The following is a 46,177-nucleotide window of genomic DNA, read 5'->3' on the forward strand; positions in this document are numbered from 1 at the left end:
CACATTTCATACAGGCCCCCATGTCATCCGAGAGATTTCAGGCCAATGTGGTGGCAGCAATGCAGAAAAAGCGGATTCTGGGTGTTACGAACAGGTACGTTGTAATAGCAAAACACAGGCTGTAGGCAGGAACTCAGGCTTTAGCTTTTTAGTCTGTAGGCTATTAGGAAAGCAGAAGCCCAAAACAGATCAGGGCAGAGAAAATAATGAAACTACTTTTAAAAAGAAGATGGCTCAACTTAAAAACAAGAGACAGTGTCACGTATTTCTCATCACTTTAATCAACAAAGTAGGGTTTACACGATGAGGGATATTCTAAAGCATCAGATGGAAATTATCACATTGGCACAATGGCAGTCTTGACCCCTGACCTTAATTCAACATATGGTTTTAACCTTTTTGCCAAACCTATCAATTCTTCATAGGTGATTTTGCCGATCTCTGCATCTGTAAAGTCCCATAATGCAGGGATAGTTGTAAGGTTAAGTGTAGCATTTATCAGATGCACAGCAATGTCTTCTGATGAAATATTTCCTGACACACTATTAATTAAGATACCATTCTTATCTTTTACAGTTTGAATCTTTTTCATGTTCTTACCCAACATATTTTACACACTACCTATTTATCGGCATTCTGACAAAATAAATAAACTTTTTATTTGTACTAATCCCATGAAAACTTGGAAGGCTATTAAAGCCAAAAGCCCTCAACCGCCTTGTTATTTTTGCTGCTCAAAGGGCATATAACTAATGTAAAATCTATTTCCTGCTATGCCGTGGTAACAAAAAAGTAACGCAGCCACGAAAGTCCGGATCTTTAGCAATTTGCGTTTGTTGTGCCTTTGGGAAAAGTGTTTTTAGGATTGTGCTTTCCCCTGTCTGGCGAAGACCCCATAGAAAGTAGAACTCACCAAAACTTAAGACCATATTTCGCATTCTTTCACACCTGCAAATTTAAACTTGTGATTTAAATTTGCATGTAATTTTAAAGGATAATTTTTGATATGCATATATTTTATGATACGAGACACAAGATATTACAATTCTAAAGCACCCTTTCAAGTTTTTTCATAAACAGGGATTTTATCTCTTCGAGTCGCTTTGCATCTGTGGCCTCAAACCTGAGCACAAGCACAGGCTGTGTATTGGATGACCTTACAAGGCCCCAGCCGCCATCAAAGAGAACCCTTGCCCCATCAACATCAATCACCTCATATTCCCTCTTAAACTCCTCAACCAGCTTTTTAACCACACCGAACTTTTTATCATCAGGGCAGTCCATTCGGATTTCAGGCGTATTTACCATGGTGGGGATACCGGAAAGCAGATCCCTCACGCTCTTTTCTTCTGTTGTGAGTATCTCAAGGAGCCTTGCCCCTGAATATATGGCATCATCAAAACCAAAATATCTGTCTGCAAAAAAGAGGTGGCCGCTCATCTCGCCCGCAAAAAGCGCCCCTGTCTCCTTCATCTTGCTCTTAATCAGGGAGTGGCCGGCCTTCCACATGATTGGTTGCCCGCCCTGTTTTTTAATGTCATCATAGAGCACCTGTGAGCATTTGACCTCGCCAATAATAGCTGCGCCAGGGTTCTTTTTAAGGATCGCCCTTGAAAAGATGATCATAAGCTGATCACCCCATATGATGTTGCCCTCTTTATCTATTACACCGATCCTGTCAGCGTCACCATCAAAGGAGATGCCCAGGTCAGCATCCTTTTCATCAACAAGCCTCTTAAGTTCAAGAAGGTTTTCCGGTATTGTTGGGTCAGGGTGATGGTTGGGGAATGTGCCATCCGGTTCGCAGTAGAGTGTCTCCACATCCACACCCATTGCCCTGTAAACCTGGGGCGCAACAAGACCACCCACACCGTTTCCCGCATCAATTATTACACGCCTCTTGATAGTGCCAGGATGAATGTTTGTCTTAAGATACTCCAGATAGGGTTTGATTACATCCTTCTCAGTAAGAGAGCCCTCCCCCTTTAAAAATTGGCCTTTTTCTGCAATTTCACGGAGCCTCTGTATCTCCTCTCCATAGATGGTTGCCTTGCCAAGGCATACCTTGAACCCGTTGTACTCAGGGGGATTATGGCTCCCCGTAATCATGACGGCCCCATCCAGTTTCAATTCATGGATGGAAAAGTATAAAAGGGGTGTAGGCACCATGCCAAGATATATGACATGCATGCCTGTCTCAAGAAGCCCCTTTATAAGGGCATCCTTTAACTCAGGATAACTTTCACGGCAGTCATGGCCAACCGATATTTTTGTTGCACCGTGCTGTTTATAGTATATGCCGAATGTCCTCCCTAGCTCATATACTGTTTGACTATTCAGCTCTTCCGGAAATCTTCCCCTGATATCATATTCCCTGAATATTGCCGGGTTCATAGCAGTTCCTCCCTTTTTCTGTTTTTCAGTTCATCAACTATTTTTTTAATATCCTGTGACCTTTTCATATCCGCCACAAGAAGGGCATCATCCCTATCCACAACAATAAGATTATTAACCCCCAGACAGGCAACAAGCCTTTTTCCAGATGAAGAGATAAAACTCCCCTCACAGTCAATAAGCAGGGTATCGCCAACTGTGAGATTTTTATTTTTATCATATTCATCAGACCTGAGCTCATACAGAGATTCCCATGACCCCACATCGCTCCACCCGCATTCGCACGGCACTACATAGAGATCGGCTCTTGTCTTTTCCATGACCCCATAGTCAAAGGATTCAGATTTTATTTCCGAATAAACCTCAAGAAACTTTTTATCAAACTCAGGTGACCCAAAATATGGCTCAAGCTTTAATAAGCTGTTATAGGTTTCAGGGAGACATGACTTCATCTCATTCAGTATTGTCTCAGGGGTAGCCACAAATATGCCCGCATTCCAGTAGTAGTCGCCACTGTTCAGATACTCCATTGCCTTTTTAAGATCAGGCTTTTCAACAAACCTCTTAACATTGTATATGCCAGCCTCACCTGTTTCACCATCTTTGCCTGACTTTTGGATATACCCGTAACCAGTCTCTGGACGTGACGGCACTATCCCAAGGGTTGCAATACCACCTGATTCACATGCCCTTGCTGCAAGCTTGATAGCATCTGTGAATGCCTTTGGATTGCCTATAAAATGGTCAGCAGGGAGAAAGGCCATTGGCCCCCTGCACCCGAGATAACGCGCATAAAGGGCACCAAGGCCAATACATGGCGCAGTATTCCTGCCCACAGGCTCAGCGAGGATATTGATATCTCTACCGGTGAAAAGCCTTTGTGTCTCTTCACGATGGCTCTCCCCAAGTATGATCATCATCTCGTTATCTTTGGAAATAGAAAGCAGCCTGTTGCAGGTCTCAACAACCATAGGCCCTTTACCGGTTATATCCAAAAGCTGCTTTGGCCTGTCTTTTCTACTGAAAGGCCAGAACCTTGTCCCCGAACCGCCTGCCATTATTACTGAAAACATAATTATCCTCTAATCGTTAAATCCAAACAACCTGAAACCCAGCATTACCCTTGATTCCTCATCATGCCGCTGCATACCAAGCCTTATACCCCAGCACTTTGAGCTATAATCAAGCCAATAGCTCTGTTCTACATTATAGTTTTCTTTAATGTCACGCCTGAGGTTACTTCCCACACTAAACCCCTTTGCAAGGTTTATGCTGACATAATAGCCTAACCCCTTGTTCCCTGTGTCACTGTAAACATAGTCAAGCCTGTAGATGTCCTTAAGCCTGTTCGCCCTTTCTATATCAAGCTTGATGGCTATATCCGCATATGTAAAATCATCCCTGTAATGATCCCACTCTGTCTCTGTATTCATGCTGATCATCGAGTCTGGCATGATCCTGAGCTCTGCCCTGAGTGGTTCAAATGGTTTCTCCTTTTCTCCTAAGTTTAAATCTCTCCTTGATTCATCAATGTCATAACCCTGGATAATACTGAATGTGGCCAGTTGTGAATATGTAATGTTACCCTTTTCATCCACATTTTTTGCGTCAAGGAAGTTATCTATTGAGAGGTATACCCTGTTTGCGCTCCCATCCGCATCCATTGACTCAAACCATGGGCTAAAACTCTCTTCATCCCTGTGGCTCCTGTATTCATAGGTAAGCCCCGGCACAATCTTATGCTTGATCCTCTTAATGCTATCTGAATCCACATCAAAGACCCTCTCAAGAAGTGTTGAGAGGGTTGCGCTGCCATAGTACATGTCACGGGAGAGATTGTCTGTACTGCTTACGCTGCCATTATCAAACCGGTGCATATCACGTGTGTATCCGGCAGCAGTATCAAACCGCATATATTTCCCGGCCCATACAGGATAGATTACATTAGGTGAGATAGAGAGGCTGTGACCCTTTACACCGAAATCGCGCCATATATAGTCATAATCGGTTTGAAAAGATAATGCAAAGGGCAGGTCATGGATAAACTGCGGAAGCAGATTGTAATAAAGCCCTGCCAGGGGCTCAGGTGTGGTGTCATTTATGAACCCTTCAGGCCTCTGGTAAAATGAGGATGCGGCCTGCAAGCTGTGATTCTCTCCATCCCTTTCAAGTCTCAATCTTGATGTCCTGAATGGGGAGGTCATCTCTTCAAGTGGGCGGCTGAATTCCGCCTCATAATCCGGGCGTGTATTGAATCCGGTCAGGTCTGACTTAAACTCCCTCAGATAATCCTGGTCACTCACAACATCCGCATCAAGGCGGGCAGAGATCCCCACTGGCAACTCCTGATCCACTCTTCCGCGAAACCAGTAACGGCCTTTGTTTGTCCGCTGATAAGGGCTCAATTCAAGCTGATCAGGGTCATTCATATCCTTTTCATCTATCCGGTCTGAGAGGATATCAAAATTAAAAGAGCCTTTAGAGTCCGGCCCCGTGACATAGCGTAATTCAAGCCCCTGCATCAAGCCCCTCTCTGTCATATATCTTTCATAAAAGGTCATATCAGCGCTGTCTGAAATGGCCCAGAATATTGGCGCCTCAAACTCCAGGCCGTTACGGCTGGAATAACCTGCCTGTGGCAGGAGAATGCCAGAGGCCCTCTTTGTCTTTGCCGGGAAAAGCAGGTAGGGCACATAGGCAACCGGTATATCCTTTACCCTGAATGCTGCATTGCGGAGCCGGCCATAACCTTCTACTGTCAAGTTTATTTCAGAGCCCGTGATACTCCAATCAGGTTTATCACCGTCACATGTGGTGAGTTTAAAATCCTTTATAAGATAGCTGTCGTCCCCGAATTTTTCTATCCTGTCACCGCTGAAGTAAAAATTAAATTCCTCTATAAAGAGGCTCGCATCATTGATAACACCGGTCTTATCCAGATAATTGAATGTACCGCTCTCGCCAGTAAGGGTATCTTCCCCTGTCTTAAGCAGGATACCGTCTGAAGCTAAAGCCATGCTGGTCTCCAGATTATACTCGGCATTCTCAGCCGATAATGTATAAGCTCCTGAGCTAAAGACCACCTCTCCAGTAAATATAAATAAATCTTCCTTTGGCATGTATTTGTAGCTGATTGACTCAACGGAGACATCTGCCTTCGGGTCTATAACAAACCGTTCCCTTAAGCTATCCTGGGCATTGAGTGCACCACTGATGAAAACAAGGATAAAGATGATGGATATTTTATTTAATATAGAAATGGCTCTGCTCCATGTTCAATATCAGGATTACTTTTTACACCGGGTCGGGTCTGTATCTTACAGGGTCAATCACTGTGAGCGCCTCGCCTACTGTAAAGAGTGACCCTGTTATAAGGATCATGTCATCAGGGTGCGCCATTCCTTTTGCCTTTGCTATAGCCACCGGTAACCCATCTATTATTTCTACCTTTTTGCTGTAGGCAGAAACAACACTGTACAATTCATCAGGTTTTGCGGAACGATAGTATTCAGGGGCAGAGCAAATGATATGGTCGGATAATGGCGCTATCTCCTTTACTATGGTGTCAATATCCTTGTCCTTCATGATACCCAGAACAAGGATAAGCCTTTTAAATGTAAAATCCTTTTTAATGGCCTCGGCAAGCACCTTTGCTGCGCCAGGGTTATGGGCGCCGTCTACAACCACTAGTGGTCTTTCAGAGAGCGCCTGCACCCTGCCCAGCCATGAAGTCTCCTCAATACCTTTTTTTATCGTATCCTCATCCAGCCTCACACCCTTTTTTTCAAGCAGTTCAAGTATACCAAGTGAAAGGGTCGCATTCCTGTGCTGAAAAGGCCCTTTAAGTGTAAGATTGATATCCCTTATATTCCTCTTAAGCCCGTAATAATTAAATTTTCTTCCAACGCTGCGGAACCTGACATCACGCCCTACCTCAAAGTATGGGGCGCCCCGCTCCTCACTAATTTTCCTGAAGACCTCTTTAACCACCGGCTGTGTGGCGGCAGTGATGATATTAATCCCCTTTTTTATGATACCGGCCTTTTCACCTGCTATCTCTTTAAGGGTGTTACCCAGGAATGACTGGTGTTCAAGCGAGATATTTGTAATGGCTGAGACAAGGGGTTTAATAATATTGGTTGCATCGAGCCTTCCGCCCATGCCCACCTCCATGATAGCAAAATCAACCTTTTCACGCGCAAAGCAGGCAAGCGCCATAGCGGTAGCAAACTCAAAATAGGTGGGTGGTTCAGTCGGGTCGATTACACCTTTTATCTCCTCAGTAAGTTCAGCAACCTGCTTCTTCGTTATCTCTTTGCGGTTGATCCTGAAACGCTCTGTAAAGCTAACCAGATGGGGCGATGAATAGAAACCGACCCTGTAACCGGCCCTTATAAGCACAGACTCCACCATTGCAGATACAGAGCCCTTGCCATTTGTCCCTGCGATATGAATATACTTCTGGCCCTTGTGGGGATAACCCATCTTCTTAAGTATGTTTGATGTCTTTGAAAGCCCGAATTTTACCCCGTACTTCTGAAGACCGTATAGATACTCCAATGCCTGTTTGTATGTCATTTTATAAACCTTTAATAAAAGGGTTCGAGGGGCCAAGGGTTCAAGGGGTCGAGTGTCTATAACCTTACATACTGATTCCGGCCTTAAACCGCACACCTAAAACCGTAAACCGGTTTTTTTCATATCCTCGTTAATATCGTATGCTCCAGGTGCAAGAGCTTTCGCCCTACATCACTAAAGAGCACCTCAACCTTGTTTGTGTCCACAAATTTTGCGATTACACCCTTTCCAAATGCAGGGTGTTTCACCCTGTCACCGGGTCTTAAGCCCCCCGTCCCCGGGCCTGCTACATTTGCCTTTACAGGATCAGACTTTGTATATCTCTTTTCACCACTTCCATTCCATATACCACTGAATGAGGGCCATGAATTACCCTTTGACCTGTGAGAAAAAATGCCATCAGGTATCTCCCTTATAAAGGTGGATAGCCCCATCCTTATGCCTGTTTCAGCAAGCTGCCAGGGGGGAAGCGACTCTGCCCCCGGATAACACATGATAAGCCTGTCCTTTGCCCTGGTTGTGGCAACATACATCAAACGACGCTCTTCTTCAATGGATTCTTCATTACAGTGCGCCCTGGCTGATGGGAAGTACCCATCCATTACCCATATGATAAACACGATCGGCCATTCAAGCCCTTTGGCAGAGTGTACAGTAGAGAGGGTAACAATATCATCCTCATTACCCGATGCATCAGGGGCTATATCCGCACTGCTTGAAGGCGGGTCAAGCACAAGTTCATCAAGAAAGGAGCTCAAGCTTTTAAACCGCTCTGCCATGACCATAAGCTGTTCAAGGTCTTTTTCGCGCTTGGGATAATTGTCATAATTTTCCCTTAAAATCGGGTCATAATATGCATAGGCAAGCTCTACTGCCTTTAAAGGTTTTATATCCTTTTCAGATAACCTTTTAAGCAGCCCCGCAAGGGCCTTTAACCCCTCATCCTTTTTACCCATGCCGGGCCACTTTTCAAGATCAATGGATTCAGCAGGCTGGCTCTTTAGCCACTCTATAATGGTCTGGCTCTTTTTCTGCCCTATGTTTTTTACAAGCCTCAGTATCCTGCCCCAACTGATAATGTCATTCTTATTGGTTATCACCCTGAGGTGGGTCAGTAGATCCTTTATATGGGATGATTCCAGGAATTTGAATCCGCCATATTTCACATAGGGTATACCCTCACGTGCCAGTTCAAGCTCAAGCTCAAAGGAGTGATGTGCTGCCCTGAAAAGCACTGCCATATCCTTATAGCCGTAACCCTGTGATCGGAACGACTTAATAGCAGAGGCAATATACATAGCCTGTTCAGGGTCAGACTTTACATCTATCACCTCCGGTTTTTCTCCCCCTTCTCTCTGTGTGAACAGGCATTTGGTGAACTTTTCTGTGGCCCTGTCCATAATGGCATTTGTGAGCTTCAGGATAGGCTGGGTTGATCTGTAGTTCTGCTCCAGCTTTATGGTTTTTGCCTGAGGGAAGATCTTCTGGAACTCGAACATGTTCTTATAATTAGCGCCCCTGAAAGAATAAATGGCCTGCGAGTCATCACCCACCACCATGACATTCTGGTGCGTTTCTCCCAGCCACTTTACAATATCGGCCTGTATACCGTTTGTATCCTGGTACTCATCAACCATTATATGACTGTATCTCCTGGCCAGGAGCCCCCTTACTGTTTCATTTTCTGCGAGCAGCCGCCTGAACAGAAGCAGGAGGTCATCATAGTCCATCATCTGATTTGCTTTTTTATATTTGCCGTAATGCTCCCCTATGGTGGTGATAACATGGGCATGTTCCAGGAACTGGCTGTATTCATCAGTCATGAGCCATTCAACAGGCCTTTCAAGGTTAGCGGCCTTGCTTATGATAGAGGCAATGGTGCCCTTTTTGGGGAACCTTGCGACATTTTCGTCTGTGTGTATCTCATTGACAAGCTCCCTCACAATCTCTTCCATGTCCTGCCTGTCAAGGATGGTAAAGGATGAATCAAACCCAAGCAGATGTGCATTGCTCCGAAGCACCCTGTGGGCAAGGGAATGAAATGTGCCGCCAGCAACATTCCTGCACCTTTCATCAGCAAGGTGTGCTGCCCTTTCAAGCATCTCGCCTGATGCCTTGCGGGTAAAGGTTAATAAAAGGATATTCTCCGGTGGTATGCCTGACTCAACAAGCCTTGCAACACGGTATACCAGTGTGCGCGTCTTCCCGCTCCCTGCCCCTGCTATAACCTGCACAGGGCCGTCAAGGGTCATGACTGCCTCAAGCTGAGCCGGATTAAGTACATCTTTATATCTGATACTGTTTTCCAATGACTTTTGTTCCCCTTAACAAATAAAGATGTCAAGCTTCAGATCATTTTACTTGCGAGATAAAGAATTGTGTATATAGCAATCATTATTAAAAAAACAGGCAACAACAGAGAGAATACTGCTTTTCCATTACTTGTTTCATGAACCTCTCTAATTCCGGTCACAATAATTGTCAGACTCCAGACAAAGGCTATAATGTCTCCAATATATGGTAGAACACAGAGAATCGATACCGCTTTTGAATAGAGAATTACCTTTAAAGTGCCTTCAAACCCCCTTGAGACGCCACCAATCATGAAAAGGATCACATGAACAACAGCACTTACGAACAAGGCTTGAATAAACACAAAAAATGGAGACCATATGATCAGCCTAAGAAAAGTATCGTTGATAGCGGTTAAATCAGGAAATAAATTTATTATATTAGAATCGCCATTAGATAGAAAAAAAAATATCCAAAAGACCTGGAACATAAGTCCAATAGAACCTGTGAGTATACCAAAAATCAGGGCTTCTTTAAGAGATGTCTCCTTTACACCCCTGAAAAACTCTGTGGGACTAAGCAGCACCCCTGAAAATACCCGCAAAAGATCTCCAAAGTAGCCACGTTCTTCCCCGATTGGAGAGGCATGTTCATCAACCGGTTCAGCCGTTACATCCGTTACCTTATCCACATCTGGTAATGGCGGGGGCGTTTCCTGCTGTACAGGCGCCTCTGGCAGCTTCTCCATTGAAACAGGTTCCTCTTCAGGTATTACAGGTATCTCAAAGGTCTTGCTGCACCTCGGGCATTTGGCATGTTTAATACCGGCAGGAATATTTTCACTTGGTATCTGTTTTGAAAAATTGCAGTTAGGGCATGTAATATTAATTATCATTTCTCCTCTTTTCATTTGAAAGACGGCCTAGTTCCTTTTTCTGGGACCACCTTTTTATCCTGTCAATAATACCGGTTACCGGTATTCTTCTCAGATTCTCGCTTCTCATCTCAAGGCCATCCTTTGTGCCTATTGCTGTTTTCAGGCACTGGAGCCGCTCAGGGCAATCAAAGCAGCCCGGAGGTGTTGCCCTGAGCCCCTCCCTGCCAAAAGGGAATACCTTATCTAAAATACCGTAACAGGCCTTTCTTTCCATAGTTTTAATAACCTCTGTGCCTTATACAATATTGGAGATAATAGTTAAAGGGTAAACTCATTGACTTAATACCCATTAATCAATATATATGAACACATGGAAAGGCATACAAGATTATACCTAGCACGGCACGGCCAGATAATAGGTTTTGAGAGGATGACCGCAAACGGCCATACTGATGTGGACATCAATGAAACAGGGGTTGTCCAGATGAACTCCCTTGCAGAAAGATTGCGCCTTGTTGAAATAAACGCCATTTATGCCACAGGGTTAAAAAGGACTGAAAAGGGGGCAAGGATAATCGGGCAATATCATAGCGTGCCAATCAAAACAAAACCCGATCTAAAGGAGATATTTTTCGGTGACTGGGAAGGCATGCCCCTTGAGGAGATAGAGAGGATATACCCCGGTGAACTTGATAAAAGATATGCGGATATTGCCGGTTACGGGCCCCCCAATGGCGAAAACATGGGAGATGTATCAAAAAGAGTGCTCGGTTGCCTGAAGGAGATACTAAAAGAAGAGGAAGGTAAAAACATACTTATTATTGCACACGGCGGGGTGAACAGGCTTATCCTCTGCGATGCCCTGGGCTTGCCGGTAAAGAGCCTCTTTAATATACAGCAGGACTATGGCTGCCTTAATATAATAGATTATTATCCTGAAAACAGGCTCGTGAGGCTTATGAACGGGTGAGGGGGGAGGAGGAAGGCTGAGGTATGAAACCTGAAACCTGAAACCTGAAGGCTGAAAGGTGAAAGCTCAAAGCAGAAATATGATAGACAGAATCTCAACTATATCCCTTTTTAACGGGCTCCCGGATGATCATCTGGAATCTTTATCCATGATTACAAAGGAGAATATCTATAAAAAGGGAGAAAACATCTTTACTGAAAATGAACAGGCAACCGGGTTATATGCTGTAGGATCAGGCAGGGTTAAGATATACAAGCTTTCACCTGATGGCAGGGAGCAGATCCTCCACATATTCGGGCCGGGTGAGGTATTTGGTGAGGTGCCAGTGTTTTCCGGTAAGAGATTTCCTGCGAGCGCTGACGCAATGGATGAAAGCAGGGTCCTTTTTTTCCAAAGGGAGGCGCTCATAAGCCTTATACAAAAAAACCCTCTGATTGCAATGAACATGCTGGCGGTGCTTTCCATGCGACTCCGCCGCTTTACATCTATGATAGATGACCTATCTCTAAAGGAGGTGCCAGGCCGCCTTGCTAAACACCTGCTCTATATGAAGCAGGAGCATGGAAAAACTGAACTTGACCTTGGCATAACAAAGGGTCAGCTAGCGAGCCTGCTTGGCACCATACCGGAGACACTCTCCCGCATACTCACAAAGATGGTAGATCAGGGCCTTATAGAGATCGATGGCCGCAGGATCAGGATCATTGAGACAGAAGGGATAGAGGAGCTTGCAGAGGGAGTAAGAAAGCTATAATCCTCTATAAAGACCTTAAAGCATGTTGGTCTTTTATCAAAATGACAATATTTTGACATCTTTATTAAAGATTTATTAAGTTAAAACACTTTTATACCCCTATTCTCCCCGTATTCAGCCCTGATTGCTGCATTTACACCAGATATTCCAATCCATACTGATCTGGCATAAATATTGAATAATAGACTTTGTTAACTGTTTTGTTTTGATTCAGGGCTCTACCATTATTATGAAAATAGAGTTTTATTTCAGCCGGTTAGCTCATTTTTTAAGTATTTTGGGGGAGGAGTAATTGTTCTGGAAAAATATCAAGTTACGTAACAAGTTGTTTCTCGGGTTCAGCATAGTACTGGCACTTCTTTTAATCGTCGGCATCCTTGCCTATAACAGTATAGGCATTATCAAGCAGCAGTCACAGGATGTCATTCTTCACAACCAGACAGACTCCATCTTTGCACAGGGGGAGATTGAACTGCTTGACCTGATCAACAGCATAAATCTCTTATGGGTAGACCCGAACACAGCGAAGATAAAAATTGGCGGGGATAACCCCAATTCAACTCTTGCGAAATGGCTGAATGGTGATGAAAGAAAAAGGATAGAGGCCTCATACCCTGACCTGAAAGGAAGGATTACCGGGCTGGAAAAATCCTATTCAGAGTTATCTGCTTCCATTAAAGAGATAAACAGCATAATTGCAAAATCTCTCTCAAAGGAAGAGGGGCTTTCTGCTGCCAGGGATTATTATCTTAAAAATACAATGCCTGTATCTACGCGGGTTAAGGAGATAGTGCAAGCCATCCGGGGTTCATTAAGGCTCTCCTTGAGCGGTGAGGAGATGGTAAAAAGTGTCCAGAACACCCGCCGTATTGTGGCCTTTATATCTATACTTGCCATTGCAGTTGGCTTTTTACTATCTGTAATAACGGCTGCCACTATATCGAGGCCACTTTCAATGGCCACTAATTTTGCAGAACAGATTGCTAAAGGGGATTTTACAAAAAGGCTCCCCATAACACAGAAGGATGAAATCGGGCTTTTATCCAATGCGCTTAATGCCCTGGTTATAAGTATCGGGAAGATGTTCAGGGAGATCAATAATGGCTCAATTACCCTCAATGCATCATGTGAAAGGCTGAGCGCCATATCAGAACTTATGAAAACAGGGGCAGAACAGACATCCATAAGGGCAAATACCGTTGCTGCGGCAGGAGAGCTGATGAGCGGTAACATGAGCATGGTTACCACTGAGAGTGAACAGACTGCAAACAACGTCAATATGGTAGCCTCAGCCGCCGAAGAGATGAGCGCCACAATTAATGAGATTGCACATAATACTGAAAAGGCGCGCACCATAACCGATAACGCAGTTGCCCGGACAAGGGATACTTCAGAAAAGGTAGACAAGCTTGGCGAGGCAGCAGAGAGTATAAACAAGGTCACCGAAGCAATAAACGATATCTCGGATCAAACCAACCTTCTGGCCCTTAACGCCACCATTGAGGCGGCCAGGGCAGGTGAGGCAGGCAGGGGTTTTGCGGTTGTCGCAAATGAGATCAAGGAGCTTGCTAAACAGACAGCCCTTGCGACAAAAGAGATAAAGGAAAAGGTTGGAAGTATACAGGCATCCACAAAGGAGACAATAGGCAGGATAAAAGAGATATCTGATATTAATGCCGAGGTTAGTGAAATAGTAACAGCCATAGCAAATGCGGTTGAAGAGCAGTCTGTTACTACACAGGAGATCGCAAAAAATATTGCCCAGGCGTCAGATGGCATCAGAAATGTTAATGACAATGTGTCTCAGAGCTATATAGTGGCAAATGATATATCCGGAGAAATCGCAGGGGTTAACCAGTCAGCAGAGGAGATGAAGTCATCCAGTTCTCAGGTGAATATAAGCTCACTCGATCTCCAGAAGGTGGTGAAGAGACTTTCCGGTATTATGGCCAGGTTCAACCTGCAGCCTGCGCGGTTTGATATAGGCACAGTAAAGGTTGCACACCTTACCTGGAGGACAAAGTTTGAGGCCCTTCTTAAAGGCAAGGATACACTAACAGCAGAGGAGATCAGAAACCCCCACGCCTGTGAGTTTGGGAAATGGTACTTTGGAGCTGAAGGGCAGAAGTTAAAGGATATATCCCTGTTCAAAGAGCTGGGCGCCCATCATACCAGGATTCACAGCCTTGCAGATGAGCTTGTTGACCTGAATAAAAATGGTGATGACAAGCGGTTCAGGGAGGTCATGCTGGAATTTGAGGCAACACGGGGCAGGTTCTTTGAGACCATGAATGATCTTTATCTGGTATAAATAAAAAAACCAAGTAGAGACAAGGCATGCCTTGTCTCTACAATGGTAGTGAATTAACACCCAACTGATTTTTTTACAACCATATTGTAGCTTATCGTTCAACCTTCTCAACCCGCCATGATTCAGGAGGTAAAAAGAAACCGTTAGGCCAAATGGCTTACCTATCTTTTCAAGGGTATCAATGGTGGGGTTTCCCGCGCCATTTTCAAACTCCGATAATATTCTTGGGGATATTTTAGCCACCTTTTTTGCATAATCCGCCTGTGTCAAACCGATTATTTTACGCATTCTACTGGTGGCATCCCTGATGTCAATATTACCCATTGCAAGCCCTGAATAAAGCTCCTCTTTCATCATCCTTATTTCATGTTCACTGTATTGCTTCATTACTGTTTTCTCCGGTTGTTTCAGGACTGTCTGGTTTCCATAAGACCCATTGCAACATTCTCAATCCTGACAGAAAGCCTCTGGATAATATCATCATCTACAAGGCATGACCTCATGATTTCGGGCAGTCTCTTTACCTTATCTGCCTGACTATATAACCATGTCCTTGTTTCATCTGGATCCAAAACATAATCAAGTGTTTCACTTATATTTCCCCACCGGGGCTGATCTCCCTGCCTTTCATCCTCAAGCGAGCCTTCAGCATGAAACATCCCGTTGTGATCCTGAACCACAAGATATTTGGGCGCTTCGCCCTGTACGCTGGATGCACCGGCAACATGTGCGCCTCTTTCCTCAGCATACTCAAGAAAATTTTCACGCCGTTCAATAATATCACGGCGTGGAAACCCGATTTTAAAATGATCAGATGGAGGCGGCAACACAGCCTCGGCGATTCGCAGATTTCCTGGCGGGGCACCCGCACCATGAAGTAACAGATGCCAGTCAAATTGAGCGCTGTCTCTTTCTACCTGCAAACGTTTGAGCCAGGCGGCCCGCCCTGCTCCGCCTGGAAGCAGGTCAAGCAAGAATGGCGGCCATTGTTTAAACCGGAACAGCTCAAAACCCACAGGGAGCCCAGGCAGCAGTTCTGCATCCTGGTTGCCAAGGTTATCTATTGCGTATTCATGTTTGTACTCTAAAAGGCAGCCACCCTCGACACCCCTGTCAAGGGTAGTAGGGTTCGGTTCAAAAACCGCGGCGGTTTGCCATCGGTTATTTAAAAATATCTGGATATGACAATTCATATATCACTCAAATAGCATTTTAATAAAATTTTTATACTATTTTCACTTTAATGATTATAAATTTTAATTGAGAATAGTTATTGGCCTTATGCATAAGCGTAATTTTCCCTAAAAGAATTATAGCTATCTACCCTGTGCTGCTCTTATGTTTCATTTATTTATAGAAAAAATAATAATACGAGAAACCCTGTAGAAACAAGGTATGTCTCTACAATATTATTGAACAAATAAGGAAGATAGAAATTAAAAAACTGGCTGAAGAGGCATTCACCCCTTCAGCCAGTTTTGATTTAAGTTTATGGTCTTTCGATTAAAGCAAAAAGACTATATAACTTTGTTAGAAATATACCTTGGCGCCAACATAGAAACGACGCCCTAAAACATCATGGAGCTGGTTACTGAACATACCACCGGTAACGCCATCAGTAGCATTGGGATTCACATTATAAAGTTTTGGAGCCTTATTGAAGAGATTGTCAACTCCAAAACGAATCCGGAAATTGTCAGTTACCTGAAAATTACCCATGAGATCAAACATGTCGTATGAAGGTAACGGTGTATTAGCGCTGCCTAACGATCTTAGTCCATCAAGATGCTGCCATCTGAGGCTTGCTTCATACTTATCAAAAGCATAGGTGAATGTAGTCAAAAACTTCCATTCAAAACTGTTACCGTTAAGTCCGTTTCCGCTAGGACCAGTGGTGCCGACATAATCAATCATTGGGTTGGCGCCATAAAGCTCTGTTGAATCCATTTTAAGCATGTGGTTGATCAGAGAACTTACACTGACGTGGCCAGGACCTGCATCCATGCCCCAATTGATCTGCACGTCAATACCACTGGTTTCAAAGTAACCATTGTTCATGTAGGTTCGTGCAAGGTTAGCCAGAACACCACTATCAGGATTTCGGAGAACACCGGCACAGTTAGGATTCAAATAGTCCATCGTAGGGTTAAACTGCCTTGATGTACACTGCTGGAATACTACTTCACCTGTCTGCAGGCCTATAGCATCTTTAACCTTGATGCTATAGTAGTCAACAGAAATTCTCCAGTCCATGAGCGCTGGAATGGTTTCAATCCATGAGTCAAGCACAAAGCCAGCTGTCCAGGTATCCGCTGTTTCAGGGTCTAAACGTGGGTTACCCACATCCACTGGCCACAAGAAACCTAAACCACCATCAGGTTGTGCCTGAATATAAGTTTGACCAGTTGGATTAGCTGGAGTTATAGTCTCAGGGTCTATATCATTCATTGATGGAAGTACAGCACCGCCATTAGCATTAGCATAGTTAACTATATTTCTAAAATCAGTACTGTAATATTCCAAATCAGCGTCCGTGTTACCTGATGCCTCCATCAGGTTACCGCAGATATTAACTACATCCTGCCAGCCATCGTTTTCAGGGCTTGCTGTCCAGTTAACAGCACGGTTATCCATTGAACAGACATCACCATATTGATACATAGCAAAACTTGAAGTCCTGGCAAGATAGAGTTCGCCTACATTTGGAGCACGTTCAGCACGGTTATAACCACCGCGGAAACGGAGGAAACTGGTAGTGGCCCAATCTAGCTGTGCCTTGTATGTGTAGCTTTTACCGGTCGTATTATAATCTGAACTGCGTCCACCGAGGTTGAGATCAACCCTGTCCATGAAGGGGAGATCCTTAACAATCGGGACAAGAAGTTCTGCATAATACTCGTCAGCCTTAATTGTTCCTTCAGATTCACCGGCCGGATAGAGACCCAGGATCTGGTCGTTAAAAGACCTGCCCTGAGTATTAACATTATCACTTAAGAAATAATAATTATTCTCACGGAAGCTGGCGCCCACTGCTCCACGCATCTCACCACCAGGAAGATCCATGATACGTCCCTGAGAGTTTACCTCCCAGATGGTCTGCTCCACAAGCGATTTACTCTTAACTGCAGCTGCTATCGCCTCCCAGCAGTCCTGTGTAACGCTGGTCCAGTCAAAGGGGTTTAAACCGCTGGTGCAATATGCCTGTGCAGAACCAAAATTACCATACTCTTCATTACCGTTCCACTCTCCACCTCGTCCAAAATTAGGAGCAGATATAACTGACCTGAAACGTTCCAAAGAGAAAAAACCGGTCATATATGATGAGGTCTCTGCTTCACCATGAGATACAAAGGCTTCCCAGGTCCAGTCTATTGTGGGGATCTTACCTTCAAGGCCGGTAACCATATTAAAGGTTAACGTATCGGTATTACCGACACGTGGCACTGGAGGAACCCCCTGGATTTGAAATGTTGCATCCGCATTAGGCCTGCTGTCAAGAACAGCCAATACCTCAGTAGGAATGACTTCCCTGTTTATTGACGGATCAAGGTTGACAGACCAACCGCCGCTTATGGTTGAGCCTTCCTGAATGGTTTGCGCCCTGGTTCTAGCAAAATAGGCCTGGCCAAATACACCGACGTAGTCATTGATCTTATAGTTACCCTGTGTATAAAAATTATAACGCTCCATGGGATAGATCAAATATGCTTCAGTAAAATTTTGAGCAAGAGCTCCGGAGTTTGTTATTTTGATATTATACCCGTCAACTATACCAAGTGCCTGTGCTGCTGGAACACCCTGAACACCGTTTGGCCCGAAAAGACCGCTATAGCCACTGTATACCTCACCTGATTTTTGATCAACGAAGAGATTCAGGCTATAGGGTGAAGTGGTAAATCCTTGCCCTTCTGGAAGGCCCATTACATTATTCAATACATCAGGAGAAGCACCTTCAATGATAGCCGCTGTATCAAAAGCGAACAGAGCGCTGCCGCCTATTGCAGGATCGCGCCAGTTCTTTTTATACCAGGGGCGGTCGCCCTGCATAGCCTTTTTACGATCATTATAGGCAAAGGCCATCATGATATTGCCACGATCGTCAGCAATATTGGAGCCCATTATACCAGAAACAGTAAGTTCTTCATTATCCCCGTACTGTGATATACTGCCAAGGGCATCAACTTCAAATCCCTCGAAAGTGTCCTTCATAATGAAGTTGAGAACACCGGCCATGGCATCAGCGCCATATGTTGAAGATGCTCCACCAGTAATGGTCTCAACATATTCGATTGCAGCCGTTGGAATAGTGTTGATATCAAGTGCACCCGAAGCATTTGAAGGGGTACCGCGGCGTCCATTAATGAGTGTAAGAGTACGGTTGGTTCCTATACCACGCAATGCAATGGTTGCAGAACCCGGGGTATTTGTAGCAAAAGGTTGAATATCGCCTGTCACTGTTGGAACCTGAATTGTCGGTGTAAATTGAGGCAGCTTATTAAGTTGTGTCTCAATAGCTGCGGTTGTAGATTGATCAAAAAGTTTTTCGTCAACGGTTACGATCGGGCTTACAGAATCATTATTGTTACGTGCAATACGTGAACCTGTTACAATGATCGCTTCCAGAGAAAACTCCTCCTTTTCCTCCTGGCCTATTGCCGACCCGCATACCAATAGCGCAAAGGTACACAGAAAAAAGCAATACAAAAGCCAATTACTAAACAAATTTCTTTTTCCTCCCATAAAACCCTCCTGTAATAAAATTATTATAAAATTACTACTAACATTGGACTTCCGAAATAGAAATCCAAAATGAAAAACCAAATACTTATACAGCAGGGCGGGGCTTTACCCCGACCACAAAAAGTTTTATTCAAACTTTTACAAATTTATTCTTGAGATATTTATAGTTATGATTATTTATCAATATTTAAGCTATACCAGTTTAGTTAATGCAAAATTGCAAAACCTGCTTTCTATTAACTATTAAACCTGCGCTACAATAAATCAGATTCCCCGGCCTTTTTATGGAAAGGCACTTCTAATCCAGTAACTTCATACAAGCAATAAAACCAAGCAAAAATTACGATAAAAAACATTTAAAATGAGAATCATCCTGCTTTATTTCAGGATAAATTAGTCGCATCCTAAAATTATAGGAAATAAAAATCAAGAAAATTGTTTTAGTTTTGTGTTTGGAAGTAAAACTGCATTTTTTTAACAGCAGTTATAAAAGACTAATGGATTTAATAATATCTAGGAATATTAATGGGTTAACTTATATTTTTAGAAATTCAAAATCACTCCCGACTGTTTTTTTAAGGTGAAAAATATTTTAAAAAATACAGATTAACGACAATAAAAACAGCTATACAACCCGGTTGAAGAGGCTTTTGCCCCTTCAACCGGCATTTTTTCAGGTTATATTATTTAACTAAAAGACCTTACTCCCTGATTATAAGTACAGTTTAAAACCTAAATAGAAACGTCTGCCAAGCGCATCCTGAAGCGTGTTATTAAATGATCCACCGTACATGCCAGTTGTGGAATCATAGTTTATATTATATTTTTGCTGCGCTTTATCAAACAGATTCTCTATACCTCCGTTGATTGTGAAACCGCCAGAAAACCTATAGCTGCCAGTCAGGTCAAACATGTTATATGCCTTCAGAGGCGTATTTGTACCGGTTCTATTTTTGATTTTATCATAGTGGGACCATCTAAGAGAAACATACAAGTCCTTTATAGTATAATTAATTGTGGTAAACGCCTTATATTTAAAGGTGTTACCATTAAGCCCATTTCCGGACGGACCAAATGTACCCACATTTTCTACCAATGGGTTGGTGGGGAGCTCTGATGATTTCATATGTAAAACATAGTTAATAAGAGTAGAAACAGAGAGATGACCCGGTCCTGCATCCATACCCCAGTTGATCTGTGTGTCAATACCATCGGTTTTAATGTGGCCGTTATTAAAATATGTCCTGTTAACCACGCCGAGTGTACCGAACCTTGCGTCACGAACAACACCCTGACAGAATGGCGAATTAGGATCGAGCGTCGGGTTGAATTCAGTAGACATACACTGCTGCATCACAACGTCACCGGTCTGTAGACCGATCGCATCTTTAACCTCGATAGTGTAGTAGTCCATGGATATACGCCAGTCCATAAGGGCCGGAATATCATCAATAAATGAATCGAGCACAAACCCTGCTGTCCAGGTATCTGCTGTTTCTGATGTCAGATTTGGGTTACCTATGTCAATTGGCCATGCCCAGCTGAAGCCGCCGGCAGTCTGTTCATCATATTCTGCGTCTGGAACAATACCTCCATTGGAGACCAGCATTTGTGCGGTTGTAGCATTGGGATTAGCAGCAGTCCAGGCCTGTATCTGCGCTGCTGATACTCCATACATCTGCATGTTGGCATCGCCAGTGGGATTAGCCATATCATTTAATGTGGCGCACAGATTAAGAACATCCTGCCAGTTATTCGGGTTACTTGTCGAATTGGCTGTCCATGGAACTGTAGCGTTTCTCATAGAGCAGGTATCACCATTGTACATGGCGCCGAAGGATGAAGTACGCGCCAGATACAATTCACCAATGTTGGGTGCGCGCTCTGCACGGTTGTAACCGCCGCGGAAACGGAGGAAATCCGTTGTTCTGTAATCAGCCTGTGCCTTGTAGGTGTAACTCCCGCCTGTGGTGTTATAATCTGAATGACGGGCTCCAAGAGAAAGATCCAGATTTTTGATAAAAGGAATATCCTTAAGTATCGGAACAAGGAGTTCTGCGTATTCTTCCCTTACATTTATGTATCCATTGGACTCGCCAGCAGGATATAGACCCAGAACCTGATCATTTAAAGACTTCCCTTGAGTGTTTATATTATCGCTCTGGAATTCATATTCATTTTCCCGATAGCTAAAGCCCACAGCGCCCTTCATTTCACCAGCAGGCAGATCAACGATATGACCCTGAGTATTTAATTCAAATATGTCCTGAACCATTAGCTGTTTGCTTCTTACTGGGGCATCTACTGCCAGCCAGCAGTCATCTGTTGCACTTGCCCAGTCAAAGGGGTTTAAACCACCCGCACATGTGGCTGTTGCACCGCCGAATCCAAAATCCGGTGCGCCGCTATTGGCCTTCCATTCCCCACCCTTGCCGAATTCTGGCGACTGCATAACTGTTCTCATACGTTCCAGGGAGTAAAAACCTGTCATGTTTGCGTTAACTTCTGCTTCGCCATGTGAAAAAAAGGCCTCATAGGTCCAGGGTATTACAGGTAATTCGCCCCTGCCTCCGAAGGTCATATTATAGGTATTTGTGCTGGTAAATCCCTCTCTTCTTGCAGGCAGATTCGTAGTTAGGCTAAAAGGTGCGTCAGGATCAGGCCTGCTGTCTAACATTGCCAGAATATTTGCAGGGAGTGAATTTCTGTGGGTCGTTGGATCAATTTCAACGCTCCAGCCTGAAGTGATAGTCCCTGGCTGCTGGGTCGTATGTGACTTGGCCCTGCTGTAGTAAGCCTGCATAAAGGCGGTGAAATACTTATTTACCTCATAATCGCCCTGGGTATAAAAATTCCAGCGCTCCTGCGGGTACATAAGAAAAGCATCAATATCGTTCTGGGTGAAATAACCATTATTATTCATCTTGATTGCATAATTGTCTATAATACCTAAAGCCTGGGCAGAAGGTACACCTGCCATTCCGTTTCCGAAACCGGAAAAGACTCCTCCGCTTGACGGGTCATAATATACGGTCGTGCCGGCCGCACTAGTGAAATTAACGCCATTTCCCATTACATTATTAAGTACTGCTGTGGATGGCAAATTGGCATACCCGAGGCCAATACCCGGATAGGGATCCAGGAAAAATGCACCTCCGGATACTGATGGATCTTCCCACATCTTCTTGTACCAGTCACGGTCACGCTGGAGAGCGGGAAAACGTTCGACATAGTTAAAAGCCAGCATAATATTGCCTTTGTCATCTCCAATATTGGCCCCCATGATTCCTGAGACATCATATTGTTCGGCATCGGCCCTCTCAGTCATACTTACCTTGCCATTAAGTTCGAAGCCTTCAAATCGATCTTTCATGATGAAGTTGACAACACCGGCTACAGCATCAGCGCCATATGTAGATGAGGCACCGCCCGAAATCGTATCAACATACTCAATTGCCGCTGTAGGGATGGTAGTTGTGTCAATAACACCAAGGGCATTGGCTGGTGTGCCGCGGCGTCCATTGATAAGAGTCAGTGTACGGTTGGCTCCAATACCGCGCAACGCTATTGTTGACTGTCCTGGGGTGCTTGTTGCTGTTGGCTGGATATTTTGCCCTTCCACCTGCGGAACGTCCGCAGTCGGAGAAAACTGCGGCAGCTTATTGAGCTGTCCCTGAAGTGATGTTACTGCACTCTGGCTCAACAACCTATCATCAACTGTTACGATAGGGCTTACAGCCTCATTATTGGTACGTGCAATACGTGAACCTGTTACCACGATCTCTTCCAGAGAAAACTCTTCGGAATCCTCCTGACCTATTGCCGGCCCGCATACCAAAAGCATTGCGGCACTCAGGAAAAAGCAATACAAAAGCCAATTTCTAAATGAATACTTTCTTCCTCCCATAAAACCCTCCTGTAATAAAATAATTATAAAACAACTACCAACATTGCACTTCCAGAATAGAAGCCCAAAATGAAATATCGCTTCACCATAACAAAAGGGTATATAGCCCGATTGCTGTTGGCTCAGGATGCATAAGATATCATGCCCCGGTAATCCACATTCATTTTTAACACTCTACATTGAAACCCAGCTCTTTGATCACGGCCAACATAGCCCAGCTATAGTCAAAAGAGGGTTTGGCACCAGTTCTTTCAGTCATCAAGACAAATATTTTCCAAATACTGTCTCGCTGGATAGTATATCTCATACACAAGTGGCCTTGCCAAAGGGTGCACCTGCGTAAAAAACACTCTGATTTTTTAAAAACTAATTATTTTGTATATCGGTATACAAAACCACTTAACTCATGTCAATATTTTTTTAATTAAATAATCGCCTCAATAAAATTATTTTTCTTGTTTAGAATAGAATGAGTAAATCAATCTTTTATTTTGTATCTCTTTTGCTGAGGATTGACAGCTTGGACTCAAAAGGACAGTTTTAGGAAGGGCACTAAATATATTTATCCAGCCCCAGTTGACTATGCAGTAATTTAAATCTCTGCCCGAGTTTAAAAAGGGCACGAAGGTATGTAAACCCCTCACAGGTCAGGGCATACCTTTCAAGACCGGGTTCAGTACAATCTCGGCACTCAGGAAATTTACAGACCTTTTTCCTGAACTCTGTTGCATTACTGGAAAGAAGGAGGGATTTGATTTCCTCATCCTTTATATTACCCGAACTCATATTTACGAGTGGACATAAATATAGTTCCCCGCTGCTCCTTATAAAAAAATAATTAAAGCCGCAGGCGCATGGTTTTCTCATAAAACCTGTTTTAAGATATTTTACAAGGCTATCCGCATGAAAGCTCCACCTGAACTGGCCGCCTTTGAAAAACCTGATCATCTTCTCTTTATCTTCCTTGGAGAATTGCAGCTCTTTTTTGTTATCTTTGTTTAAGTATCTGCCACTGGTTATTATGCATGGCGACATGATGGTAAAAAGACCTCTCTCCCTGGCATATTTGGAGATATCTTCCAGTTCATCAATATTGAGCGGGAGTATTGTTGTTTTGATCCCAATAATCAGGTTTGGATACCTGCCCCTGAGTTCAGACAGTTTATCGATTGTACTGATGACCTTTTTGAATGCATCCTTTACGTTTCTTATCTTCTCATGAACCTCGCCAATGGCGTCAAGGGCGCATACCACAACAAGGTCTAAACCGGCTTTGCTGAAATCCATGAGGATCTTCTCTGTTTTATCAATCACCCTGTCAGTTAAAAAGCCGTTTGTGGTAACAGCAACAGATTTTAATTTTGTTAGATTTCTTTTTGATAACCGGCTTATCCCTGTAAATAACAAATCAATATCATCCAGCAGAAACGGCTCTCCCCCTGTTATGTCCAGCTCCCTTACATCGGATAGAAAATCGTCAGATAAAAAAGTAAGCCATTCGTCAATTGAGAGCTCAGGCTCTTCTTTGGGTATGCGCCATATATTGCACATGATGCACCGTGCAATGCAACGGTGCGTTATCTCAAGGCTTACTGCCTGCGGTTTCATGGGTTTACCGGTAATATTTTTATACCGGTATATGAGGCCATTATATAAAAGTTTAGCAGCGATCCCTGCAAGACTATGACCTGTCATGATCTCCACCTTGATATGACCGGGTTGACAGGGTTGAATGATCTATTTTTGAAACAGCCATACCATACCCCCAGTTGATAGGCGAGTTGGTCAAGAGTAAAATAAAAAATGAAAGAGAATAAACTGGAACTGGGTTTTTTGATAAAATATTCACAAACTGCAACCAGAAGATGATTTATAATTAGGATTAGAGTCGTCATGGGAAAAGAAGGAGCCAATATAAAGGTCAGAAACAGGTAATACCTTGAAAAGAAGGCGCACCAGTAATAGCCAGATACAAAGTAACCCCTGAAAACCGCACACAATATCTGCATGTATTTTATTGGCAGCGCCTTTTTTTCTCCCTTCATCCATTTAAGATGGGTATCAACAATAAGGATAACCCCGCATAATAGAAATAAAAGGTAATGACCACTTAAGGCAGCAGCAAGTACAGTCAACCAGAAAAGCACAGTCAAGGGAAGATAAAACATCTTCTTGAGCCGGTCAGGGTGTTTTTTCTGTAGAAGAGGCTCTGAGGTACCATACTGAAATCGGCGTTTAAAAAATGCCCAAATTTTATTGCGATGCTTATGAAACACAACCCCTGCAGGGCGATATTCTATATCATATCCGCCGTCTTTAAGCCTCCAGCAGAAATCTACATCCTCCCCAACAGTCATATCTATATGGAAGCCGCCCAGCTTAATAAACAGCTCTTTTTTTACAAGGAGATTGCAGGTGGGGAGATAAAAAAAGTTACCCTCCTCCTTTGAACTCCTTGAGCGGTTACCCTTGTTAAGTGAAGATGAGCCTTTCTCATATCGGTCAACGGCCTTTTTATCAAACCATGAATCAACCTTGCCGCCTACTGCCCCGTTTGATTCATCAATAAATGCCGGGACAAGCTCCTTTAACCAGAGGGGATGGGCGACACAATCAGAATCAATAAAGGCAATGATATCGCCCTTAGCCTCTTTTGCTGCCAGGTTACGGGAGTACGATGCCTGCATCCTGATGGTATTTTTTATAAGCCTGACTGGAAATGATGATACAACCTCCGGCGTATTATCATCTGATGCGTCATCAACAACGATTATCTCTATTTTTTCCGCAGGGTAATCAAGTTTTATCAGAGATGTGAGACATTCGGATATATCCTCCGGCCTGTTCCTGACAGGGATAATTACGGTCACAGAGGGGTAGTCAGAAAGAGACCTGTAACCTCTGCTTTCCATAAAACCTTTTCGGACAAGGCTGTTCAGGAAAATTCCTATTTTGGCCGGGTCTGCATTTACATGGGTGCACACCTCATTAAATGAAATGTATTCCCTCTGATTTAGTAGATTAAGAACAGGCGCCCATGCAGGGTTCAGGGTTATAGTTGAAAGGGGGTTTTTGCGGATAAGATATAGGGTCGAACCTTTTTCAAAAATGCTGACACCTTTGGATAGAATATAGGAGAAGGTTACGTTATTATCTGCCATTTTCATATAATAACCACTTTTTTGAACGTCGAACATCGAACGTCCAACATCGAATCATGAATTGTAAAAATAATATGCAACCTCATATACATAATCAAAAAAATATTGATTCTTTTTTATTGGACATTGGATGTTCAATGTTGAATGTTGGAAGTTCATCATTCAAAATAATATACTTCTCTCCTCAACTCACACCTGTCCTCAACAGAGATTTCATTACCATTTACAGCCTTTGCCCTTCCTATACACCCGCCCCTGCAATGTTCTCTTCCCGGACAGCTTTTGCATTTTTCAAAGGATTCAGCTCTCTCTTTATCGAGCAAAGGGAGATGTGCCCACTTTTCAATCCCTTTTAATATGACAGCATTTAAACCATCTTCATGCACATTGCCGACAGCAAGCTCATCATCAAGATTCATCACACAGGGGTACATTTTACCCGAAGCGTTTATAAAGGGCATGCTGATGCAATTGCACACATGGTCAGCAGGGATATCTCTACCCTTGAACCATTCTATTGCAGATATACAGCCAGTCCTGTCATAGAGTCTTCTAAATTCCGGTTTTGACTCATACAACTCTATCAATGACCTTACCTGAGATTTATCCGGAAGTCTGATCCACTCTGAATTTCTGGCTCTCCCGGCCTTAATAAGTGTCCCCGCAATAAAGCTACCCACCCCAAGAGTGTCAGCTAGTTTAAGCATTTCCGGGATTTCATAAAAATTATGCTGCATTTCAGTAAAGGCAATATCTATTCTTTTTCCCAAACCCTCTTCAATCAATTGCTTAATTGCACTGAGAGTGGCGTTGAAATTACCCCTTTCCCTGATCAGGTCGTTTGTTTCAGGCGTTGAACCATCCAGGCTTACCTGTATTTTAAAAATCGCGGAATCCAATAACTTTAATTTTTTGATCTCTTTCCCGGTTATCATTACCCCATTGGTCTGTAGAACAACCTCTGATAGCCCTGGAGATTTGCAGGCATGAGATAGAATCTCATACCAGTCCGGGTGCAGCAAAGGCTCTCCACCTGTAACAAGAAGTCTCTTCCCTCCAAGGGCTGAAAACTCATCAATAATAGAAATAATGATATCACTTGAAACCTTAACGCCTCCTGGGCCTTTACAATCAAGCAGACAGTGAGGGCAGTTCAGATTGCATGCATCCGTGATCATCAGGGTTAGGGTTTCCGGCGGCTTCAATCCTGCCTTTACGATCTTTTCCCTTAGCGCTCCTGCATCCTTTTTCATGGACTCAGGCCTTTTTCTTTGTTGTGGAATTTTTTGTCTCTAAAAAACCCTTTTCAACAAGATAAGAAATAATACCTTCAACCTGTGAGACTGCATCTCCTGTAAGTATGGCACCCTTTTTTTCCACACTGCTTCCTGCGAGTAACTGGTTGATCCTGTCAAAGGCGGGCTTGCTGCTGTCTGGGACTATAACCCTTTTTGGTTTTGGTCTTGGAGGGAAGGAGTTTTTTCGGATGACCTTTTTAATTGCCTGTTTTGTGTCAACATCAATGATCCTGAATGGTGTCAACATGGCCTTCTGTTTCTGTTCGTAAGAAGGGAGGCGTTGTGCCATGCCTTCAAGTGACACGCTTAAGACGGCAGGCAACTGGAATTCTATCTCTTCTCTTATACCCTTACCTGCGTTTCTTATGGCCTTTGCTATTAAGACAGGTTTCAAACCTGTCTCTACATTAATAACATTCGAAACAAATGGCAATTTAAGGTTATGGGCAATAAATGCGCCAACCTGTCCATTCTGCTTATCAACAGACTCTTTACCGCATAATATAAGGTCGGCCTTCAATTCATGAATTCCCTGAGCGAGGAGTATAGATTTTGCCCATGAATCATACTCATCTTCTGTATCAATCCTGTAAACAGCATCTGCGCCGAGAGCAATGCAACGCCTTAGCTCTTTTTCAGCGATGAGGGGGCCAAGGGCAAGGATGAACACCTCAACAGTTTTATCTTTATCCTTGATCCCAAGAGCCAGTTCAAGTGCGGCCTCATCATAGGGGTTGATACGAAAAATGTTATCTTCAGGCATTATATAGTTATTGATCGGGTCGCACCCTGTCCTGGCATAAGTGAATGATAACTGCTTGGCACAAATGATAATTTTCATATTTAATCTCTCAGCCTGAAACGAAACTGAATATCTTAACCGTCTGGCACAGGGCACAGGCTAAGGGTACAAGGAAAGAAGATAACCTTGCGCCTTGCGCCTTGAGCCTTGTGCCGTGCGCCTCTCTTTTATCTCAACGCCCTCTCAACCACCTCAATTATATCCAGCACCTGCGGCGGCCTCTCCAGCTCAAGCCCGCTTATGCCGTCGCTTATCATGGTCTGGCAATAGGGACATGCTGTGCATACCACATCAACACCTTTTTCCGAAATCTCCTCAGACCTAATAATATTAAGCCTTTTACCAAGGTTTTCATGCAGCCACATACCTCCTCCGCCCCCACCGCAGCAGAATCCCTTTTCTTTTGATCTTGCAAGCTCTTCAAATCTAACCCCTGGGATACTTTTAACAATACCCCTTAATGGATCATATATATCATTACCTCTCCCAAGGTAACAGGGATCATGCAGCGTAACCTTCTTTTGCAGGGGGTACACAGGTGTAATTATCTTATTTTCTATAAGCCCCATTACATACTGGCTTGCATGGATCACTTCAAACTTATGGTTGCCATCAGTTTCCATCCACGGATATTCGTTTTTTAGCGTGTTAAAACAATGAGGGCACAGGGTTATTATCCTGTTTACATTATGTTCCCTTAATGTCTTAAGATTCTTCTTTGCTAAACTTATAAACAGCTCCTCATCTCCAAGCCTTCGGGCAGGGTCGCCGCAGCAAAGTTCATTGGCGCCCAGTATCCTGAAATTAATACCGGCCTTTTGTAGTATAGTCACGAGCGCCCTTGAGACCTCCTGATAGCGTGGATGAAAAGCCCCTGAGCAGCCTGTCCAGATAACTATCTCAACATCCCTCTCATCAGGCCTTGTGACCTTAACGCCTCGATTCATTGCCCACTCTGCCTTGTGTGATACACCCTTCCCGTTTACATCACCATACAGTTCAAGTGACCTTATCATGGGGCGTGCCTCTATTGGCAGTTCGCCTTTACCCATTGTGAGATACCGCCTGATCTCCACGACCTTGTCCAGCGGCACTACATAAACCGGACATGCCTCAACACAGGCCATGCATGTGGTGCATGACCATATCTCATCCGGTAAGATGCATGAATCAAGGGACATGTTTTTACCTGATACAGCAATCTCATGGATCGCCTTTACTATTTTCTTTGGAGAAAGGGGTTTTCCTGATATAAATGCCGGACAGCTCTCTTCACATCTTCCGCATGAAACACATGCCTCGATTTCAAGTATCTGTTTCCATGAAAATTCACCAACATGGTTGCTACCGGGTGCCCCTTCATATGACACGGGCCTCAGTTCTCCCCTGTTACCCTGTTTTTTAAAGATTATATTCAGAGGAGAAATAATAAGGTGCCTGAAAAAGGTAAAGGGGATCAGGGCTATCAGCAGGATAAACAAATAAAGGTGTATCCTTATCATGATCTGCATCAATAAAGGTGATGCCGGGAATATGAAAGATAAACAGTAGCCAATCGGAGAGACCCAGAGATTTTCAGGCATTACAATGCCAAGCCTTATACCTTCAATCATGAACCCGGTAATGAGAATCATTATCAGGATAAGAATGGGTAAAAGGCTTACTTTCTGGCCGATATTATCTTTTGATGTTGCGCGTCTTATAAAAATTATTATTGCGGCGGCAAGAAACAGGATACCGACAATATCAAGCAGCACAGAGATTATGCATGATAAAAGACCGGGCATTATCAGCCTGGTTTGCGCCAGTATAATGATCATGATGGGCAGCAGGCACCCCCAGAAAACTACTACATGAAGAATCCCGACAACAGGTTTTCTGAGTATGGTTTTATGGTTAAGCAGATAGGCAATAAGATATCCAGGCCCTTTCAGGCATCTTTCCGGCCTGCCTGACCTGATGATGCAGAATATTTTTACAAGGCCAATGCCCATAATAAGAATGGCAAGGGAGAGGAGCAAAAGATCTAAAGATGAAGGCATCTTAAAATTTCCCCCTTTTACCCTGTTTCCATGGGGCCTTTGTGATAAACATTACAACAAGGATTAATATAACAAGGATAAGTATCTGGGTGATTATAGAAAGACTATAATTTGGCAAACCGGAATTGCTGACAGGATGAAACCTGCCCGTCATGGCATTTTTATTATCCTTCATATGACACTTTGCACAGTCATCATCTGAAACCTTTTCATCTGTTCCATGTATTGCCATACCCTGATGGCAGCCAGTGCAGTTTACTTCATTAAACTCCCTGCTAAAATCCTGCTTTTTATGTGACCTGATCCTGATAGGTGTAAAGCCTTTCATATAATCGCTTTTACCATACTGTGCTTCATGACATCCGCTGCACGTCACCTCAAGGTGTGCCCTGTTGATTGATGAATTATCCATGCCTGCTGGCAGAATATTGTGTTTTGTATGGCATGAATAACATTCGGGCCTTGATTCTACTGTTGCTGATGCACCATGCAGATTCGCCTGCTGGTGGCACATATTGCAGTTCACCTTCTCTTTCACACCGCCAGCTTCATGTCCCTCTTGTATGTAAGGATGACATTCAGTGCATGCCATAGTGGCCCCATGAATGGAAGAGCTGTATTCTGTAACAGATATCTGGGGGATATCTTTATTTCGGCTGTTACCATGACATGAGATGCAGTCACTCATTTCATAGGCAAAAATGCCACAAGGCATAAACCATACAAAAATAATAAGTAAATAGATTTTTTTTAAACAAATATTTTTCATATCATGCAAGAGCCCTTCGTATTTCGTATCAAACTTTTTGTCTTTCACTGGAACCCTCGAACCCTTGACCCCTTGAACCCTATTTATACCCTTTCTTTAATTTCCCTTACCCTCTCAATCAAAAGAGGAATAATCTCCTTTAAATCACCCACAACGCCAAGGTCAGAAACCCTGAAGATCCTTGCCCTTGCATCTTTATTAATGGAAATTACATGTTTGGCCTTTTCCATGCCGGCGCTGTACTCATTTGCCCCGGATATACCGCAATTAATTATGAGATCAGGCACAATAGTCTTCCCTGTCTGGCCGATCTGCCTCTCAAATGGTAATAACTGCAAATCGATCACAGGTCTTGTGCCGCCAACCGATGCGCCTATCTCCTTCGCAATGTCATGGATAATATTAAATGCATCACCTTTTCCCGCACCCCTGCCCCCTGCCACAACAATACTTGCATCTTTTATTGATAGATTTTCTGGTGAAGCTTTAATCACCTTAATTACTTTAGCAGCGAGTGTGCCCTCATCAATCTCAGGGGCTATTACCTCTACATGTGTAGCTACCTGGCTCTTATAAGGGTTTACAGCACTTAATACTGATGGAAGATATGAAATGACCGGCGGATTATCTGTGTTTATTACCACCTCTTCAAAAAGATACCCGTTTGATACCGGCCTTATTGCAACAGCTCTAGCCTCTTCATCAAATCGGAAGTCCATTGCCCTTGTTACAAGGGCGCTATTCATCATTGCAGCAAGCCTGGGTGCAAGGTCTGATCTACCTTCATTATGGGCTAGAAGAATGCATGATAAGCTGCGACCATCTACATGATCAAATAACGCCCTCGCAAAAAGCTCTCCATTATACCTGTTCAGAGATTCATGGTTGATATGGATAATCCTGTCAGCGCCCCCATCTTTTAATGAGGTCATTACAGCATCTTCAGGCGTACCCATAATTACAGCAGTCACCATGCCGTTTTCGCCGCTCCTGCTTATAATACCCCTTGCCTCTGCTATCAGGCCAAAGGCCGCCTCATCAACAGCATCACCTGTGTGAGCAGCAATAATCCATATGTCTCTGTTTACTGTCAAACTTGCCTTCCTAGCCTGTGGCCATCGACAATGGCCATGTCTGTTTTTCTGGGGGCAACACAATCCCCTGCCCGGTAAAGCTCTTTAACCCTTCCTTTAAGCTCAAAATACAACTGGTCACATGAGGTACTGCCAACCGCAAGCACAATGGTGTTATACCCTGTAAAATCCATCATCTGATTTGAATATACATGAAGCCCCTTCACAACAGTGCCCTGTATCTCAAGCACAGCTATATCAGGTGTAAAGGTCACCCCCTTTTCCGCCAGCCTCTTTCTTGTGAGATAGAGATCCTGCAAGGGACCAAGGTTACCGCCAGTAAAAAGGGATGATGTGATAATATGCACCTCTCTCCCCCTGTCTGCAAGGAACTCCGCTGTGCCTGTTGCCTGATGGTGGCCGTCATTATCTATGAGCAGCACCTTTTTTCCAACCTCAACCTCTTCCTTTAATACCTGCACAGTATTTACAACATCGGTGGAGGAGTATTCACCGGGGAAAGGATGATTCTTTGGCACTGAACCGGTTGCAATAATTACAGCATCAGGCGATTCAGCTAGTACTGTTTCTGCGGTCGCCTCTGTTCCAAGCCTTATATCTATATCAAGTTTATTAACCTGGCTCAGTAACCATCTTGTAACGCCCGTAATCTCCTGTCTCCCTGCTGCCCTTCCTGCTATAAGATTCTGGCCGCCGGGCTCCTCATTCTTTTCAAAGAGTAAAACCCTGTGTTTACGCAGGGCAGCAGTACGCGCAGCCTCAAGGCCCGCTGGCCCTGCCCCGACAATGACCACCTTTTTCTGTGATTTGCATGGTGTCATTTTACCGATACCTATATGCTCTTCGTAGCCCACCGCAGGATTCTGGACGCACCCGAGTGTGTAACCAAGCCCCATACGGGCAATGCACCCCTGATTGCATGCAATACACTGTCTTATATCCTCGGTTCTCCCCTCCATTGCCTTGTTTGGAAACTCCGGGTCACAAATGAGCGCCCTTACCATACCAATCATGTCAGCATGGCCATCTGCGAGGATATTCTCTGCAAGGTGAGGGTCATTTATCCTGTTGGTACAGAATACCGGGAGGTCAATTACAGAGCGTATAGCCGATGCAAGGGGCACAGTATAGGCCAGCGGTGTATGCATGGAACCTTCAACAAGGAAAAGATTGTGAAAAGTGCCGAGGCTCAGGTTCATAAAGTCTAGCTGGCCTGTTTTCTCAACACGCACAGCAATCCTCTTTGCATCCTCAAGGGTGATCCCTCCCCTGGGGTGCATCTCGTCTGCATTAAGTCTTATGCCAAGGGTAAAGCCCTCACCAACCGCCCTTCTTACAGAATCTATCACCTCAAGACAGAATCTCATGCGGTTTTCAAGGCTTCCTCCATATTCATCCTCCCTGTGATTGGTTGCATGGGACAAGAACTGCCTGACAAGGGAGCTGTGGCCCAGTTGAAGCTCTATTCCATCAAAGCCCCCCTCGACAGCGTAGATGGCGCTTCTTGCATAATACTCACAGCACTCCCTGATATCCTCTACCTCCATCTCCTTGCATGTCTCCCTGAAAAGGGGGTCAGCCCCTGGAGATGGCCCCCAGACAGGAAGCCTTGATATGGTGCCATCTGCCTGCATCCCGTTGTGGTTAAGCTGCGCAAATATCTTTGTGTCATACTGGTGAATAGCGTAGGTCAGCCTTTTATAGCCATGCACCACCTCAGGCGCAAATGCATCCACAAGCTTGTCATAGGCATGATCGGAGGGGTGAACTGTGAGTTCCTCGGTTGTAATAAGACCGCAGCCCCCCTTTGCCCTTTCAGTATAATAAAAAATGTGTCTGTCGCTTATCCGCTGATCTTCGCCAAAATTGGTCATGTGTGCGGCAAAATGAATGCGGTTTGGGACAACTACGCTACCGATCTTGAGTGGGCTGAAAAGATACCTGAATTCACTCATATCAATTCCCCAACTCTTCTCGCCTCAAGAAAGGCCATGTCAATACCCCTTGGGGCAACACAGTCACCGACCCGGTAAAGCTCATTAACCTTTCCTTTAAGACCCATGTATAATTTATCATCTGCCCTGTTTCCCATATCGAGTATTATTGTGTCATATCCCTCAAGTATTACAGGCCTGTTGGTATAGATATCTGTAAATCTTGCTTTTAATGAATTGATCTCTTCTATACGCAGGTCAGATGTAAATATAACCCCCTTCTGTAATAGCCGCTGTCTTGTAGTGGAGAGATCACCGAGTGGAGAAAGTTCTATACCGATAAAGAGATCGCTGGTAACCATGTGCACACTTTTCCCCAGGTCAGCAAGGTACTCAACAGTAGCAGCCGCATGATGCCCGCCGTTTTCATCTATAAAGAGTATTTTTTCTTTAATTGGGTATGAGCCCTGAAGTACCTCCCAAACATTCAGAACATGGGGCGGGCCATACTCACCAGGCACAGGCTTAACACGGGGGTAGCTCCCTGTTGCCACAATAACAACATCAGGGTTTTCCTTTAACATCATCTCAGTTGTTGCTTCGATTCCGGTAATAATAGGGGTTTCAAGTTTTTCTGTCATTCGCATGAGATATGTAACAATCGCCCCCATGCCCTGGCGCTTTGGTCTCTTTTTAATAAGGTTTATCTGACCCCCCAGCTGATCTGCCTTTTCAAATATCTTTACAGCATGACCCCTTTCGGCTGCTGTCCTCGCTGCCTCAAGCCCTGCAGGCCCCGCTCCTATTACAATAACCCTTTTTCGTATAAACTTTTTTACTGGCGCAACAGGTTTTGGATTTCCTTCAAATCCCACCTCAGGGTTCTGTATACAGCCGATCCGCTTTTTATTGTTAACCCTGCCTATGCACCCCTTGTTATCCCTTACACAGTATCGTATATCTTTAATTCGGCCTTCCTTTGCCTTTATGATCATGTCCGGGTCGCATATGAGGTTCCTGATAAAACCCACTGCATCTGCCTGCCCCTTTTCAAGGATCTCCTCTGCCATCATGGGGGAACTTATCTGGTGGCTTGCAATTACAGGTATCTTAACATTCGCCTTCAGAAGTTCAGCGGCATCGATTGAGAAACCGGGCGGTGTATGCATGGATGCCATGGATAGGTAAAGGCTGTAATAAGTGCCTACTGTTGTATTTATATATGAGGCAAGACCCTTCTCCTCAAATGTTTTAGCGAACTGTTTTGACTCTTCAGGTGTAATAGCCCCCCAGAACTTTTCATCAACACAAAGCCTTACACCGATGGCAAAATCCTCTCCAGCTGCCGACTTTACCTTTTCAAGCAGCTCAATGGCAAAACGCATCCTGTTTTGTAGACTCCCGCCATATTCATCTTCACGATGATTTGTAAGTGGAGAGAGAAACTGCCTTATGAGTGATTCTGCGCCCATGTCTATCTCAACACCATCGAAGCCTGCATCCCTTGCAATCACCGCTGCATTTGTAAAGGAGTCTATTACCTCGTGGATGTCCTCAATCTCCATGGGTTTTGATACCTCTCCGAAGCTGATATCGGAATTTGCCGACGGCCCCCACACCTCTTTTCTTGTTATGGCGCCGCTGCTCTGAAACCCGTGATGAATAAGCTGAGCAAAGATGCGTGAATCATGTGAATGGATTGAGTCTGTAAATTTTTTAAATTGGCTGATTACTGAAGGCTCATAGAAATTAATGAGAGATCCCCAGGGCCTGTTATCAGGATGGATACAGAGTTCACCCAAAATAATCAGGCCGCATCTCCCCTTTGCCCTTCTTGTATAATACGCTGTGTGTTTTTCGTTGACCTCCCCGCGTTTTGAAAAATTGGTACGATGTGCAAGAAAAATGGCCCTGTTGGAGAGAGTAATATTATTGATTTGAATGGGTTTGAATAGATGGTCAAACATGCTTAATCATGCCTTTGCGGCACGCCCTGTGCCGATTTTTAGATTAACAAGACATTCAGGGTCAGGCATGTTTATATCATTATAGGTGTGATAGGCCATTGCAGGGCACCCCCCGCGGCATACCTCAAACCGGTAGCATTCAACACATGATTTTATATTAATATTCCTGAACTGCTTGAACACCTGAGAATTGTCCCATATATCCCTGAATGACTCACTCCTAACATTACCTGAAAAAAAAGGGGGCTCCTGCAGAAAGGCGCATGGATACACATTTCCATCAGGAGAGACACAGCAGGTCATCTTGGCTGCCCCGCACATGTCAAGCCCCTTCTCCCTCCTGTGATCCGAAGTGAGGCAGAAGAAGGAATCACCTGTCTTCACAAGATCATGACCTTCAAGCCATTCTGCAAAGTATTCAAGCTGTTCGGCTGTGGGGCCTAAATCGGCCTTACTGGCCTTTCCCCTGCCGGAAGGCCTGAAACGTGAAACCCTCAGTTCTGAGCCATATTTCCCTGCCATATCCCGAAGGCTTTCAAGCTGCTTAAAGTTAGTGCGTGTGAGGACCGTATTGATGCTGAACTTTACATTGTTGGCCGTGAGGGTTTCAATTGCGTTAATAATCTTTCTGTATGTGCCTTTTCCGCGGATATTATCGTTTGTCGCCTCATCAACGCCGTCCAGGCTGACCTGAAGATAAAGCATCTCCATTTTCGCAAGCCGTATGGCGATACTGCTATCAATTAGTGTGCCGTTTGTGCTCACACATGTCACAAGCCCCTTTTTATGGCTGTAATCAAGAAGATCAAGAAAATCCTCCCTGATAAAGGGCTCGCCGCCACCGATATTCACCTGAAACACCTTAAGGGTTGATAGCTCATCAATGAGACTTGTGCATTCAGATGTGGTCAATTCATTTTTTGAGCGATCACCAGAACCGGAAAGGCAGTGAACACATTGCAGGTTGCATTTAAGTGTAATCTCCCATGTAACATTCACAGGGGCACGAAGCCCCTTTTTTGCCATTTCAGCGCTCAATGATCACCCCTTTGTGAGACAACTGTCCAAGGATTTTTTCCAGCTCTGAGAACTTTGCTGCATCAGCATCGTTTATGCTGTTATGTATCATCCATTCGTCAAGGGTCATAACCCCTTCAAAAAACTCAGGGGTTAAAAGATCGCCAGAGGAAATAAAATAGAGCCTGGGGCCATTCATCCTGTAAAAAAGAAGGCCGAAATCTTCCTGCCTGACCTGTGATCCTCTGGCGAGTTTGTACTTAGTGTTCATAATCTTAAACCTGGGATAGGTGACATGTATTGTGTCACACAAAGCCGCAAAGACACAAAGGTTAAAAAAATAAACCCCTTTTCTTTGTGGCTTCGTGTCTTTGTGTGAATCCTTATTTTTAAATCCCCGTGCTCCATGGGTCGAAATTCACTCCCCACCGATAGCTCGTACAAGTATTCGTATGGTGAGGTTTTATACCCCACGAGATTATATAAGTTATAAAAATTACTCTACACCCATATAAATTTATTTTATGGATGTAGAGATAAACCGGTTAATATACCCCGCAGATACCGTCTATTGCCATCTCCTCAATCTTGATCTCCTGGGTTTTGAAGATATCATCTTCGCTTGTCTTTAAGCTGTCAGTATTGATAGTCTCAGAAATATCAACTGCTTTCTTTTCCTGTTCTTTCATTTTTATAAAACCTCAATATAAGTAAACTATATTAGTAGCATAGATTAAGGGCCTTAACTTATCAATGCAAATCCTGGCCCAACTATCTTACTTGATCTTTTCCTTTATCCTTGTATCCACCTTTTTTCCTGTAACCGGGTGTACATAGTGAAAGGGCGGGATATAGACATTCGGGTAATCCCCGAATACCTCAGTTGGAGGCAGGTCAGGCGGACAGTTCGGGTCGGGCTTCGGGATAAAATTCTCATATTCCTTGCCCCACCCTTTATCAAAGGGCGTCATAAAGGTTGTATATACATGCATGGACTTGGCCTTCCATATGCCATCTTCCTTTACATAGGTATTTTCATATGTGCCCTCAGCCCAGAATGCCTTCTCTTTCCATTTTCCTACCTGGGCGAACATGCGCCACCTGCCCTTTGCTGTCTTTCCGCCCGGATCAATGGTTACTATCCCCTGGAGGTTCATGTGGTTCATGAGAAGCCCGTACTGTATCCCATTCTGGCTGTCAGGCATAAGGTCCATCAACCTCCTTATGTTCTTTTTGCCTATGTAAACGCCTCTCTGGGCAAGCTCAAGAGAACCGTCCTCAGCAAAACAATCAACAAGTTCATCCCACATCATTTTATCCAGATAATAGCCGTATGCCCTCTGGAGTTTTTTAATGGCCTCTATATCTTCAAGCGCCTGTACCTTCTGTTCAAGCGCCTCCACCTTTGCTGCCAGCCTGGCTATCAATTCGGAATTTTCCATATTATTCTCCTCTTCCCTGTACCCCTGCCCGCCATAGCTTTATGCGACGGTGGGTGCGCCTTGAACCTTGCGCCTAGCTTTTATTTATACTCGTAAAAACCCTTTCCTGTCTTTCTCCCATGCCACCCTGCAATAACCATCTGCTTCATCAGTGTTGGAGGAAGGTATTGGGGATCTTTTATCTCTTCATAGATAGTCATGGCGCCACGATACACAGTATCTATCCCGATCAGGTCAAGAAGTGTGAGTGGTCCCATCGGGTGTCGCAGCCCCTGTGTAATAAGTGTATCAATATCCTCCTTTGTGCCAACACCCGCCTCTACCATACGCACCGCATTTAAAAGGAATGGTGTCAGTATTCTGTTTGAAAGGAAACCCGGCACATCCTTTGACACAACCATTGTCTTATCTATTGAATCTAAGAATTTTCTGGTGATATTTGTTGTCTCTTCGGTTGTAGAGATGGCATTAATGACCTCAACAACCTTCATGAGAGGCACAGGGTTTGAGAAGTGTGTGCCTATTATCTTATCGGGCCTGTTGGTTGCAGCAGCAATATTGATAACGCTTATGGTTGATGTGTTAGATGCAAGGATGGTGTGCGGCGGACATACCTTATCAAGTTTCTTAAACACATCCTGCTTTATAGCGAGGTCTTCGATAACCGCCTCAACAACATAATCCACATCCTTGAAATCATCCAGTGTAAGTGTCCCCTTGATCCTTGCCTGGATCGCCTTTTTTTCATCAGCGGTGATCCTCTCCTTTTCCACTGACCTTTCAAGTACCTTGTCTATTGTGGCAAGACCTTTATCCAGATATTCCCTCTTGGTATCCATCACTATTACATCATACCCAGACTGCGCGCATACCTGAGCGATCCCGCAACCCATAATACCGCAACCGACTATTCCTACTTTTTTAATCTCCATTTTTCCCTCCACACAATTTAACATTTAAAAATATTTTACACAGGCCATCAGGTCTACGGTCTGAGGTTTGCGGTCTGAGGAATACCAAACCCACCGCAAACCGAATACCGTAAACCGTAAACCTATTTCTTGAGTATCGTTACCGCACAGGCAGCATTATCATCCATTGTCCATCCGCCTGCATTTTCAACAAGCCCAACCTTCGGGTCATTTGTTACCTGTCTCTTTCCAGCCTCACCCCTCATCTGGGTAACAACCTCATACACCTGGGCCAGCCCTGTCGCGGATATCGGGTGACCCTTTGCAGCAAGACCACCGCTCGGGTTAACAGGCAGCCTGCCTGTCAGTGTGGTGTGCCCCTCATCTATCATCATACCTGCCTCACCCGGTTTACATAAGTGCAGCTCTTCATACATCCTCAGTTCTGCCGGTGACATGGCATCATGCACCTCAACCACCTGAACATCTTCAGGGCCTATGCCAGCCTTTTCATATGCCTTTAAGGCTGCCCTTGTGGTTATCTCTTCATGAGGCTCGCCCGGTATATTATATGTACCTGATACAAGCTCACATGCGGCTATCTGGATAGGGTGCTTTTTAGTGATCTTTTTAGCGATATCGCTGCTGCATACGATTGCCGCTGCCGCGCCATCAGCCATTGTGGAACACATAAACTGTGTCAGGGGCTCTGCTACAACGCGAGACTCAAGAATCTGCTCAACTGTCATGGCCTTCTGGAACTGGGCATAGGGGTTAAGTGAGCCGTTATACTTATTCTTTGCCGCAACCTTTGCAAAGTGCAGCTTGGTAGCGCCCGATGCTGCCATCCATTTTTTAAGCTGAAGCGCATAGAGGGCAACAAACATGAAACCGAATTTTGCATATATGGTGCCTGCAGCCATTGTCTGGGCAGACTTTGCAGAGTCTCCGCAGAAGAGCTTTTCAACACCCACTGCAAGCGCTACATCCGCATTTCCTGATGCGACCTCCATATAGGCTCCCCTTAATGAGGTAGAGCCGCCCGTACATGCATTTTCCACATTAATAACAGGTATCCCGAAGATACCCGCAGATGTCAGGACATGCTGGCCTATTGTCCCCTTGAGTTCAGTGAGCTGCTGACCCACTGCATTTGCAACGTATGCAACCTCAATATCTTTTACAGCAACACCGGCATCATTAAGGGCTGTCCATACCGCCTCACGGCCAAGGTCTTTCATGTCACGATCTTCAAACTTGCCAAAACGGGTCATCCCGACCCCAATTATTGATACATCTCTCATGATCTCCTCCTTATTAGGCTGCCGGTTTAAATTGATAACTGATCAGCTCATTACCCTCTTCGTCATCCCTTATCTTGTCTATGACCATCTCCATCTTCATACCAAGTTTAAGGGAACCTTCCACTGGTTCACAACCGGTGATCAGGCTCCACATCTTGGGGCCATTATCAAGGTTGATATATGCCTGGATAGAGGGCTGTGCGAAACCCGGCAAAGCCGCCTGAACAATGCTGTAACTGTCTAGAGTTCCCTTGCCTTCAAACAGGGTCTCCTCCATAGTCTCCTGGATCTGACACCTGGGGCAGACCGGGGTTTTTGGAAATGCTGTAAGACCGCATTTTTTGCATTTGTTTCCGATCAGGTACGATTTCCCGGTTCCGGGAGCCGCCTCTATAAATAGTCCTTCCTGTACTGGTATGCGTTTTTTGTCCATATTGTTCTCCGTTTAAGTTTGGATTAATATTCTATAACATCGTAGAGACAGGTTTGAAACCTGTTTCTACAAAACCCGTCCCTATAGATCTATAAGCCTCCGGTATAAATCACATCATCCTTTTCAAGTCTTTCTATCTCCTCTTTACTGTATCCTGTTTCCTCAAGGATTTTAACCGCATCCTCTCCACGTTTCGGGGCGAACTTTCTTATACTCCCCGGTGTGGCAGAGAGCTTGACAGGTATGCCTGCCTGCTTCACCTTGCCCAGAATAGGATGCTCCAGATCAACTATCATATCCCTGTGTCTGATCTGCGGATCATCAGCGAGTTCATCAAAATCCATGACCCTGCTAACGGCAATGTCAGATTTTATAAGTATTTCAAACCACTCATCCCTCGTCTTTTCAAGAAACCTTTGTGTAAATACTTCGGTAACCTCTCCATATTTTTCAACCACGCCCTGATGAGAGATCATATCTTCACAGCCAAGGGCCTTGCACAGATTCACATAAAACCACGGCTCCGAACAGCCCAGGCTCAGCATTTTACAATCCTTAGTTTTATAAAGATTGTAAAATGGTACTGTGCCGGTACTTACCATATCTGCCTCATCAGGCATCTTTTTGTTCATGGAATAAGCCGCAAAGTATGGGCCAAGCTGGGCTATTACACCATCTGTAATGGATATATCCACAAACTGACCTTCACCTGTTTTATCCCTTGCGATCACTGCGGCAAGTATGCCTATAACAGCCTGCATGCCACCGCCTGCAATATCGCCGATTAGATTACCGGGAAGCCTGGGTTCCTTTAAAATACTGAGATACCCTGCCTGCGATATATAGTTCACATCATGTCCTGGCAAAAATCTGTAGGGGCCATCCTGGCCATAACCTGTTATTGCACAGTAGATGATCCTCTTGTTTATCTCTTTAAGCTTTTCATAACCTATGCCAAGCCTGTCAGTAACGCCTGGTCTGAACCCCTCAACAACAATATCCGCCATTTTTGCAAGCCTGTGAAAGATCTCCCGCCCCGCATCACTTTTAAGGTTTATGCCTATGCTTCTCTTATTCCTGTTTGAGGGGTCAAATGGAGAATCAGGAGGGGCAAATTCTTTCACCTCCGGCATCCCCTTGCCTTTACCATCATCGGCGCGTCTTCCGGTTGGCCTGCCCGCCTCTTCTATCTTTATGATATCCGCCCCCATATCGCCCAGGATACCTGTACAGAAGGGCCCTGGCGCAAACCTGCTGAGGTCGAGGACCGTTAAGCCGGATAAAGCCTGTAGATTTTCTTTATTATTTGACTGCATATTTTATTCCAAATATTTTACCAATAATTATCCGGCGCAAGGCACAGGGCTCAAGGCGCAAGAAAAATTGTTTTTGTCTTTCCCTGCGCCCTGCGCCTTGCACCTTGCGCCTCTCTTTTATCTCCCCGTAAACTCCGGCTTCCTCTTTTCACCAAATGCCTTGAGCGCCTCATCATGATCCTCTGATGTATCATTAACTATTGCAGAAAGCATTGCAGCCTCAAGTCTTACATCAGCATCAGACATGATGGATTTATTGATATATGATTTTGTAAGCCTCATGGCGGTGGGGCTCTTGTCTGCGAGTTCTGCTGCCATCTCATTAACCGCCTTTTCAAATTCACCCGCAGGCACAGCGCGGTTAACCAGCCCTATTCTCTCTGCCTCTTTCCCTGATATCCATTTACCTGTAAGAAGGAGCTCCTTTGCCCTTCTTATGCCGATTAAAAGAGGCAGCCTGTAAGGTGTCCCGCCAGCGCCGAACATCCCCACCTTCATATGCTGGTCGCCTATCATGGCATCTTCCACGGCAACCGCAAGGTCACATGCAAGAAGGATCTCAAAACCGCCTGCCAGCGCAAGGCCATTGATCGCAGCAATAACCGGTTTTGAAAGATTTTCTATCTTTACAAGCAGTTCCTTGCCGACTGTAAGAAAGTCTGTCTGTGACTTCAGGTTGGTCAGCTCCTTCGCAGCAAACTTGAGGTCAACCCCTGCACAGAAGGCCCTGCCGTTTCCGGTGATAATAAGAACCCTTACATTATTATCCCTGTCAGCCTCATCAAGAGCCTCGGTGATCTCCCTGAAGGTGATGCCGGTCATGGCATTAAGTTTATCCGGTCTGTTAAAGGTCAGCTTTGCTACATGATCCTTTACCTCGTAAATAACAGTTTCATATTTTGACATATTTCCCTCCGTTTAAAGAGTTTTATTTTAAGTTCAACGTTCGAAGTTGGATGTTGGAAGTTCATCTTTTAACCCTGCGCCCAGCCTTTATTCGTACATCCTCGCCACCACATCCCTGTACCGCTCAGTAATAATATTTCTTTTGATCTTGAATGTGGGTGTTACCTCTTCACGCTCCTGGCTGAATTCATCCTTCAGGATGATAAACCTCTTTATCTGCTCGACCTTGGCAACCTCCCTGTTCTGATAATCTACCTCTTTTTGTATAAGATCAATAATCTCTTTTTTTGTAATCAGGTCACTATAATCCCTGAATAAAATATTATTCTTCTGGGCGTATCTTTTCACCTCATCCTGGTTAAGGGTAAGGAGGGCAACAAGATAATCCTTTCCTTCGCCGAACACCACTGCCTGACTGATAAAGGGGCTAAGTTTTAGAATATTTTCAATATAGGATGGGGATACATTTTTACCGCCCGAGGTAATAAGTATCTCCTTTTTTCTGCCTGTTATCCTGAGAAAGCCATCTTCATCAAAGGCGCCTATGTCTCCTGTGTTGAGCCAACCGCCTTCATAGAGTTCCTCAGTAGCCTTGGGATTGTTCCAGTACCCCGGTGTGCTGAGCCAGCCCCTTGCTACAATCTCTCCATCATTCTTGACCTTTACCTCTATACCGTCAAGTGGCTTTCCAACCGTACCGAACTTGAAAACACCCGGCCTGTTAATCGCGAGCTGACCACACCCCTCGGTGAGACCGTATCCTTCATAAAGGGGTACCCCGCATGCCCTAAAAAAATTGAGCATCTCGGCAGTCATGGGTGCGCCTCCTACCCCGCCGTACCTGAGCTTTCTGCCAACCTTTTCACGCACATCGTTTATGAAGAGTCTCTTTGCAAGGGCATATGAAAGAGATGTAATAAAATCCGGAGAGGTTCCCTTTACATTCCATGTATCATCATTGTATCTGGCCCCAGCCTTCAGGCACCATTTAATGATCCTTTTCCTGAATGGGGATGCCTTTTCTATCTCTGCCGAGATATTGTTATAATGTTTTTCGAAAAATCTGGGGGTGGTAAAAAAGAAGGTCGGGTTCATCTCGCGCACATTGTCAAAGAGCTGCCGCATCCCTTCTGCGTATACCTGCTCAATGCCAAAAGTTATGTGGAACCAGTGACCGTTCCTGAGTTCAAGTGCATGGGCCATTGGCAGAAAAGAGAGGCCCCGGTCTGTTTCATCTACAGGGAAAAACTTGGTGTATTCTCTCAGGTTCATGAGAATACCGCGGTTCGTATCCATAACACCCTTTGGCGGCCCTGTAGTGCCTGATGTATAGATAATGGCTGTTACATCCTCAGGCTTTACATCATGCAGCCTTTCAAGATATTCCCTGTCGCCATACTTCTCATATTCCACCTTACCAAGGGCATAGAGGGCAGATAGGCTAATTATTCTCTGATCTTCCACAGGAGAAAAGCCATCAAATACTATTATCTTTTCTATATGAGGGCAGATCTCTGCTGCCTTCAATATCTTTTCGCACTGTGCCCTGTTCTCTGCAAAAATTATCTTTGCCCCTGAATCATTGATTACATGGGCGCACTCCTTCGGGCTGTTTGTCTGATAGATCCCGGCAAAAATAGCGCCTGCATTGGCAATGGCGGTCACTGTATATGCATAATCCGGCCTTGTTTCAGAGATCACAGAAATGCGGTCGCCTTTTTTTACCCCAAGCTTCATAAGACCCATAGAAAGGTTTCTGACCTTTTCACCGACCTCTGCCCATGAAACGTTCTGCCACTTATCATCCTTTTTGCATATCAGAAATGTCCTGTCTTTGAGTCTGTTAAGCTGCTCGTAAAAGACCTTTGGTAGAGTCCACTGTTCCATATAATATCCTTATAAATTTAACTGTTCTTCAACCCATTAATAAAAAAGGTGTACATCTCCTCTGCAAGCTCATCAGGCGATACTGCGCCCTTGGGCTCATACCACTGTATTATCCAGTTGAGCATGCCAAGGAGGGTAAAGGTAATAACATTAATATTCCTCTTCGAATCATGCCTTTCCATGATTTCCTGAAGGATATCCTTTATAACAGCAATATATTCACGCTGTTTCTGTTTGAACTTATGATAATACTCGTCTTCAAGAGAGTGCGCCTCATAAACAAGCACCCTCATCCTGGCCGGGTATTTGATAAATGATTCTATGTGATTCGTTATTATGCAAAGCAGCTTTTCTTCAGGGTTTTTAAGGGCAGACAACTCATTGAATAGATACCTGTTGGTGCTCTCCATAAAATCATAGATCATATCAAAGAGCATCTCCTGTTTGTTGGTAAAATGATAATAAAGACCAGGCTTACTGATATTGAGGGCATTTGAGATATCCCTGATGGATGTCTTCTCATAACCGTTCACATAAAACAGCTCAGCTATCTCCTGAAGAATCTGCTCTTTTTTATTCATTTCCCATTCCCGTTGAAACCGGCTTAATTTTTCATGAAAATCAACTTTACCGAACGTTCGGTTTATAGTTGATGAATAACTTGATGTCAAGAGTTTTAGGTTTTTCGGTCCCTGTTTTTATTCTGAAATGGCTATTACCGAATCCTATATCATATTATGATTTATTAAGGACTGAGTTCGAATCTGCCATGTAGCGTGCATGAACAAGTGACACAGCCCGCCGTCGTTAAAACTTTGGCGGGACAAGCCCTTTTAACAAGGAGGGCACGCTACTGCGTGCCCACTCGGATATGATTTTGCCTGTAATCTATCGCTGATTATAAAACCAGCAAAATAAATTACAGGTTAACAATTCTTACTTAACAAGTATTATCTCGCCCAGATTATAATCCTTATCGGTTTTGATATTGATGGTCTGGGTCTTATAGCCCTTTGCCTCTATGGTGATGGTGAAGGATTTGTCTGCTGGAAGAGACTTGAACTCAAAGTC

The 46,177-nt window shown here is 44.3% G+C and carries 34 protein-coding genes; 3 read left to right on the forward strand and 31 right to left on the reverse strand.

What is annotated here, in order from left to right; genetic code table 11:
- Window positions 1-337: 337 nt before the first annotated feature.
- The 8 genes from GX654_06410 to GX654_06445 all read right to left on the reverse strand — a co-directional run bounded on the left by GX654_06410 (window position 338) and on the right by GX654_06445 (window position 10,415).
- Window positions 338-592, reverse strand: a complete 255-nt coding sequence (locus GX654_06410; GenBank protein NLD36483.1) for a hypothetical protein — start codon at window positions 590-592, stop codon at window positions 338-340.
- A 455-nt stretch (window positions 593-1,047) separates the two neighbouring features.
- Window positions 1,048-2,394 carry a phosphomannomutase/phosphoglucomutase gene (locus GX654_06415; GenBank protein NLD36484.1) on the reverse strand — a complete coding sequence of 449 codons (1,347 nt, stop codon included), beginning with the start codon at window positions 2,392-2,394 and terminating at the stop codon, window positions 1,048-1,050.
- A complete protein-coding gene (locus GX654_06420) occupies window positions 2,391-3,467 on the reverse strand; it encodes a nucleotidyl transferase (protein NLD36485.1) in 1,077 nt (358 codons plus the stop codon). Before GX654_06420 ends, GX654_06415 begins: the two co-directional genes overlap by 4 nt.
- Window positions 3,468-3,476: 9 nt before the next feature.
- A complete protein-coding gene (locus GX654_06425) occupies window positions 3,477-5,411 on the reverse strand; it encodes an LPS-assembly protein LptD (protein ID NLD36486.1) in 1,935 nt (644 codons plus the stop codon).
- A gap of 277 nt (window positions 5,412-5,688) precedes the next feature.
- Complete coding sequence (locus GX654_06430) at window positions 5,689-6,972, reverse strand: bifunctional folylpolyglutamate synthase/dihydrofolate synthase (protein NLD36487.1); 1,284 nt, start codon at window positions 6,970-6,972, stop codon at window positions 5,689-5,691.
- A 119-nt stretch (window positions 6,973-7,091) separates the two neighbouring features.
- Window positions 7,092-9,281, reverse strand: coding sequence for an ATP-dependent helicase (locus tag GX654_06435; protein ID NLD36488.1), 2,190 nt, complete (start codon window positions 9,279-9,281; stop codon window positions 7,092-7,094).
- A gap of 38 nt (window positions 9,282-9,319) precedes the next feature.
- Window positions 9,320-10,159: a hypothetical protein gene (locus GX654_06440; GenBank protein ID NLD36489.1), complete on the reverse strand. Its 840-nt coding sequence runs from the start codon at window positions 10,157-10,159 to the stop codon at window positions 9,320-9,322.
- Entirely contained in the window at window positions 10,149-10,415 is a 267-nt protein-coding gene (locus GX654_06445) for a hypothetical protein (GenBank protein NLD36490.1), read from the reverse strand. Before GX654_06445 ends, GX654_06440 begins: the two co-directional genes overlap by 11 nt.
- A 96-nt stretch (window positions 10,416-10,511) precedes the next feature.
- On the opposite strand from GX654_06445, the gene cobC reads away from it, so the two are divergent.
- The 3 genes from cobC (at window position 10,512) to GX654_06460 (ending at window position 14,176) form a co-directional block, all read left to right on the forward strand.
- Entirely contained in the window at window positions 10,512-11,111 is a 600-nt protein-coding gene (gene cobC, locus GX654_06450) for an alpha-ribazole phosphatase (GenBank protein ID NLD36491.1), read from the forward strand.
- Between the two features lie 79 nt (window positions 11,112-11,190).
- Window positions 11,191-11,865 carry a Crp/Fnr family transcriptional regulator gene (locus tag GX654_06455; GenBank protein ID NLD36492.1) on the forward strand — a complete coding sequence of 225 codons (675 nt, stop codon included), beginning with the start codon at window positions 11,191-11,193 and terminating at the stop codon, window positions 11,863-11,865.
- Window positions 11,866-12,157: 292 nt separating this feature from the next.
- Window positions 12,158-14,176 carry a HAMP domain-containing protein gene (locus tag GX654_06460; GenBank protein ID NLD36493.1) on the forward strand — a complete coding sequence of 673 codons (2,019 nt, stop codon included), beginning with the start codon at window positions 12,158-12,160 and terminating at the stop codon, window positions 14,174-14,176.
- A gap of 407 nt (window positions 14,177-14,583) precedes the next feature.
- On the opposite strand, the gene GX654_06465 is transcribed toward GX654_06460, so the two are convergent.
- The 23 genes from GX654_06465 to GX654_06575 form a co-directional block, all read right to left on the reverse strand.
- Window positions 14,584-15,369: a hypothetical protein gene (locus GX654_06465; protein ID NLD36494.1), complete on the reverse strand. Its 786-nt coding sequence runs from the start codon at window positions 15,367-15,369 to the stop codon at window positions 14,584-14,586.
- A gap of 337 nt (window positions 15,370-15,706) precedes the next feature.
- Window positions 15,707-18,916: a TonB-dependent receptor gene (locus GX654_06470; protein NLD36495.1), complete on the reverse strand. Its 3,210-nt coding sequence runs from the start codon at window positions 18,914-18,916 to the stop codon at window positions 15,707-15,709.
- A gap of 712 nt (window positions 18,917-19,628) precedes the next feature.
- On the reverse strand, window positions 19,629-22,823 hold the full coding sequence (locus tag GX654_06475; GenBank protein NLD36496.1) for a TonB-dependent receptor: 3,195 nt from the start codon (window positions 22,821-22,823) through the stop codon (window positions 19,629-19,631).
- Between the two features lie 552 nt (window positions 22,824-23,375).
- Entirely contained in the window at window positions 23,376-24,518 is a 1,143-nt protein-coding gene (locus GX654_06480) for a radical SAM protein (protein NLD36497.1), read from the reverse strand.
- Window positions 24,515-25,984, reverse strand: a complete 1,470-nt coding sequence (gene mftF / locus GX654_06485; GenBank protein NLD36498.1) for a mycofactocin system glycosyltransferase — start codon at window positions 25,982-25,984, stop codon at window positions 24,515-24,517. Before mftF ends, GX654_06480 begins: the two co-directional genes overlap by 4 nt.
- 158 nt (window positions 25,985-26,142) lie before the next feature.
- Window positions 26,143-27,237 (reverse strand): radical SAM protein, encoded by a 1,095-nt coding sequence (locus GX654_06490; GenBank protein ID NLD36499.1) that lies wholly within the window; start codon window positions 27,235-27,237, stop codon window positions 26,143-26,145.
- Window positions 27,238-27,241: 4 nt separating this feature from the next.
- Window positions 27,242-28,123 carry a hypothetical protein gene (locus tag GX654_06495; protein ID NLD36500.1) on the reverse strand — a complete coding sequence of 294 codons (882 nt, stop codon included), beginning with the start codon at window positions 28,121-28,123 and terminating at the stop codon, window positions 27,242-27,244.
- A 128-nt stretch (window positions 28,124-28,251) separates the two neighbouring features.
- Window positions 28,252-30,126 carry a (Fe-S)-binding protein gene (locus tag GX654_06500; GenBank protein ID NLD36501.1) on the reverse strand — a complete coding sequence of 625 codons (1,875 nt, stop codon included), beginning with the start codon at window positions 30,124-30,126 and terminating at the stop codon, window positions 28,252-28,254.
- A gap of 1 nt (window position 30,127) precedes the next feature.
- The gene (locus GX654_06505) at window positions 30,128-30,943 is read right to left on the reverse strand and encodes a hypothetical protein (GenBank protein ID NLD36502.1); all 816 of its coding nucleotides are present in this window, start codon (window positions 30,941-30,943) and stop codon (window positions 30,128-30,130) included.
- 35 nt (window positions 30,944-30,978) lie between these two features.
- The gene (locus GX654_06510) at window positions 30,979-31,989 is read right to left on the reverse strand and encodes an electron transfer flavoprotein subunit alpha/FixB family protein (GenBank protein ID NLD36503.1); all 1,011 of its coding nucleotides are present in this window, start codon (window positions 31,987-31,989) and stop codon (window positions 30,979-30,981) included.
- The gene (locus tag GX654_06515; protein ID NLD36504.1) at window positions 31,986-33,944 is read right to left on the reverse strand and encodes a mycofactocin system FadH/OYE family oxidoreductase 2; all 1,959 of its coding nucleotides are present in this window, start codon (window positions 33,942-33,944) and stop codon (window positions 31,986-31,988) included. The genes GX654_06510 and GX654_06515 overlap by 4 nt, the downstream gene beginning before the upstream one ends.
- Entirely contained in the window at window positions 33,941-35,890 is a 1,950-nt protein-coding gene (locus GX654_06520) for an FAD-dependent oxidoreductase (GenBank protein ID NLD36505.1), read from the reverse strand. Before GX654_06520 ends, GX654_06515 begins: the two co-directional genes overlap by 4 nt.
- A gap of 6 nt (window positions 35,891-35,896) precedes the next feature.
- Complete coding sequence (gene mftC, locus GX654_06525) at window positions 35,897-36,928, reverse strand: mycofactocin radical SAM maturase (GenBank protein ID NLD36506.1); 1,032 nt, start codon at window positions 36,926-36,928, stop codon at window positions 35,897-35,899.
- The gene (gene mftB, locus GX654_06530; GenBank protein NLD36507.1) at window positions 36,918-37,178 is read right to left on the reverse strand and encodes a mycofactocin biosynthesis chaperone MftB; all 261 of its coding nucleotides are present in this window, start codon (window positions 37,176-37,178) and stop codon (window positions 36,918-36,920) included. Before mftB ends, mftC begins: the two co-directional genes overlap by 11 nt.
- Window positions 37,179-37,452: 274 nt before the next feature.
- On the reverse strand, window positions 37,453-37,596 hold the full coding sequence (mftA, locus tag GX654_06535; GenBank protein ID NLD36508.1) for a mycofactocin precursor: 144 nt from the start codon (window positions 37,594-37,596) through the stop codon (window positions 37,453-37,455).
- An 87-nt stretch (window positions 37,597-37,683) separates the two neighbouring features.
- Entirely contained in the window at window positions 37,684-38,349 is a 666-nt protein-coding gene (locus GX654_06540; protein ID NLD36509.1) for a nuclear transport factor 2 family protein, read from the reverse strand.
- Window positions 38,350-38,429: 80 nt separating this feature from the next.
- Window positions 38,430-39,275 carry a 3-hydroxybutyryl-CoA dehydrogenase gene (locus GX654_06545; protein ID NLD36510.1) on the reverse strand — a complete coding sequence of 282 codons (846 nt, stop codon included), beginning with the start codon at window positions 39,273-39,275 and terminating at the stop codon, window positions 38,430-38,432.
- Window positions 39,276-39,403: 128 nt separating this feature from the next.
- On the reverse strand, window positions 39,404-40,564 hold the full coding sequence (locus GX654_06550) for a thiolase family protein (protein NLD36511.1): 1,161 nt from the start codon (window positions 40,562-40,564) through the stop codon (window positions 39,404-39,406).
- Between the two features lie 13 nt (window positions 40,565-40,577).
- The gene (locus tag GX654_06555; protein NLD36512.1) at window positions 40,578-40,997 is read right to left on the reverse strand and encodes a transcriptional regulator; all 420 of its coding nucleotides are present in this window, start codon (window positions 40,995-40,997) and stop codon (window positions 40,578-40,580) included.
- A gap of 89 nt (window positions 40,998-41,086) precedes the next feature.
- Window positions 41,087-42,313 (reverse strand): CoA transferase, encoded by a 1,227-nt coding sequence (locus GX654_06560; protein NLD36513.1) that lies wholly within the window; start codon window positions 42,311-42,313, stop codon window positions 41,087-41,089.
- A gap of 117 nt (window positions 42,314-42,430) precedes the next feature.
- A complete protein-coding gene (locus GX654_06565) occupies window positions 42,431-43,219 on the reverse strand; it encodes an enoyl-CoA hydratase/isomerase family protein (protein NLD36514.1) in 789 nt (262 codons plus the stop codon).
- A gap of 87 nt (window positions 43,220-43,306) precedes the next feature.
- On the reverse strand, window positions 43,307-45,106 hold the full coding sequence (locus GX654_06570; GenBank protein NLD36515.1) for an AMP-binding protein: 1,800 nt from the start codon (window positions 45,104-45,106) through the stop codon (window positions 43,307-43,309).
- Between the two features lie 17 nt (window positions 45,107-45,123).
- Complete coding sequence (locus GX654_06575; GenBank protein ID NLD36516.1) at window positions 45,124-45,687, reverse strand: TetR/AcrR family transcriptional regulator; 564 nt, start codon at window positions 45,685-45,687, stop codon at window positions 45,124-45,126.
- Window positions 45,688-46,177 lie beyond the last annotated feature (490 nt).

This window comes from Desulfatiglans sp., assembly GCA_012513605.1.
GTDB lineage: Bacteria > Desulfobacterota > DSM-4660 > Desulfatiglandales > HGW-15 > JAAZBV01.

Excerpts from the sequence above, each read along its gene's own strand:
- mftF (NLD36498.1), bottom strand. The coding sequence starts at position 25,984 with ATGGCAGATAATAACGTAACCTTCTCCTATATTCTATCCAAAGGTGTC.
- GX654_06410 (NLD36483.1), bottom strand. The coding sequence starts at position 592 with ATGAAAAAGATTCAAACTGTAAAAGATAAGAATGGTATCTTAATTAAT.
- GX654_06480 (NLD36497.1), bottom strand. The coding sequence starts at position 24,518 with ATGACAGGTCATAGTCTTGCAGGGATCGCTGCTAAACTTTTATATAAT.
- GX654_06420 (NLD36485.1), bottom strand. The coding sequence starts at position 3,467 with ATGTTTTCAGTAATAATGGCAGGCGGTTCGGGGACAAGGTTCTGGCCT.
- GX654_06570 (NLD36515.1), bottom strand. The coding sequence starts at position 45,106 with ATGGAACAGTGGACTCTACCAAAGGTCTTTTACGAGCAGCTTAACAGA.
- GX654_06415 (NLD36484.1), bottom strand. The coding sequence starts at position 2,394 with ATGAACCCGGCAATATTCAGGGAATATGATATCAGGGGAAGATTTCCG.
- GX654_06565 (NLD36514.1), bottom strand. The coding sequence starts at position 43,219 with ATGTCAAAATATGAAACTGTTATTTACGAGGTAAAGGATCATGTAGCA.
- mftB (NLD36507.1), bottom strand. The coding sequence starts at position 37,178 with ATGAACACTAAGTACAAACTCGCCAGAGGATCACAGGTCAGGCAGGAA.
- GX654_06440 (NLD36489.1), bottom strand. The coding sequence starts at position 10,159 with ATGATAATTAATATTACATGCCCTAACTGCAATTTTTCAAAACAGATA.
- GX654_06490 (NLD36499.1), bottom strand. The coding sequence starts at position 27,237 with ATGAAAAAGGATGCAGGAGCGCTAAGGGAAAAGATCGTAAAGGCAGGA.
- GX654_06445 (NLD36490.1), bottom strand. The coding sequence starts at position 10,415 with ATGGAAAGAAAGGCCTGTTACGGTATTTTAGATAAGGTATTCCCTTTT.
- GX654_06500 (NLD36501.1), bottom strand. The coding sequence starts at position 30,126 with ATGCCTTCATCTTTAGATCTTTTGCTCCTCTCCCTTGCCATTCTTATT.
- GX654_06555 (NLD36512.1), bottom strand. The coding sequence starts at position 40,997 with ATGGACAAAAAACGCATACCAGTACAGGAAGGACTATTTATAGAGGCG.
- GX654_06425 (NLD36486.1), bottom strand. The coding sequence starts at position 5,411 with ATGGCTTTAGCTTCAGACGGTATCCTGCTTAAGACAGGGGAAGATACC.
- GX654_06515 (NLD36504.1), bottom strand. The coding sequence starts at position 33,944 with ATGAGTGAATTCAGGTATCTTTTCAGCCCACTCAAGATCGGTAGCGTA.
- GX654_06465 (NLD36494.1), bottom strand. The coding sequence starts at position 15,369 with ATGAATTGTCATATCCAGATATTTTTAAATAACCGATGGCAAACCGCC.
- GX654_06495 (NLD36500.1), bottom strand. The coding sequence starts at position 28,123 with ATGAAAATTATCATTTGTGCCAAGCAGTTATCATTCACTTATGCCAGG.
- cobC (NLD36491.1), top strand. The coding sequence starts at position 10,512 with ATGGAAAGGCATACAAGATTATACCTAGCACGGCACGGCCAGATAATA.
- GX654_06430 (NLD36487.1), bottom strand. The coding sequence starts at position 6,972 with ATGACATACAAACAGGCATTGGAGTATCTATACGGTCTTCAGAAGTAC.
- GX654_06560 (NLD36513.1), bottom strand. The coding sequence starts at position 42,313 with ATGCAGTCAAATAATAAAGAAAATCTACAGGCTTTATCCGGCTTAACG.
- GX654_06520 (NLD36505.1), bottom strand. The coding sequence starts at position 35,890 with ATGTTTGACCATCTATTCAAACCCATTCAAATCAATAATATTACTCTC.
- mftA (NLD36508.1), bottom strand. The coding sequence starts at position 37,596 with ATGAAAGAACAGGAAAAGAAAGCAGTTGATATTTCTGAGACTATCAAT.
- GX654_06455 (NLD36492.1), top strand. The coding sequence starts at position 11,191 with ATGATAGACAGAATCTCAACTATATCCCTTTTTAACGGGCTCCCGGAT.
- GX654_06575 (NLD36516.1), bottom strand. The coding sequence starts at position 45,687 with ATGAATAAAAAAGAGCAGATTCTTCAGGAGATAGCTGAGCTGTTTTAT.
- GX654_06540 (NLD36509.1), bottom strand. The coding sequence starts at position 38,349 with ATGGAAAATTCCGAATTGATAGCCAGGCTGGCAGCAAAGGTGGAGGCG.
- GX654_06470 (NLD36495.1), bottom strand. The coding sequence starts at position 18,916 with ATGGGAGGAAAAAGAAATTTGTTTAGTAATTGGCTTTTGTATTGCTTT.
- GX654_06475 (NLD36496.1), bottom strand. The coding sequence starts at position 22,823 with ATGGGAGGAAGAAAGTATTCATTTAGAAATTGGCTTTTGTATTGCTTT.
- GX654_06550 (NLD36511.1), bottom strand. The coding sequence starts at position 40,564 with ATGAGAGATGTATCAATAATTGGGGTCGGGATGACCCGTTTTGGCAAG.